Origin of the sequence: Andreprevotia lacus DSM 23236, from assembly GCF_900176275.1 — a bacterium.
GTDB classification, from domain to species: domain Bacteria; phylum Pseudomonadota; class Gammaproteobacteria; order Burkholderiales; family Chitinibacteraceae; genus Andreprevotia; species Andreprevotia lacus.
The window spans coordinates 1-56,525 of record NZ_FWXD01000011.1 but is presented as its reverse complement, the minus strand read 5'-3'; the positions used below and the strand labels follow the sequence as shown (position 1 = coordinate 56,525).

Here is a 56,525-nt window from a genome sequence, read left to right as displayed (position 1 = left end):
GAAAGCGGCAGTCCTGTCGGCAAACCGCGCACTCCGGCCTTTGGGCATCAATCAAAGTGACTGGTTCAGGGGCAGCGCACCCAAGGGGGCAATATGGCAGATACCTTGATCGCCGAGCTTTCGGCCACGCTGGGCAAGGAACAATCCTTTGAAGCACTGGTGCGGCAATTGCTGTCCATGCTGGAGCTGGTCACCGATCTGGAATCCACCTACCTGACCCAGATTGATCTGGAAGCCGGCCAGCAGCACATCCTGTACGCGCGCAACAGCCAGCGCCTGCAAATTCCGGAAGGACTGACCGTGCCCTGGGGCGACACGTTGTGCAAGCGCGCGCTGGACGAAGACCGCTGCTTTACCGACGATGTGGCCAATGTCTGGGGGGATTCGGAAGCCGCCACCGCATTAGGCATTGCAACCTATGCCAGCACCCCGGTGCGACTGGAAGACGGCAGCCTGTATGGCACGCTGTGCGCTGCCAGCTCCGCCCGCAAACCCCTAACCGACCATGGCGCGCAGGTCTTGCAGCTGTTTGCCGGTCTGATTGCCCGCCATATCGAAAAAGAACAACTGGTGCAGCAACTGCAAGCTGCCAATGCGGCCCTGACTGCACACTCCTACACCGACGCACTCACCAATCTGCCCAACCGCCGCGCGGTATTCGAAGAGTTGCCCCGCCTGTTTGCCATCGCCCGGCGCGAGGGTCGTGACGTAATGATTGCCTTCATCGACCTCGATGGCTTCAAGCAGATCAACGACCAGCACGGCCACGAAGCGGGCGACGCCTTCCTGATCCAGACCGGCAAACGGCTGCACGACGGGCTGCGCGCCGGCGACATTCTCGGCCGGCTGGGGGGCGATGAATTCATCGTCGCCGGCATTGGCCCCGGCAGCCACCACGACGCAACCGAAGCCGCCCGCGCCATGAAAGCCCGCCTCACCCCGCTGCTGCAAGGCCAGTTCGACCTTGGCCCGTGTCGCATCGACTACCCCGGCGCCAGCATCGGCATCATCGCCACCAACCCGGCTACCAGCACGCCGGAAACGGCCTTGCGCGAGGCCGATACGGCCATGTACCAAGAAAAGCAGCGACGCAGGCAGGGGACTACTGCGACATACTGGGTGCAGACGTAAAAGCCAGTTGGGTTACACGGTCACTTTTGTGCAGCCACCGCACTGACTCCTCCCAGAGAGGCTTTGGGGAGAAGTCTGTTCAGTGGTTTTTTTGATTGTTTCATTTTTTAAATCAGCTTTCGCTTTTTTAATCAATCCACGAAGAAACAGATGCTCGCCGCCATCCAGGCGAATCCGACTGTAAATATTTTCAAGCCTATGCAGGGCCTCATTAGTCTTTAGCTCGGACAATCGCCCCAACGCCTGATCCCAGGCAAAAAGATAAGGCAGATCAACATCCTGATCGCCCGCCCTTCCAGGAAATGCGTTGAAATAGCTTTGAACGGCCAGATGAAAAAGAACATCCGGATTCTGTTCATCGCCCAACAAAAGCTTGACTTCTTGCTGAAGCGTCTCCTGGCGCTTATCGCTGTCCGGCCGGCCTGCAGCATTTTCCGAGTCTCGTCGCTCCGCCATTACCTGAAGCGCTGCCGAGAAAACTGCAGTCCGTTTTAACACATCCATTTTGCTCAATGTCTGCGCGAAAGCAGAGCACGTATACAAACAAAGAAAAACAAGAAAGATCCGCTTCACATTACCCACCAAAAAACTCAAATACAATCCAGCCAGATTTCTGGAAAAATCCAATCAAACTTGATAATGAAAAGCAAATATTCGCCTTCACCCCCAAAGGCGAAACCACCCCATTTTTCATGCCATGATATTTGGACGACGGCCTGCCATTTCCTCGCCCAAGCAGATCACACACCGTCCGGAATCCATCTTGCCAATGAATGCGCCCCCCTCGCAAGACCGGTGATTGCTCCGACCAGATCGGCCTCGCCATAGTCGCCGCCGCCCACCACGGCTATAATCGCGCTTTACCTGTCCATCGGCATCGTCCCTCATGTCGCCGCGTTTGCAAGCCCTGCAGCCCTACCCCTTCCAGAAACTGCGCGCCCTGTTCGCCGGGGTCACGCCCAATCCGGCGCTGGCCCATGTCAATCTGTCGATAGGCGAACCCAAGCACCCTACGCCGCAGCTGGTAAAGGACGCACTGGTCGCCCATTTCGACGGGCTGGCCGCCTACCCGGCCACCCTGGGTTCGGATGCGCTGCGCGGCAGCATTGCCGCCTGGGCCGAGCGCCGCTATGCGCTGAAGCTCAATCCCGCGAAGGAAATCATTCCGGTCAACGGCAGCCGCGAGGCCTTATTCTCGTTCGCACAAACGGTGATCGATGCCAGCGGTGACAGCAAGCCGGTGGTGATCTCGCCCAACCCGTTCTACCAGATTTATGAAGGCGCCGCGCTGCTGGCTGGCGCTGAGCCCTATTACGTTAATTGCCTGGCCGCCAAGCGCTTCCAGCCGGACTGGGCCAATGTGCCGGAAGACGTCTGGGCGCGCACGCAGCTGGTGTTCGTCTGCTCGCCGGGCAACCCGACCGGCGCGGTTGCGTCGCTGGACGACTGGCGCGAGCTGTTTGCGCTGTCCGACCGCTATGGCTTCGTGATCGCCAGCGATGAATGCTATTCCGAAATCTACTTCAACGATGCCAAGCCGCTGGGTGGGCTGGAGGCAGCCAAGCTGCTGGGGCGCGATTTCAGCCGGCTGGTGATTTTCTCGTCGCTGTCCAAGCGCTCCAACGTGCCGGGCATGCGTTCAGGCTTTGTGGCCGGCGATGCGGCCATCCTTGAACAATTCCTGCTCTATCGCACCTACCACGGCTGTGCGATGAGCCCCAGCGTGCAGGCAGCCAGTGCCGCCGCATGGGATGACGAAGCCCACGTGCTCGACAACCGCGTGCAGTACACTGCCAAGTTCAATGCCGTTACGCAACGCCTGCAAACGGTGCTGGATGTGAACCTGCCCGATGCCTCGTTCTATCTGTGGGCCAAGGTGCCGGCCCACGTGGCTGGCGGCGACGATGCCGAGTTCGCCCGCCGCCTGTATGCCGAACAACATGTGACCGTGCTGCCGGGCTCCTATCTAGCGCGTGAGGCACACGGCGTGAACCCCGGCGCCGGCTATGTGCGGATTGCGCTAGTGGCACCATTGGCCGAGTGCGTGGAAGCCGCCGAGCGCATCGTGCGTTTTTGCCAGCCGGCCTGAGCCCGAACAGACACCATCAGAATTCAAACCGATTACCAGCGAGGAAGCCCCATGAGCCAACTGCAAACCGTTATCGAAACCGCATTCGAAAACCGTGCCGACATCAACCCGGGCAATGTCTCGGCCGAGCTGCGCGATGCCATCAACGAAGTCATCAACGGTCTGGACAAGGGCGCGCTGCGCGTGGCCGAAAAGATCGGCGGTGCATGGCAAACCCACCAGTGGCTGAAAAAAGCCGTGCTGCTGTCCTTCCGCATCAACGACAACGCGCCGATGCCGGGTGGTTCCACCCAGTATTTCGACAAGGTGCCGAGCAAGTTCGACAGCTACACCGAGGCAGACTTCCGTGCCGGCGGCTTCCGCGTAGTGCCGAATGCCATCGCACGCAAGGGCGCGCACATCGGCAAGAACGTGGTACTGATGCCGTCCTACGTCAACATCGGTGCTTATGTGGATGACGGCACCATGGTCGATACCTGGGCCACCGTCGGTTCGTGCGCGCAGATCGGCAAGAACGTGCACCTGTCGGGTGGCGTCGGCATCGGCGGCGTGCTGGAACCGCTGCAAGCCAATCCGACCATCATCGAAGACAACTGCTTCATCGGCGCACGCTCGGAAGTGGTGGAAGGCGTGATCGTCGAAGAAGGCTCGGTGATCTCGATGGGTGTTTACATCGGCCAATCGACCAAGATTTTCGACCGCGAAACCGGCGAAGTCACCTACGGCCGCATCCCGGCCGGCTCGGTGGTCGTATCGGGCAACCTGCCTTCGAGCGATGGCAGCTATAGCTTGTATTGCGCCGTGATCGTGAAGAAGGTAGACGAAAAGACCCGCGGCAAGGTCGGCATCAACGAACTGCTGCGCGGCATCTGATCAGCCGACTACATCGCGCAACACCCACAAAAACCCCGCAATTGCGGGGTTTTTGTTGTTTCGGGCAAGCTGCACCCGCCGTCACAACGCGCCCTTGCGCCCCGGCTGGTGGGGCAAATACGGCAATGTGATATACAACAACACAAGTAGCCACAGGTCAGGCCCGATCGCCGGCCAGGCTTTATACTGATCATACCCAAGTTGCCTGCCACGCCGACATGACTGCCCTTGCCGCCCCCGCCAGCGCCAACAAGACCGCCACGCAACTGCGTAGCGAGCGCTTTGCCATGCTGGAAGACATTGCCGCCGAAATGACCGGCGACATCATCTTCCCCACCTGCTTTGATTCGGCCATCCAGATCGGTACCGTCATGCGCAGCCCGCGCGCTTCCATGGGCCAGGTTGCGGCCGCAGTCGGCGCCGACCCGCTGGTAGCCAGCAAATTGCTGCGCATGGCCAACTCGGCCATGTACAACAGTGGCGGCAAGCAGATTACCAATGTCGAGGCAGCCGTCATCCGCCTGGGCATGTCCACCGTGCGCAACACCGCGCTGGCCTGCGCCATGGAGCAGATGCTGCGCGCGCGTCAGCTGGTCGCATTTGAAAGCCTGTCCAAGGCGCTGTGGGATCACTCGCTCAAGACAGCGGCCTATGCGCGCGTGCTGGCCGCCAAACTCACCCGCGTCAACCCGGAAACGGCCATGTTTACCGGCCTGGTGCACGACCTGGGCGCGTTCTACATGCTGGACCGGGCCGGGCGCTATACCGAGCTGACCGAGCGCCCTGCCACCGTGTCCTATCTGATCGCCCAGTGGCACGAGAGCATAGGCAACGTACTGATGGAGGCGCTGGAGCTGCCGGAAGAAATCGTCGAAGCCACGCGCGAGCTGGATCAACCCGTGCCGCCAGTCACCGCGCTGCGCTCGCTCAAGGACGTCATCTTCGTCGCCAACCTGTTTGCCGGTGGACTGGACGAAATGGCCCGCCAGGATCTGGGCGACCTGACCGAACGGCCCGAGCTGCAGCAGCCGGAATTCGTGGCGCTGCAGGCAGAAATGGACGAGGCATACCACCATCTGGTGCATGCGTTTTAAGAGCCGCCAACAAACCCTGCTGGCGGCGCGTTACGCTCACTGGCCGCACGCCTCGCAGGGCCTGCATCAGCATCACCGCGCGTGAGTCAAAAACACGTGCCAAGGTGCTTGGGGCTGCTGCAGATTTCGCTATACTTGTTAGTAGTGAAAGCAGGATTGCCCATTACGCATGAACACCCCCGCCAGCCCTGACAAAAACGCTGCAGAGCTCAAGAACGAACGCTTTGCCATGCTGGAAGACATTGCGCAGGAACTTTCCGGCGACGTCGTCTTTCCCACCTGCTTTGATTCCACCATCCAGATCGGCACCGTGATGCGCAGCCCTACGGCCACGCTGGCGCGCATTGCCGCCGCCGTCAGTGCCGACCCGCTGGTGGCCAGCAAGCTGCTGCAACTGGCCAACTCGGCCAAATACAATCCTGGCGGCCCGGCCATTACCGATCTGGAGAACGCCATTCGCCGCCTGGGCATGCTCAATGTGCGCACCACGGCATTGGCCTGCGCCATGGCGCAGCTGCGCTCCAGCAAGCAGGACAAGTTCGAACCCATGTCCAAGGCGCTGTGGGAACACTCGCTAAAAACCGCCGCCTTTGCGCGCGTACTGGCTACCAGGCTGACCCGGGTCAACCCGGATACGGCGATGATGGCCGGGCTGGTGCACGATCTGGGCGCGTTCTACATGCTCGACCGTGCCGGCCACTACCCTGAACTTGTCGAGCGCCCAGCCTCGGTCGCCTATTTGATAGCCCAATGGCATGAAAGCATAGGTTACTCGCTGATGGCCGCGCTGGAACTGCCGGAAGAGATCGTCGAAGCAGTGCAGGAGCATGACCAGCCCATGCCCCCTGTCACAGAACTACATACGCTCAAGGAAGTCATTTTCGTTGCCAACCTGTTTGCTGGCGGACTGGACGAATGGGCCAGGCTGGATCTGGGCACACCACTGGAACGCCCCGAGCTGACACAGCCGGAGTTCGCCGCCCTGCAGGATGAAATGGACGAAGCGTATCGCAACCTGCTGCACGTGTTCTGAGCGCCCGTCATGTACCCACTGCTGTAACTGCAGATCAACCAGTGCCCCCCGGCAAAGCCGGGTTCTGACCAGCCTTTAAAGCCCTGCTCGGGCGACGTGATCACCACCGGAAGCGACAGACCTCGCTAAAACAAGAATGCCCCGCAGCGCGGGGCATTCTTGTTTGGGCAAGCTCGCCTCAATACCGCATGCAGTTACAGCACCACATCACGCGATACACCATAGCGGCGCAGGATACGGCGCAATTGCTCCAGCGCTTCGATCTGTATCTGGCGCACGCGCTCGCGCGTCAGGCTGAGGCTGGCGGCGAGGTCTTCCAGCGTACAGACCTCATAACCATTCAGACCATAGCGACGCTCGATCACCATGCGCTGCTTTTCGTTCAGTTGCTTGAGCCACTCGCGCACATAACGCTCGATCTCGGCGTTCTGCAGGATGGTTTCCGGGCCGTCGTGCTGGTCATCGGGAATGGATTCGCCGATGGTCAGCATCGGGTCGATATCCAGCGGTGCATCCAGCGATGCCACGCGCTCGTTCAAGCCCATCACGCGGCGCACATCGTCGACATCCTTGCCGACCAGGTGGGCAATGTCTTCAAACGAGGGCTCGTGGCCCAGGTGCGCTTCCAGATGGCGCTGTGCGCGCAGATAGACGTTCAGCTCCTTGATCACGTGCACCGGCAGCCGGATGGTGCGGCTCTGGTTCATGATCGCACGCTCGATGCTCTGGCGGATCCACCAGGTGGCATAGGTCGAGAAGCGGAAGCCACGCTCGGGGTCGAATTTCTCCAGCGCGTGCATCAGGCCGATATTGCCTTCCTCGATCAGGTCGAGCAGGGTCATGCCACGGTTGATGTAGTGCTTGGCGATATTCACCACCAGCCGCAGATTATGCTCGATCATCTTCTGCCGGGCTTCAAAATCGCCCTGCACCACGCGCCGTGCCAGCGCGCGTTCCTGATCTGGCGTCAGCAGCGGGCTGTGGCCAATTTCGTTCAGGTAAATCTGCGTGACGTCGCCGGTACTTTCGGCAACGTATTTCTCCGTCTCTTCGCTTTCCGCAGCCTCGGCTTCTACGTCAGCGTCGCCCTCGTCGTCGGCGCCTTCCAGCGCGTCGTCGTCTTCGAGCGGTGTTTCGTCTTCCAGAATGTCGATTTGATCGTTCATGGTTTTTCTAACTGGATGAATTTGGCTGGATCGACCGGTTTGCCAAACCTGCGGATTTCAAAGTGCAGCTTGACCTGGTCGGTATCGGTATTGCCCATCTCTGCGATCTTTTCGCCCTTCTTGACGCTATCTCCTTCCTTGACCAGCAATTTACTGTTATGTGCGTAGGCCGTAAGAAATTCTTTGTTGTGTTTGATGATGATCATCTTGCCGTAGCCGCGCAAACCAGCGCCTGCATAAACGATCTTACCGGACCCTGACGCCAGAACAGGCTGCGCCATTTTTCCCGGAATATCAATGCCGCGGCTCTCTTCCGTAAATGGCTTGATTGGTTTACCCACCGTAGGCGCAATCCAGTCACTCACATCAGTATCGTCTACTGTAGCTTGTGTATCTGTTTTAGTACTTGATTTTTCAATTGTTTTCTCATTCTTTGGCACAGATGCAACAGTTGCTGCCGATGCAGCCTTCACGGCCGGCTTGCTGGCCTCGGCCTGTGGCTTGGCTGCAACGATGGGGCCATCGGACAGGGCCGCCACCGCACTGGCGCTAGCCCCGCCATACGGTAATTTGATTGCTTTCGGATACTGCAATGTAGCTTGCTGTGCCGGTAGCGGCATCGGCGTTGCTGCCGGTACGTCGTCGGTCTTGAGCGGCCGTGTTTCAACACCGGCCGTGTTGCTGCCTTCCGGCGCGGTCAGCCGCAGCACCTGATCGACCTGGATGCCGTTCACGTCGGCAAGGTTGTTCCATGCTGCCAGCTCGCGGTAACTCAGACCGTGATCCAGCGCGATGCGGTACAGCGTGTCGCCTTTCTTGACAGTATAAGTAGCCGGCCGCGGATCAGTAGTCGATGCCACCGGTTGGGGTGCGGCGGCCGGCTTGCGCTCGACCTGGCGTTCGACGATGGGTGCCGGGGTCGTGGTATTGCCGCCGCCGGCGGGCCGTTCGACGATGGGGGCAGGCTTGTGCGGCGCGCTTGAGCACGCAGCCAGCACCAGCACGAGCGGCACGATCAGTTGACGTTGCCAACGCACGCAATTCTCCTTGTGGGTATCAGGCCAGTCCCGGCAATAGCGGGACGAATTTGACTTTTTCCAGCCGGGTTTCGACAAAACCGGCCTCGGTGTGTTCAATCAGGCGCAATTCCTGCTCGTCGGTGCCGACCGGAAAGATCAGGCGGCCACCGAGGGCCAGTTGCTCCAGCAGATTTTCGGGGGGAATGGGCGCGGCTGCAGTCATGATGATCACATCGAACGGCGCCTGCTCGGCCATGCCCTTGCTGCCGTCGCCGTGGCGCAGCCGCACGTTGTAGATACCCAGGCGCGACAGGAGTTCGCGCGCGCCGCGCGACAGGCCGCCGATACGCTCGATGCTGTACACGGTCTTGAACAACTGCGTGAGCACCACGGTCTGGTAACCGCAGCCGGTGCCGATCTCCAGCACCTTTTCATGCTTGGCGGCGCCCAGCGCCAGCTCGGTCATCTGCGCCACGATGTAGGGCTGCGAAATGGTCTGGCCAAAGCCGATGGGCAGTGCGGTGTCGTCATACGCCTTGTGCGAGATCGCCTCGTCCACGAACACATGACGCGGTACCTCGCCCATCACCGACAATACGCGTGCATCGCGTATGCCCTGCTGCTTGAGCCGATCCACCAGCCTGGCCCGGGTGCGCGCCGACGTCATGCCGGCGCCGCCCAGCTCGGCAAAATTCATCCTTGCAGCCATGATGCGATGTAGTCCCGTTGCGCATACGCCGTCAGATCGATCGACAAGGGCGTGATGGAGACCCGCCCGGCGCCAATCGCATGAAAATCGGTACCGTCCCCGGCATCGGCTGCCTGCCCGGCCGGCCCTATCCACCAGATGGTTTCGCCGCGCGGGTTTTCGCTGCGGATCACCGGGGCCGACTTGTGGCGACGGCCCAGCCGTGTGGTTTCAATGCCGCGCAATGCCTCGTAGGGCAGATCGGGTACGTTCACATTCAACAGCACCGCCCCACGGAATGGATCACGCACCACACGCTCGACCAGATCAAACGCCACCTGCGCTGCGGTATCGAAGTGCTGCGGATTACGCGAGGCCAGCGATACGGCAATGGCCGGCACACCCAGCAGATAGCCCTCGGTCGCGGCGGCCACGGTGCCGGAGTAAATGGTGTCGTCGCCCATATTGGCGCCGTGGTTGATGCCGGACACCACCATATCGGGCAGCACATCAAGCAGTCCGGTGGCGGCCAGGTGCACGCAATCGGTCGGTGTGCCGTTCACATAGTGAAAACCGCTGGGCGCGGTACGCACGGTGAGCGGGCGATCCAGCGTGAGCGAATTGCTGGCGCCGCTGCGGTCGCGCTCGGGCGCACAGACAACGACTTCATGACGTGTGGCCAGCTTGGCGGCCAGGGTAGCGATGCCGGTGGCAAAGTAGCCGTCATCGTTGGAAATCAGGATACGCATTCAGTCTCCGCGGGTTGCCATGGTCAGGGGTGCATCATGGCAGCCTGATATTGCGGGCTATTCTAGCCGTCTGCGGCAGCGCCGCAAAATTGCTTATTGGCGCCGTTGCGCCAGCGTCGTCAACATGCCGGTGGCAATGATCATGGCCATGCCCAGATAACCGGCCGGCGGCAGCACATCGTGCCAGATCAATACACCAAACAGCGTCGAGAACACTACAGTCAGATATGCCAGGCTGGCTACGGCCAGCGATTTGCCCTTGCGGTAAGCCCGCGTCATCGACAACTGTGCGCAGGTGGCGGCAATGCCCATGCCGGCAATGATCCAGACATTGTGCCAGCCCAGGCTTGCCCACGCTTGGTTTTGCAGCAGCATGAGACCACCCGCCCCCACCGACGAGACCAGTGAAAAGTAGAACACCGTGCGCCATTCCGGCTCGCCCGCCTGGCCCAGCTCATGCACATTCATATAAGCAATGCTGGCCAGCAGGCCAGAGCCGAGCCCGATCAGCCCGGCCGTGCTCTGCTCGGCATTGAAGGTGGGGCGCAACAACAGTACCACGCCGGCAAAGCCCAGCAGCACTGCGACGACCTGTACCGGGCGTGGCCAGCGGCGCTGCCACAGCAGGGTGAGCAGCAGCAAAAAGATGGGCGAGGTGTAATTGAGCGTGACTGCCGTCGGCAACGGCAAATGAGCGATGGCGTAGAAATACAGCATCAGCGATACAAAGCCCGAGATGCTGCGGCTCAGGTGCAGCTTGAGCACGGCCGGCTTCACCGCCACCGTCAGCCCCTGCGGCAATACCACCAGCAGGATGGCGATCAGACCGGCCATGCAACGATAGAACACCAGCTCGGCAGTCGAAAACGTGGTGCTGCCCAGTTTGACGAACACACCCATCACACCAAAGCACAGCCCGGCCATCGCCATCCAGAACGGGCCGGACTCGCGCAGGCGCGCCCACGAAAATGCTTGCAACATAAACACCCGCAAAATGAAAAGGGCAGCCTGGCTGCCCTTTCCGATTATCCGCATCGCTGCATGACAGGCGATGCGGGATTACCCCCTCCTATCCTGGCGCCGCTAACAAAGCCCAGTGCAACGCAGCTAGCAGGGTTTTGTTTGCGGCGCCGTTCAACGGGGCAATACGTCGCCTAATTCCCGGCGGATGAACTGATGGAAGTGGCGCATGCCGTCTTCCATCGGGCTCTGGTATGGCCCGACCTCGTTGCGCCCGGCCTTGTACAAGGCAATGCGGCCCGCTTCCATGCGGTCGATGATCTCGCGATCCTCTACCGCCGTTTCGGCATAGGCTGCCTGCTCGGCCGCCACAAACTCCGGTTCGAACCACGCGATGTCTTCCGGGTAGTAAAACTCGCAGATGTTCTTGTAGCTGCGCGGCCCGGTAGGGATCAGCGTCGAGATCACCAGGGTGTGCGGATACCACTCCACCATCACGTTCGGATAGTAGGTCAGCCAGATTGCGCCGTGCGGCGGGGTCTTGTCGCCGTAGTAGGCCTGCACCTGCTTGTGCCATTCCGCATACACCTTGGACCCCGGCTTGGCCAGCGCGTTGTTCACGCCCACCGTTTGCACCGAGAGCCAGTTGCGGAACTCCCACTTCAGGTCATCGCAAGTGACGAACTTGCCCAGCCCCGGGTGGAAAGGCTCGACGTGATAGTCCTCCAGATAGACCTCGATAAAGGTCTTCCAGTTACCCTCGTACTCATCCACCTGCACGCTGTGAAACACGTAGTTGGAGAAATCAAGGTTCTTGGCAACGCCCAGATCCTTGAGATCGGCCTCGATATCGTGACCGTTGTTCTCGAACAGCATGCCATTCCACTGCACCAGCTTCGTTTCCGGCAGGTGCAGGCACGGGTTGCCCGGAAAATGCGGCGCACCGGCCAGCTGGCCGTGCTGGTCATACGTCCAGCGGTGCAGCGGGCAAACGGTATGCGTGTTGTTGCCGCGCCCGGACAGCATGGTGGCCTGGCGGTGACGACATACATTGGAAAGCAGTTTGACGCCGGCATCGGTGCGCTTCAGATACTGGGCGCCGCCGGTCATTTCCAGCACATGATAGTCGCCGACTTCCGGCACCATCAGTTCGTGGCCAATATACTTGGGGCCGCGCAGGAACAGGCGTTCCAGTTCATGCTGGTACAGTGTTTCATCGAAATACGACGACACGGGCAATTGTGTCGACATGTCCAGCTGCAAAGCCGCAGCCGTAGCCAGATTGGTCATCGCCAATACCCCCTGGGCCAGAAGGTCTTGCCACTTTGTCTATCCGGAGATAAACGATGGGTGGGCAAGCCATCAATAAAAATAGCCGGCAACACTGTGACACCACAGCGTAGATACCGACCGCCAAAGGGTTGGATTGTCCCTGAAAGCAGGGTGAGGGGCAAGCCCGCTTGCCCGGCTAAATGATTGAAAAAGCGCGGATTCGCTGCAATGTGTGGCACCGGCAGGCCGCCGGTGCGCGGAGGATCACAACAATACGTCCCACTGCCCGGCACGCAATCCGGCCAGCTGTGCCGGCGAGATGGCCGCCCTGCCCTTGACGGCCTTGCCCAGTGGCTCGTTGAATGCCGGCCAGCCAATCAGGATGGCGCCGGCAAACTGGCCTCCAGCCACCAGCAGCTTGCGGTAGCGATGTGCGGCTACGTCTTCTTCGACGAAGACCTCATCGCCATCCTGTGGTGCAAAGCGGCCAATGGACACCACATCGGCCCCGACGACCTTGAGCATGGTGGATAGCACCGGCTCGGCATAATCGCGTGCCTCGCCCAGTGCGTTGCAGGCCGCGACTTCGGCCTGCTCCACGGCCACCGGCCACAGCCCCGGCGCCTTGCCCTGCCACTCGGCCACATCCCCGGCGGCGTAAATGTGCGGGTCGCTGCTGCGCATGGCGTCGTCCACCACCACCGCACGGTTCACCGTCAGCCCCGCTGCCTTGGCCAGTGCAATATTAGGGGCAATGCCGGCCGCAACAACAAAGATGTCGGCAGGAATGGCGGCCTCGTCCTTCACCGCCGCATGCTGCTGACCGGCATCATCGCGCACCACGCCATCCAGTTGCGCATTCAGCACGATGTTCAGCCCCAGGCTATTCAGGTAGCGCTGTATCGTCAGCCCACCCTTCTCGTCCAGCTGGCGATGCAACAACCACGCATTGCGCTCGATCACGCTCACGCGCAGCCCCATTTTGTGCAGCGCATATGCAGCCTCCAGCCCCAAAAGGCCGCCACCGGCCACCACGGCATGACGAGCCTGGCTACGCTGCGCGTAGCTACGCACGCTCATGGCATCGTCGGCCGTGCGCAGCACATAGCAACCATCGCCGCCGTAGCCATTGATCGGCGGCACAAAACTGTTGCTGCCGGTGGCCAGGATAAGCTTGTCGTAGTTCAGTACCTCGCCGTCGGCCAGCGCTACGGTGCGCGCGGCGGGGTCGATGCTGTGCGCAGCGGTATTCAGCCACACATCGATATTGCGCTCCTTGTACCAGTTTTCCGGCAACAGATAGAGCCCCTGCATGGCAGAGCGGCCATAGATCAGCCGCGTGATCGCCATGCGGTTATACAGCGCGTGGTTCTCGGCCGCGACCACGTGAATCTCGCAATCGGGGTGGCGACGGCGCACATGGTCGGCCGCCGTCACGCCGGCAATACCGTTGCCGATGATGACCACCTGCTTGATGTCCGGGTTGGCCGGTGCCTTGCCGCTGCGGATGGGTGCACCGGCCGTGTCCGGCTTGAGTGCGATGGTGACGGTGCCACCCAGGATGCGCGCGCAACAGGCCATGCGCGTATTGTCGGCATGACCCAGCCGCGCCAGCGTATTCTTTTCGTCATCACCCACTGGTGAAAGATTGCCCATGCCATCCTTGATGGCGATGGGGTCTGCACCGCATACCCCCATGCGGCAGCCCGATTCGATGGCACAGCCGCCGCGCTCGACCAGCTCCAGCAAGGTGGCGCCAGCAGCGGCCGGCAGGCGGCGCTGGTCGGGCTCGACTACCACTTCGGCCTGCGCCGCAGCACTGGCTTCGCGCAGCGCGGCAGATGCCCCAGCCCCCAATCGCGTCGCCAGATTTACCGTTTCCTGCGCAGTCTGCTCACGGAACCAGCCCTCGCGGATTACGCTGCGCGTGAGCCAGGCCAAGGTCAACAACGCCAGCAGCACGCGTATCGTCATCGGCACGGCATCAGACAAGGCAGTGCCGGCCAGCTTACCCACGCTGCTTGCCCAGCTGGCAGCGGCAAACCAGTAATAGAAATTGAAGGCCAGTGCGCCAAACAGCACCGTCAGCCCGTTGCGCGGCAGTTTGAGCAGGATGTCCAGCGTATGGAACAGCGCCAGGCTCAATCCCGCATACAGCGCAAAGTGCAGATAGACCTCGCCCGCCGGCTGGCCATTGGGAATGGTGAAAAACGCCAGGATGAAGCCAGGCAACAAACCGACAAACAAGCGACGATAGCCGCTGTAGCGCGGGTCCTCGTCATACTGGTCGGCCAGATAGGCCACGCCCGGGTTAAAGTCGTAGCAGTTCTTGGTACAGCCCACGCAGGGTTGGCAATGCGCGTTGCGCAGCATGATGAAGGGCGTCTGGCCGTAAACACGCTGCACCGGCAGCATGGGGCAGATGCTGCTGCACCAGCCGCTCTTGCCCTTGAAGATCAACCCGCCCAGAAACGCCCCACCCAGCCCGAACAGGATGAGCGCGGCACTGGCCACGCCGCTCTGGTCAAACAACCACTTGCGGCTGGACACCAGCAACAGGAACAACGCGATGCCGACCACATAGCTGTACTCGCGGATACGACGGGTGTGCGTGCGCCCCATCGTGAAGCCGAACAATCGCGGCGTCTGGTTCAGCGCCGCCATCGGGCAGACATTGCGCCATAGGCCCGGCGCGATGAAGAACACCGCAGGCAACACCGGCACGATGACCGACCACCACAGCGGCAAGCCCAGTTCCGGTTTGAGCACCAGCAAGGCGGCCATGCCCAGCGCACACGCCACACTGCCCACACGCAGCGCAAACCAGCACCACAGCGGCACGCGTGACTGGATTTGCAGATAGTTGGGGAAGTGGATGATGGCGCTGCTCATGGTCAACGCCTGCCCTTGAACAGATTGCCGGTAGCGTTGCGCAGGCGCAGCGACAGGATGCGCCCAAGATCAAACAGCACCGCCCGCGCCAGCTCGGGGGCACGTGCGGCCAGCACTTCGAAGGCTTCGGGCGTGATGCCGTACAGCTCACCCGGCTGGGTGGCACACACCGAGGCCGAGCGCGGCCTGCCATCAAAAAAGGCCTGCTCCCCAAAAATGGATTGCTGGCCGATCAGCGCTATGCGCTGCAGCCGCCCGCCCTTGCCCGGCGCCAGCACTTCCAGCTCACCCAAGCCGACGATATAAAACGCCCGGCTGCGCTCGCCCGCCTCGATCAACTGCTCGCCAACGTCGAAACGGCGGTGTTCGGCCACGGCGAGCAATTGCCGCCAGTCATCGGTGGAGGCATCGCCCAGAAATACCGGTGCCGGCTCCGTTTCCGGGCTGGCATCAGGCACACCGTAGTCAAAGAAAGACGACAGTCCCATGGGCGCTCCACACGCAGGCTTCGAGCTATTGGTAGACCCTGCGTGCCGGAGAAATCAAGCGCCTCGCTCGTTCAGGCGGCCAGACGGTTCGCCTGTGCCAGCAAACCCGCCAGCCGCTGCACACCCGTCTCGATCAGGGCCGGGTTGGCATGGCTGAAATTGAGGCGCAAGCAGCTTTGCTGCGGTGTGCCCGCAAAGAACGCATCGCCCGGCATGATGGCGATGCCTGCATCCAGCCCGGCCTGCAGCAACTGACGCGTATCCACGCGCTGCTTGAGCCGCAACCAGAAGAACAGGCCACCCTTGGGCAACGCCCACTCTGCATATTCGGCCAGATGCTGTTGCAGCGCCGCCGCCATGGCATCGCGCCGTGCCAGGTACAGGGGCAATACTGACTGAACATGCGTCGCCAACGCGCCACGTTCCAGGCAGTCGGCCACCAGCGCCTGGCTGAGGCGGTTGCTGTGCAGGTCGGCCGCCTGCTTGAGGCGGGTCAGCGGCGTGATGAAATCCGGGTGGACGATCAGATAGCCCAGCCGCAGGCCCGGCGCCAGTGTCTTGGAGAAGGAGCCCTGATAAATCCAGCGCGCGCGCTGCAAGCGGCCCGCTATCGGGGCGGGTGCCGGGCCGTCGTAGGCCAGGTCACGATAGGGGTCGTCCTCGAACAGGATGGCATCGGCCGCATCCACTGCGCCAGCTACCGCATTGCGCTCGGCATCGCTGTAGCAGTAGCCGGACGGGTTCTGGAATGTCGGGGTGAGATAAACGCAGCGCTGCGGCACCAGTTGCGCCTTGAGCTGATCAAGCTGCGCGCCGTCGGCGTCGACAGCAAAACTATGCAGCTCGGCGCCGAACAAGCGGAACGACTGCAGCGCGGCCAGATAGGCCGGCGCTTCGGTCAGCAGCGGTGTGCCCTCGTCGATGAACAGCTTGCTCACCAGATCAATGCCCTGCTGCGAGCCATTGACGATCAACACCTGCGCAGCCGTGCAGTCTATGCCCAGCGCACGCGCATGCTGCGCCACCAGCTCGCGCAGGCGCGGTTCACCCTCGGTCTGGCCGTATTGCCAGATATCCGGCAACTTGCCGTCATTCAATGTGGGTTGGTACAGCGCCTCTTCGGCCGGCAGGCCCCCGGCAAACGAGATCATGTCGGGCCGCGTGGCGGCGGCGAGGATGTCGCGAACCAGCGACGAGGTAAGACGATCGATACGGCGGGCAAACATGGCAGCTCCTTGCAGACGAAACGGTGCGCCGCTTGCCGGCGGCGCGTTCGGATGCAACCTGGCCACGTCTTGCGTGCTGCGCGCTCCAGTCCGGGATGGACGTTGATTTTCGCCCTTGGGACTGGTCTTGCGCATTTAGGTCATATACATTGACCCAATCATTCAACAAAGCAAAAATAAAGTCAACATGATTGACCAAAAAACCGCCAGCCTCGACCGTGCGCTGGAGCTGCTGTTCTACGGCTACCGCGCCTTCACCGCCAAGGCAGATGCGCTACTGGCCGAGCGTGGCCTGGGCCGCGTGCACCACCGCATCCTCTATTTCGTCGGCCACCAGCCCGACAGCACCGTGGGCGAGCTGCTGCAACGGCTGCGCGTGAGCAAGCAAGCCCTCAACGCCCCGCTGCGCGATCTGCAGCAAGCCGGGCTGATCGACGCGCTGGTGTGCGAAAACGACAAACGCGCCCGCCGCCTGCGTCTGACCGATGCGGGCATGGCGCTGGAACGGGCGCTATCGGATGGGCAACGGGATTTGCTGCGGGGGATATTCGATGCTGCCGGGCCAGCTGCGGCGGATGGATGGTGGCAGGTGATGGAACGGCTGGCGGCAGCGGATTTGGCTGATCGGCTAACGACCGACTGATTCCCTAGTTTTGGTCATGTGCCTGTATGTACTCAACGCGGCAAACAATGTCCTGGAAATTGCGAAACTCCCCACCCCTGCAGATGCCGCCCATGCGCAAATAGCGAACCAAAGCTGGGGATAGCTGTTGATTGCCATCGTCAGCGCTACATAGTTCCAGATGACCAAGCTGATCGCGGGGAGCACGCAAAGCAATAGGGCCAGCCGCCGCTCGGTCGCAACGGAATAGCGCTTTTTTCCCGAGCGGATCAACACGCGCCAGCGCAGCCTCATGGCCTCTGAAATATTGTACAAGACCACCAAAAAGCCGAGGAATCCGACAACCAGGTAGAAATGCATTTGCATCGATCCTTCCTGCATGAGTTGCGCGATTAGCTTCCATCCCTCGGCAACGTCCAACATGCGGCGAAGCTCAATACGACACTGGCACCGGCTCGAGACTGCGCCAGAAATACCAGGTCGCCACCGTACACCACGGCTGCCAGCGCTCTGCCAGTTTGCGGCATTCAGCTTTACCCAATCGCTCTCCCTCGTGGTAGTTCAAGGCAATCGCGTTGATCAGGCCGATGTCGTCCAGCGGCAGGATGTTGGGGCGCAGCAGGTGGAACATCAGGAACATCTCGGCCGTCCAGCGGCCGATGCCACGGATGGACGTCAGTTCCTTGATGACGGCTTCGTCGTCCCAGTCCGCCCAGTCGGCGGGGTTGAGGCGGCCTGCGGCGTGGTGTCGGGCCAGGTCTTGCAGGTATTCGGCCTTGCGCAGCGACAGGCCGCAGCTGCGCAGCTCGTCCAAGCTACGGGCCAGCACCAGCGGGCTTTCCATGGCCCCAAGCAGCGCAATGGTCTTGCGCCAGACCGAATCGGCCGCCTTGACCGAGATTTGCTGGCCGACGATGGAACGCGCCAGCGTCTGGAACGGGTCGCCACGCCCTTCCAGGCTGATTTGCGGGTAGGTGGCGATCAGCCGCGCCAATACCGGGTCGGCGGTGCTGAGCGCCGCGCAGGCTTCGTCCCAGTAGGCCGGCTTGCCGACCACCATCAGTCGCCCGCCACGGTCAGCTTGTCGAGCAGGATGGAGCCGACGCGCTTGCTGCTGCCCGGCACCACGTCGTCACCGATGCCGACGATGCCCTTGAACATGTCGCGCAGGTTGCCCGCAATGGTGATTTCTTCCACCGCGTGCTGGATCACGCCGTTTTCCACCCAGAAGCCAGCCGCGCCGCGTGAGTAATCGCCGGTCACCATATTGATGCCATGGCCGAGCAGCTCGGTCACCAACAGGCCGGTGCCCAGTTGCTGCAGCAATTGCGGGAAGGTGGCTGTGGCGCCCACCAGCAGGTTGTGCGGGCCACCGGCATTGCCGGTGGTGCTCATGCCCAGCTTGCGTGCGCTGTAGCTGGACAGGAAATAGCCGTTGAGCACACCGCCGCTGACCAGATCACGCCGCGTGGTAGCCACGCCTTCGGCATCGAACGCGCCGCTGGCCTGGCCGCGCAGCAGGAACGGGTCTTCCACGATGTTCACCAGCGGCGAGAACACCTGCTGGCCCAGGCTATCCAGCAAAAAGCTGGATTTGCGATACAGGCTGGAGCCACTGACGGCCGATACCCAGTGGGAAATCAGCGAGCCGGCCACCGGGGCCTCGAACAGCACCGGGTATTCGCCGGTCTTGACGCGGCGCGCACCCAGGCGGCGCACTGCGCGCTCGCCGGCACGGCGGCCCACGGCTGCCGCGCTGTCCAGATCGGCCTGAGCGCGGGCGCTGGTGTACCAGTAATCGCGTTGCATGCCGCTGTCGTCTTCGGCAATCAGCGCGGCGGAAATACTGTGGCGCGTGCCCTCGCCGTGGCCGATGAAGCCGAGCGAATTGGCATACACCCAGCGCGTGGCCGAGGTGCTGACCGTGGCGCCCTCGGAATTGCCGATGCGCGCATCCACTGCCTGCCCGGCCGCCTCGCAATTGCGCGCCAGCGCGATCGCGTCCTCAACCGGCAACGACCAAGGGTGGTTCAGGTCAAAATCCGGAAAGCTGGTAGCAAACAACTTGGGATCGGCGAGACCTGCGTGTTCGTCCTCGGCGGTATAACGCGCAATCGCCAGTGCGGCGGCCACGGAGTCGATCAACGCCTGCTGCGAAAAGTCGGACGTGCTGGCGTGGCCCTTGCGCTGCCCGAGATAGACCGTGACGCCCACCCCCTTGTCACGGTTGTATTCGATGGTTTCCACCTCGCCCAGCCGCACCGATACGTTCTGCCCCACGCCTTCCGAGGCATCGACGTCGCATGCAGTCGCGCCCTGGCGGCGCGCTTCGTCGAGGGTGAATTGAACCAGATCGGCAAACTGTTGCTGGCTGAAACTGAACGCGGACATGGGCTTCCTTGTGATCGGGGCAGGAACCGGAGCAAATTCCGGATCGAATGCGAATGGGAATAGGTGGATAATAGCGCTTTTGCTTCTCCGCTTCCCGCCATGGCACGACATAACTCCCGACCCGACGCCGCCGACGATGACTTCGAGCCCGTCAGCAAGTCCCAACTCAAGCGCGAATCGGATGCGCTGCAAGAGATGGGCGAGGCACTGATCCCGCTCGACAAGAAGCTGCTGCAAAGCCTGAATCTGCCTGAGCGCCTGTACAACGCGCTGATCGAGGCCAAGAAGCTGACCGCCAACGGTGCAGTCGCGCGGCAGAAGCAATACATCGGCAAGTGGATGCGCCAGATCGACCCGGCGCCGATCAAGGAACTGCTGGATGCGATTGCCGGCGTATCGGATCGCCACAATGCCTGGCTGCATCAGCTTGAGCGCCAGCGCGACCAGTTGGTGGACGACCCCAAGGCGCTGGAAAGCTTCATCGCCGCGCACCCGCAGGCCGATGTCCAGCAATTGCGCCAGCTGATCCGCAATATTCACAAGGAACGCGAGCAACAGAAGCCGCCCAAGGCTTTCCGCGAGCTGTTCCAGCTACTGAAGAGCTACCACCCCGAACCCGCCCTGCCCGGTGCCGAACTGGATAAGGGCGACGATGACGACAAGGACGAAACGTGACCCTTAACCGGACCTTCGCTGCCGTATTCTTCGACATGGATGGCACTTTGATCGACTCCACCCCGGCCATCGAGTTAGTGTGGCGACGCTGGGCCGAACGCCACGGTGTCGATATCCCGCTGCTGTTCAGCAAGATACACGGCCGGCGCGGGCAGGAAGTGATCCCCGAAGTAGCGCCGCACCTGGATGTGCATGCCGAGGTAGAACAGCTGCTGGCCGAAGAGGCTGTCACGCTGGACGGCACGGTGGCCATTGCCGGCGTGCAGGCCATGCTGGCCTCGCTGGGCGGCGCGCGCTGGTCCATCGTCACTTCGGCCACCCATGCACTGGCCCGGGCCAAGCTGGGCTTTGTCGGGCTGGAAGTGTCCGACCACATGATAGGCGGCGATGACGTGACCAACGGCAAGCCGCACCCGGAGCCCTACCTGATGGCCGCCGAACACCACGGCGTGGACCCGGCAGATTGCCTGGTGTTCGAAGATGCCGTCAGCGGCATCCGTTCCGGCAAAGCAGCCGGCATGACCGTGGTGGCGCTGGCCACCTCGCATCCGGTCGAGCAACTGCACGAAGCCGATCTGGTGATCGGCAACTGGCATGACATCGCGCTGCATGTCGAGCCGGGCGGCATCCGTCTTGAGGTCTTGCGCACGCATGGCTGAGCTGAAAATCGGCCTGGTGTCGGTCTCGGACCGCGCCAGCAGCGGTGTGTATGAAGACAAGGGACTGCCCGCGCTGGCCGAATGGCTGGCCGGTGCGCTGCTCACGCCGTTTTCGCTGGAACAACGGCTGATCCCCGATGAGCAGCCGCAAATCGAAGCTACGCTCAAGCAACTGGTGGACGAATGCGGCTGCCAGCTGGTGTTGACTACCGGTGGCACCGGCCCGGCCCGGCGCGACGTGACCCCCGATGCCACGCTGGCGGTGGCCGACCGGGTGATGCCAGGCTTTGGCGAGCAGATGCGCCAGATCAGCCTGCATTACGTGCCCACCGCCATTCTCAGCCGCCAGACGGGCGTGATTCGGGGCGACAGCCTGATCCTCAACCTGCCCGGCCAGCCCAAGTCCATCAAGGAAACGCTGGAAGGCGTGAAGGATGCTGACGGCAAGGTGGTGGTACACGGCATCTTCGCCAGCGTGCCCTATTGCATCCAGCTGCTGGACGGCCCCTATATCGAAACCCGGCCGGAGGTCGTCGCTGCCTTCCGTCCCAAGAGCGCCCTCAAGCCCAAGGAATGAAATGAGCGATTTGTTGCCCTATGAGGAAGTAAGCACTGGCGCCAAGCCCACCGCCAGCGTGATCTGGCTGCACGGGCTGGGTGCCGATGGCAGCGACTTCGTGCCTGTCGTACCCGAGCTGGGCTTGCCGGACGATCTGGCGGTGCGTTTCATCTTCCCGCATGCGCCGCATATGCCGATCACCTGCAACAACGGCTATGTGATGCGCGCGTGGTATGACATCGTGTTCTTCGACCAGATCAACCGCCATGCGGATCGGGCCGGCGTGCTGGCGTCGGTGGCGCAGATTCGCGCACTGATCGCGGCAGAAAACGCACGCGGCATTCCATCATCGCACATCGTGCTGGCGGGTTTCTCGCAAGGCGGCGCGATTGCCTATACCGCCGGCCTGACGCACCCCGAGCCACTGGCCGGCATCATTGCGCTGTCCACCTATATCCCTGCGCCCGAGCTGCTTGAAGGCGATGCGCTGGCGGCCAATCACGCCACGCCGGTCTTTGCCGGGCATGGTACGGCAGACCCGGTAGTGCCCATGCTGCTGGGCCAGCAGGCCATGGAAACGGTACAACGGCTGGGCAACCCACTCAGCTGGCATACCTACCCGATGCCGCACTCGGTATGCCTGCCGGAAATCCAGCACATCGGGGCCTTCCTCGCCAAACAACTGGCTTGAGCGAACCAGACCGATAAAAAAACGGCGCCATGGGGCGCCGTTTTTTTATCGGGTATTGCGATCAATTCTCCTGCCGCAACACCTGCACGCTAACCCACGTCCATTCGACGCCCTTTTCCATCACCTGACCGAGGCTGACGGTAAACACCCGATCACGTGCCTGCACACGATAGATGCGCCCCAAACCATAGTCGGCCGAGCGGATCAGCAGGGTATTGATGTTGGCACCATCGACCTGATGCGGGATATACAAGGCAGTGCGCATGTTCGGCAGCTCGACACCGAATGGCGTCATTTCGGTGACCGAAATCTGTTCCAGCCGGTCCTGCTCGGCCGAATTCATGTTCACCGCTACCGGGGTGGTGGAAAGCACCTGCACCCCGGCATACACCTCATCGTCGTTCTTGCGGCTCAGCCGCCGCACTACGGCGATCTGCCAGTTTTCGCTACCGCCAAGACGAACGGCCAGCAATAGGCCTGGGCGCACCCACTCGTTCTCGGAGAAGCGCAGCAAGGCGCCATAACCACCATCCGATTCGTTCTCTATGGTCCAGGTGGCCCAATCCTGCTGCTTGGTCGGCACGGTGTAGGGATTGTGCAGCTGCTTGGACCGTGTGCGCGACGACACGAAACCATACAAGCGCATGTCCATGATTTCGTCGTAATCGACCTGGGTCTTGGTCTCGGTCGGCTGGCGTGAATACTTGTCGTTGTCGGCACGCACACAGGCATAGATGCGCTCAAGGCCATAAACCACATCGGCAGCCTTGCGCACCTCGCGCCGCTCGCTGCGATTGATCTCCGAGTTGCGGATCGCCATGGTCCAGAACATGTCCAGATGCTTGAGCAGCTCCAGGCTGGCCGGCGTGCGGATATCGCTGCCCAGCCCCAGATCCTTGGGGGCGACCCCCTGCTCCAGCCGGCGCAGCACGTCCTGCAGATCGGCCATCAGGTCAAACAGGCTCCAGTAGCGAAAAGGCTCGCCGGCCGAGTCGGGCTGGATTTTCTGCGGGCCGGATGATTCCTGCAGGTTGATGCAGAAATGATGCCGTTCCTGCTGGTATTTGCGTGAGAGCTGGATTTGCTTCGACCATTGATCCAGCCAGTGGTCAGCCCAGTCGAGCTGGCGCACCGACAAATTGTTGCTGGACAGCGTGGCCAGCATCAGGATCTGGATGTATTCGTCAGCGCACGAGCTGATTTCATCCTGCCGGTGCGGATAGAGCTGGAACGGGTTGCTGTCAAAGCCATCCACCTCGGACAGGCGATACAGGCGATGTATCAGCGTCCACAGTTCGGTCGGCACTTTCTCGAAATGAAAATAATGCCATTTGGCCTGGATGGACAGGTAATGCAGGCTACGCGCCAGTACTTGCGGCATGCGCTCGTCAAAGCCGGCCTTTTCCGCCGAGCTGACTTCGTGCTGCACAAAGCGCTGGTACACCGATACCCAGGTCTGGGCAAAGCCGACGATGTCACGCCAGAGCTTTTGCTCGATTTCCTTGGACATGCGCGGGTTGGAAATGTACTGGTAGCACAGCGCATCAAATCCGCTTTGTGCCGCATCGTCCACCAGCATCACGGCCTGCAGCATTTCCAGGCCGAGCTTGCGCGGCACGTTCAGGAAGTCATCCAGCGCCTGCAACAGCTTGCTGCGCTGTGTGGCAGGATCGTCCTGCTCCAGTTTGGAGATCCAGGCACCGGCCTGCTTGAGGCCAAGGAATGGCGATTTGTCGCGGGAGAACAAACTACCGATCATGTCACGTATAAACTCTTCGTTAGCGAGGCGTTGTTGGAGCTAGCTCAGGCCGCAGCGCTGGCGGCCGACTCGTTGAGCCATGCCTGTGCGCCTTCGACATCGGTAAAGACTTCGATTTCCGCATCGGACAGCAACTGGTTCAGCCATGCCGACCAGGTAATCCACTGGTCGTTGGCCACCACGGCCACGCGCTGGAAATCACGCCGATGCGCACGCGTGAAGCGGATCTCTTCGATGGCCATGTCGAGGGTATAGCCCAGCATCTCGGTCAGATCAAAAAGCAGGTTGACCGCGCCATGAAAGCGCAACTCGTACAACACATCATTCTCGAACTCACGGAAATCGTGAACTGTAAGCTCACCGGCAACGGCAACGTAAATATAGTTCGGCTCGTGACTAATTGTAAGCATACCCCCTCCTGCGCACTACTTATTTCTGACCCCTACCTAGAATCAGCATAGCTTAAATGCCGGGAATGCGTCGGAATGGCCGCCTGCAGCCAACGACCATCTTTGCTGCAACCCGCATGCACAGTACAAACTGACATGATTCTAACGCATTCGTGGTGACGAATGGCGCAAAAGAAAGCGCTTTCACAGTTTGTTCAAATCAAGCAACAGTCTGCGCGTGTGCAGCGGCGTATCGGCCAGTATGTCGCCCAGTGCAGCCCGGATCAGCAACTTGCCTTGCGCGAGCGTGCGCTCGCTGACAAAGGCCCCCGCTGCGGCCTCGATCAGCGTTGCCCCATCGACAGCGATGCAGCCGGGCCGTGGCAAACCGACCCCCTGCCCCGGCAAAAAGCCATACTCACCATCGGCCCGAACCGGACTGCCGTCCTCGGCATGCCCCCAATCCGGCGCATATCCCTGAAGGCGCAGCAATTGCAATTCGAAACTGCGCAAGACCGGTTCCACGCCTGCACCGCTTAATGCAGCAAGCGACTGCACGGCTTCGAAATAACTGACAAACAATGCCGGGTCTGGTTCCTCGCGCGGCAAAAGTTTGAGCAGCAGCTCGTTCAGGTAGAAGCCGCACAGCAGGGGCAAGCCGGTCAGCTGTGGGGTGCCGCCCTGCCATTCTGCGGCATGCAGGGTCTTGACCTCTCCGCTGCCAAACCAGGACAACAAAATGGGCTGGAAAGCCAGTAGCACGCCTCGCAATTGCGAGCCCGGGCGCTGCGTGCCACGCGCCACCATGACGACGCGGCCATGGTCACGCGTGAACACCTCCAGCAACTTGCTGGTTTCGCGATAGGGATATTGGTGCAGGATGAACGCAGGTGCCGCATCGACGCGTGGCGCGTCGCCAGCACTTTTGCGTTTGCGCGGCTTTGCCGGCTTGCTCTGCGTATTACCCGCCATCGCCAGCCGCCGCGCCTGCCTTATTCGTAACCGAACTGACGGACCAGACGGGTATCGTCAGCCCAACCGCCCTTGACCTTGACCCACACCTCAAGGAACACTTTGGCGTCGAACAGCTTTTCCATGTCCTGGCGTGCCTCGCTGGCAATGCGCTTGAGCTTCTCGCCATTGCGGCCGATCAGCATGGACTTCTGGCTTTCGCGGTCAACCAGCACGGCAGCGTGGATGTGGCGCAATTCACGGCCGTCCTTGGTTTCTTCCTCGGTGAATTTCTCGATTTCCACCGTCATGGCATAGGGCAGCTCGTCGCCCATCAGGCGGAAGATTTTTTCACGGATCAGCTCTGCAGCCAGGAAGCGCTCGTTGCGATCGGTGACGTGGTCTTCGTCGTAAAACGGGCCGGACTGCGGCAGCATGGGTTCTACCGCCCCGACCAGCACGTCCAGCTTCTGGTCCTTGAGCGCAGCCACCGGCACGATGGCAGCAAAATCGCGCTGCTGCGACATGCTGGACAGGAAGGGCAACAGGCTGGCCTTGTCGGCGATCTCATCCACCTTGTTGACCACCAGCACCACCGGCCTGTCCTTGGGCAGCAGCTTGAGCACTTCCTGGTCGGCCGCGCCAAAACGCCCGGCCTCGATCACGAACAGGATCACGTCCACATCGGCCAGCGTAGTGGTCACACTGCGGTTCATCGCCTGGTTGAGCGCATTGCGGTACTTGGTCTGAAAACCCGGGGTATCAACAAAGACGAACTGTGCCGTTTCCGACGTAAGCACGCCGGTAATGCGATGGCGCGTGGTCTGCGCCTTGCGCGAGGTGATGCTGACCTTCTGGCCGATCAGCCGGTTCATCAAGGTGGATTTGCCCACATTGGGACGTCCAACGATGGCCACAAAGCCACAACGGTAATCACCCGCCTCATCGGCGGGATCGAGCAGCATTTCGCTCATGGTGATACTCCTGCCGGCAGGCTAAAGGCGCTTGCCGGGATAACGTTCTTTGAGTTGCTGCATGACCTGGGCCGCAGCACTTTGTTCGGCAGCGCGGCGGCTGGGGCCTTCCGCGTTGGCGCTGATCTGCAGCCCGCCCACTTCACATGCCACCTCGAACACCTGATTGGGCGATTCACCCTCCTGGCGCACGACCTTGTATTCGGGCAATTGCTGCTTGCGCGCCTGCAGCCACTCCTGCAGGCCGGTCTTGGGGTCCTTGAGCGCCTGCGACGGATCAATCTGGCCGATGCGTTCGTGGAACAAACGCATGATGGTTGCCTCGGACTGGGCAAAGCCACCGTCCAGCCAGATGGCGCCAAAAATGGCTTCCAGCGCATCGGCCAGGATGGACGGACGACGATGGCCACCACTCTTGAGCTCGCCCTCGCCCAGGAACAGGTAATCACCCAGCTGCAAGGCACTGGCGACCTCGGCCAATGCCTCCTGGCGCACCAGACTGGCGCGCAGGCGCGACAATTCGCCCTCGTTCAACTGCGGAAACTGCAAAAACAGTGCGCGTGCGATGGTGGCGTTCAGCACCCCGTCGCCGATGAACTCCAGGCGTTCGTTATTGGTAGACGAATGACTGCGGTGCGTCAGTGCTTGACGCAGCAAAGTCTGCTCTGAAAATGAATAACCGAGCGCCTTGCACAGGCGCTCGGTTGCAAGAATGACCACTTGTTCTGCTACGCCTTATTTTGAGCCGCCGCCCATCTTTTCATATTTGAAATTGAACAACAGGCTGACATTCCCGAACAGCGGTACGACCTTCTCGTAATCAACGGCCACCTTGGTATTGCCAGCGATCACCTGCACGCGCAAATCATTGGCGCCAATATCCTGAATGTTGCTGATCAATATCTGCTTGTCGAACGCGCTGCGTACGGCCGGGGCATCAGAACCGTTTTCATCCCGCACCACATTGTCGATCGCTTTCTTGACCGAGTAGTAATCGACATAAGCCGGGAACACCTTCATCACGAGCAGCGCGGCAAAAATGAACGCCATTGCGATAATGATGAAACCGACAAAGCTCACACCTTGCTGCTTGCGCATAACTGATTCCTCAATCCCTGCGTACTTGTTATTGAATGCGGGTGCCGATGCGCCCCAGTTCCTTCAGATTAAACCAGACAAAGAAAGCCTTGCCGACAATATACGAATCCGGAACAAAGCCCCAGTAGCGGCTATCACCGCTGTGATCGCGATTGTCACCCATCATGAAGTAATGCTTATCCGGCACCGTGCAGGTAAAACCACCCTCATCATAGCGGCAGTTTTCACGGTACTGAAAGTAACCGACATGATCAACCGCGACCGCCGGCTGATTGGGCACAGCCAGCGTGTGATACTGATGCTCGCCATAATGTTCAAGATACTGCTCATTGGCCACTTGCTCCGGCCCTTCCTGATAGGTGTGAGGACCTGCAGGCATGGTCGGCACTGGCTTGCCATTGATCGTCAACCGCTTGTTGTGATAGTCGACTACATCCCCGGGCACGCCGATCACGCGCTTGATGTAATTCAGCTTTGGATCTTCCGGGTAATTGAATACCATCACGTCGCCGTGTTGTGGTGTGCTGACCGGAATCACCACATCGTTCAGGATGGGCAGACGCAAGCCATAAACGAACTTGTTGACGAGAATGAAGTCGCCAACAACCAAGCCGGGACGCATGGATGACGAAGGAATCTGATAGGGCTCCACGACGAAAGAACGCAGCAGGAACACCACGAAAATCACCGGAAAAAAACCACGGCCAAACTCCACCCAGTCAGCCGGGGGCGCATCACCACGTTTTTTTGCCAGCATGAACTTGTCAAGCAACCAGATCACACCGGTAACCAGCACGAACAACAGCAGTGCCCAGGAAATCGACAACTGCTGTACCAGCACGATGAACGCGCCGATGATCACGCCCATATAGCCGTATTGCACGGCTTGCGGCGCCTCGCCATTTTTGCGCTCCTGTTTGGCGCCAATGCCGATCAGAACGGGGCTGAGGACGATGAATGCGATACCGATGTAAAGCCAGTTCATGCAGACTTCCTGTGTGTGCCGGGGGCGGGTTTATTTATCGCTGACCTGCAGGATGGCCAGGAAGGCTTCTTGTGGAATTTCCACATTGCCCACCTGCTTCATGCGCTTCTTGCCGGCCTTTTGTTTTTCCAACAGCTTTTTCTTGCGGGTAATGTCGCCACCATAGCACTTGGCCAGCACATCCTTGCGCATGGCCTTGACGTTTTCGCGCGCGATGATGGTGCCGCCAATGGCGGCCTGCACGGCTACGTCGTACATCTGGCGCGGAATCAGCTCGCGCATCTTGCTCACCAGTTCACGACCGCGATATACGCTGGAGCTCCGGTGCACGATCAGGCTTAACGCATCGACCTTTTCACCGTTGACCAGCACATCCAGCTTAACGAGGTCGGCCGCCTGGAATTCCTTGAAGTCATAATCAAGCGAGGCATAACCACGCGACACCGACTTGAGCTTGTCGAAGAAGTCCATCACTACTTCGGCCATCGGCATGTCATAGGTCAGCATCACCTGCCGGCCCATGTACTGCATATTGCGTTGCGCGCCGCGCTTCTGGTTGCACAAGGTCATCACCGCGCCCACATAATCCTGCGGCACCAGAATGGTCGAGGTAATGATGGGTTCGCGGATTTCTTCGTATTTGGTCTGCTCGGGCAGCTTGGACGGGTTCTCGATGTGCGTGACCGTGCCATCTTTCAGCACCAGTTCGTACACCACCGTCGGTGCGGTGGTGATGAGGTCCATGTCGAACTCACGCTCCAGCCGTTCCTGCACGATTTCCATGTGCAAGAGGCCCAGGAAGCCGCAGCGGAAACCAAAGCCCAGCGCCTGCGAGACTTCTGGCTCGAACTGCAGCGCGGCGTCGTTGAGCTTGAGTTTGGTCAGCGAATCACGCAGCGATTCATAATCGTGCGATTCCACCGGGTACAGGCCAGCGAACACCTGCGATTTCACTTCCTTGAAGCCGGGTAGTGGCTCGCTGGCTGGCACTTTGGCAATGGTGATGGTGTCGCCGACCTTGGCCGACGCCAGCTCCTTGATCCCGGCAATCACGAAACCCACTTCACCGGCGCGCAACACGTCGCGCTGCATCGATTTGGGTGTGAACACGCCGACCTGTTCGCACAGATGCTGCGCCTTGGTCGACATGAACAGGATCTTGTCCTTGGGGCGGATTTCGCCATCGACCACGCGCACCAGCATCACGACGCCAACGTAGTTATCGAACCACGAATCGATGATCAGTGCCTTGAGCGGTGCAGCCGGGTCGCCCTTGGGCGGCGGAATCTTGCTGATGACTTCTTCAAGGATGTCTTCGATACCGATGCCGGACTTGGCCGATGCGCGTACCGCGTCGGTGGCTTCGATGCCGATGATGTCCTCGATTTCCTGCGCCACGCGCTCGGGTTCGGCTGCAGGCAAGTCGATCTTGTTGAGCACCGGGCGCACTTCCACACCCAGCTCGATGGCGGTGTAGCAGTTGGCCACCGTCTGAGCTTCCACGCCTTGCGAAGCATCGACCACCAGCAGCGCGCCTTCACAGGCAGACAGCGAACGACTGACTTCATAGCTGAAGTCGACGTGTCCCGGGGTGTCGATCAGATTGAGGTTGTACACCTTGCCATCACGCGCCTTGTAGCTCAGTGCCGCCGTTTGCGCCTTGATGGTGATACCGCGCTCTTTCTCGATATCCATCGAGTCGAGCACCTGCTCGCTCATCTCGCGCATTTCCAGGCCGCCGCAAAACTGGATGAAACGGTCAGCCAGCGTGCTCTTGCCGTGGTCGATGTGGGCGATGATCGAGAAATTGCGAATGTGGTCCATGGACTTCCGTGTTACGAAAAAGGGGCACGCCACGCGTGCCCCGTTTGGTACTGTATGACGCGATCTTACCGGATTTTGGCCAAGCGTTCATCCAGCGCAGCCACATCCAGATGATAGTGGCAGATTTCCTCGCCCTGTTCGGTCTCCAGCACCGGCACCAACTCGCCATACCGGTCTTCCAGATCGTCATCATCGTCGATATCGATCCAGTTGATGATGAAACCGCGCAACGGGGCCAACTGGGCCAGCTGCTCGCGCATCACCGTGCACAGCGAGCAGTATTCGCGTCCATACAGCGTCAATGTCGTCATTTTTCTGCCTTGTTGTCCGGCGCCTTCAGCGTCAGGAACTGCGCCCCTTCGCCACGCTGCACCCGCAGCGCGATGGTTTCGCCTGCCTTCAGGCCGGTCAACGTACTGCGCAGTTGTTGCAGGCTGGTGACATCGTTGCTGCCAATGCCGACAATCACATCACCTTGTTGCAGTCCGGCACGGCCGGCAGCTCCGTTGGCCGCCTGCACCACCAGGCCAAACTTGATGCCCAGCTGCTTGAGCTCGCGTGCATTGGCTTCGCGCACCGACAGGCCAAAGCGGCCGCTGTCATCCTGGCGCTGGCTACCCTTGTACTCTCTATCCTTGGAGGCACGATCCGCGTTGTCCATCTGACCAACGGTCAGGGTGAACTCCCGGCTGGTCTTGTCGCGCCACACCACAACCCTGGCCTGACTGCCCGGCTTGGTCGCAGTCACCAGGCGCGGCAGATCACCCGGCGCATTGATGGCCTGACCGTTGAACTTCTGGATAATATCGCCCGGCTTGAGGCCAGCCTTCTCGGCCGGGCCGTCCTTCTCCACCGATGAAAGCAGCGCACCACCGGCCTTGGGCAGGCCAAAGCTCTTGGCCAGCTCTTCGTTCACGTCCTGGATGGCCACGCCGATGCGACCGCGCGTGACGTGACCGGTTGCCTTCAGCTCGTCGGCCACCTTCATCGCCACGTCAATGGGAATCGAGAAGCTCAAGCCCATGAAACCGCCCGAGCGGCTGTAGATCTGCGAATTGATCCCGACCACCTCGCCCGACAGATTGAACAGCGGGCCACCCGAGTTACCCGGGTTGATTGCCACGTCGGTCTGAATGAAGGGCACAAAGGTTTCATCCGGCAGGCTGCGGCCCTTGGCCGACACGATGCCGGCGGTCACACTGCTTTCAAAGCCGAACGGCGAACCAATCGCCGCCACCCACTCACCGACCTTGAGCTTGTCTGCACTACCCAGATCCACCTTGGGCAGATTGCTGGCCTCGATTTTCAGCAAGGCCACGTCGGTACGCGCGTCGGAGCCGATCACCTTGGCCTTGAACTCGCGCTTGTCGGTCAGTTTGACCTTGATCTCGTCCGCCTGCGCAATCACGTGCGCATTGGTCAGGATGTAGCCGGTTGATTCAATGATAAAGCCCGAGCCCAGCGACTGGGCCTGGCGCTCTTGCGGCTGGCCTTGCTGGCCACGCAGATTGGGCGGCGCCGGGAAACCGAAACGGCGGAACAGATCGAGCACATCATCGTCACCACCGAGGCCCTGCGCCTGTTCGGTGATGGTGGCCGTCGTCGAGATATTCACGACGGCCTTGCCTTCCTTTTCCACCAGTTGGGTAAAGTCCGGCAGCGATGCAGGGGTTGCGGCATGGGCGGCCACGGTCAAGCCAAACGCGAGCAGGCCGGGCGTGATCCAGTTTTTGATCATCGTGGGTTCTTCCTCTTGTCTTGCTGAGTCGTACAGAATTTCAGACAACATGAATACGCCGGATGGAGGCACGCAAGCACTGCATGCCTCAGCCGGCAAATGCACCGTGTTCGATGCAAATCGATGCAGTTTGTTCCCAACGAACGAAAGTTCGTGCAGTTGACACTACAGCAATCAGCGTGCGCGCCACTGGTAGAGGGTGGCAAACGCAAAAGCCGTTTCGGGCGGCACTTCACCCAGCACCGTCACCAGATAGGGGCCAACCTGGCGGGTATACAGATTGACCATGCCCTGATCGGACGGGCCCAGTGCAACCTTGGAATCAAACGGCTCAAGGAACACCGACACCGTGACTAGACCATCACCATACAACTGGTGCGTCACCGGTTTGTCGTGCCCCGGCATGGGCCGCTGAATCTGCCGCAGCAACTGGAAGCCCTGCGGGGCCACACGGATCTCCAGCTGGCGGTCGGCAAACACCGTATTGACCGGGTTGGCTTCCACCGGCACCGGCTTGAGCGGATGCGAGGGCTTGAGCAAACGGCGATTGACCGCCCCCATCTGCAGCTGCGAGAACACCTGCAGGTCGATCAGCTCGCGCTTGGTACCGAACATGGCCGCTTTCAACGTCAAGCCGGTATCCGGGTGCACCCAGAAACGGTGCAGGAAACGCAGCTTGTCTTTCGGTTCCAGATCGTAGATATCGGTATCGAAGCCAGCGACGCGCTCCCTGCCGACCAGACGGATCTGGTAGCCGGCCAGCAATTGCTCGGGTTGATCGGGCAACTGACGCGGGAAGAGCTTGTTGGCGTGATGCCGATCCAGCACATTGGGTGCCCCATCGGGCATGTACAGGCTGACCTGATCGCCAAGGCGCAGGTATTCACGCGCGCTGCCATCGAGCGACTCGCGCCGCTCGGCATCAAAGCTGCCGTCGCGCACGTGCACGACACGCACCGCTTCCATATGATCGGGGAACTGATGGATGTACACGCCCTGATAGGACACATCCTGCGGCGCGCGCGCCATGCGGTTCAGCAGCTGAACCGCTTCCGGCGTCGGCATCACTTCGCCTACGGGCGCCGCAGCAGCCGGCAATGCCATACCCAGCGCCAGCACCAGCGGTGCGCACCACTTCATGCCTGCCAACGCCATCATCGTGCCGGCGCTTCCTGATAAGAGACCGCCATAACGTCCTGGCTGGCGAAGACATTGCCGTTGTCAATGCGATGCGCGGCCAGATAGGCACGCAGGCGCGGGTTGTTGCCCGCCTGCGCCACCATGGGCTGAACCTGGCCGTTGACGGCTGCCTGTGCAGTGGTCTGCACGCTGGCCGGTGTCTGCGCGGCACCGCGATAGGCTTGCCAGCCCACCATGCTGACAAAGGCCACCGATGCAGCCACCGAGACCGGCGCAATGGCACGGCGGAGTATGTCGCGCTTGCGACGATGCGCCACCGGCGCAATCACGATGGGCTCGGCCGCCAGCCGTTCGCTGAAACGGCTCATGAAATCGGGGGAAAGAATCGGGTGTTCCTGCTTGAGGACATCACCGACCAGGTGCCATTGCTGCCAGTCGGCATGCAGCGCCGGATCGGCCTGCATGGCGGACAGCACTGCATCGCACTCCTGTGCGGTCAATTCGCTATCGAGCAGAGCGGAAAGTTTTTCTTTCATTGTTGATTAGCCTCTAAACGCGCTTTCAGGCAAGCCACGGCAGCGCAATGCGCATTACCAGCGACGATCCTTGCCAACGGTTTCCAATAGCGGTTTCAGCTTACTCGCAATTGCTTCACGAGCGCGAAAAATCCGCGAACGCACCGTACCGATCGGACAATTCATCGCCTCGGCAATATCCTCGTAGGACAGCCCTTCCATTTCCCTGAGGGTGATGGCAGTGCGCAGCTCATCCGGCAACGCATCCACAGCCTCATTGACGGTTGTGACAATCTGCCGGTTGGAGAGTTCAGATTCCGGCGTGTTGTGATCCGGTATTTGTGCCGCTGCATCCAGCGTCTCGCCATCTTCGTCCTCGAACTCGGCCGACAACTGCGGGCGGCGCCCCAGCGATGCCAGGTAGTTTTTGGCCGTATTGATCGCGATCCGGTACAGCCAGGTATAGAAGGCCGACTCCCCGCGAAACGACGGCAACGCGCGATAGGCCTTGATGAAGGCCTCTTGCGTCACGTCCTCTATTTCTTGCGGATCGCGGATCAGTCGCGTCAGCAGCCGGGCAATGCGCCGCTGGTACTTGGCCACCAGCAGCTCGAACGCGCGCTTGTCGCCGGCTTGCGCCCGTGCGACCAGTTCCGCGTCGATATCCCGTTCCGTGGGTTTGTCCAAATGCATACTCCGTAAGCCAGTGCGTTCATTACTGGGCTCGATTCGCACACATGTGGGGGCAAATCGCGCAATTGCAAGCACCGGCAAGGCGCCGATTCTGACCGAGCGCCGCAGGCGCGGCAAGCACGGCGGGTCTGTTATATTTACCGGTCTGACGGCAAGACGGAAACAAGCCATGCGGCAATTCGATGTATTGATTGTGGGGAGCGGCCTGGGTGGCATGACCATCGCGCTGCATCTGGCGGACAAACTCAAAGTCGGTCTGGTGACCAAACGGCAGCTGCGCGATGGCGGCAGCGGCTGGGCGCAGGGCGGGATTGCCGGCGTGCTCGACACGCAGGACAGCGTCGAGCTGCACATCAAGGATACCTTCGTGGCCGGCGCCGGCCTGTGCGATGCCGATGCCACACGCTTCATCATCGAGCACTCGAAAGAAGCCATCGACTGGCTGATCGCCATGGGCGTGCCGTTCACCAAGGACGACAGCGGCGACATCAATTACCACGGCTTTCACCTCACCCGCGAGGGGGGGCACAGCCACCGCCGCATCATCCACGCGGCCGACGCGACCGGCGCAGCCGTGATCGAGACGCTGGCCACCAAGGTTGCAGCGCACCCCAACATCACGGTACTGGAAAACCATATCGCGCTCGATCTGATCACCGCCAAGAAACTGGGCGATGCCGAGCAGCGTGCCTGGGGCGCCTATGTCTACAACATCGACACCGACAAGGTCGAGACCATCCGCGCCAGCCACACCGTGCTGGCCACCGGCGGTGCCGGCAAGGTTTATCTCTATACCAGTAACCCGGACGTAGCGACCGGCGACGGCATTGCCATCGGCTGGCGTGCCGGTTGTCGCGTGTCGAACATGGAATTCATCCAGTTCCATCCCACCTGCCTGTATCACCCGGATGCCAAATCCTTCCTGATTACCGAAGCGGTGCGCGGTGAAGGCGGCATTCTGCGCCTGCCGGATGGCACGCGCTTCATGCCCCAGCATGACGAACGCGCCGAACTGGCCCCGCGCGACGTGGTGGCACGCGCCATCGACTTCGAAATGAAGAAGGGCGGCTACGACTGCGTGTATCTGGACATCAGCTACAAGCCGGCGCGCTTCGTGAAGGAGCACTTCCCCACCATTTACCAGCGCTGCCTTGAACTGGGCATCGACATCACCAAGGAGCCGATTCCGGTAGTGCCAGCCGCGCACTACACCTGCGGCGGGCTGGTGGTCGACCTCAAGAGCCAGACCGACGTGCCGGGCCTGTACGCGGTAGGCGAAGTGGCCTGCACCGGCCTGCACGGCGCCAACCGGCTGGCCTCCAACTCGCTGCTGGAATGCATGGTGCTGGGCAAGGCCGCTGCCGAGGACATCCTGCGCCAGACCGGCGCCCAGCCGCCCAAGGTACCGGAGTGGGACGAAAGCCAGGTCACCGATCCGGATGAAGAAGTAGTGATCTCGCACAACTGGGATGAGCTGCGCCGCTTCATGTGGGACTACGTGGGCATCGTGCGCACCAACAAGCGGCTGGAACGTGCGCTGCATCGCATCCAGCTGCTGCAGAGCGAAATCCACGAGTACTACAGCAATTTCCGCGTCGGCAATGATTTGATCGAGCTGCGCAATCTGGTGACCACCGCCGAACTGATCGTGCGCTGTGCCATGGCGCGCAAGGAAAGCCGTGGCCTGCACTACAGCCGCGACTATCCGGGCATGCTGCCCGCCGCCGAGCCGACCGTGCTGGCACCGACGACCACCGGCAAGCAATAGTCCATGCTGCACACGCTGGCCATTGCCAACTATCGCTCGCTGCGCAACCTGATTGCGCCACTCGGGCGCTTGACGGTGGTGACCGGCGCCAACGGCAGCGGCAAATCCAGCCTGTACCGCGCACTGCGATTACTGGCGGAAACGGCACAGGGCGGCGTGATTCCGTCGCTGGCACGCGAAGGGGGACTAGACTCCACGCTCTGGGCCGGCCCGGAGACCATCAGCCAGGCCATGCGGCGTGGCGACGTGCCGCTTCAGGGCACGGTGCGCAACGAGCCGGTCGCACTCAAGCTTGGTTTTGCCAGCGAAGAGTTCGGCTATGCCATTGATCTGGGCTTGCCCATTCCCGGCCGCACCATGTTTGGCGGCGACCCAGCCATCAAGCGCGAGAGCATCTGGGCCGGCCCGCTCTACCGCCCTGCCAGCGCGCTGGTCGAGCGCAACAATGCCGTGGTGAAGCTGCGCGATGGCCGCAGCTGGCAGGTACTGCACCAGCATCTGCCCGGCTTCGACAGCATGCTGATGCACAGCGCCGACCCGGAGCGCGCGCCCGAGCTGTTGCGACTGCGCGAGCAGATGCGCGGCTGGCGCTTTTATGACCACTTCCGCAGCGATGCCGATGCACCGGCCCGCCAGGCGCAAATCGGCACCCATACCCCGGTGCTGGCCAACGACGGCGCCGATCTGGCCGCCGCGCTGCAGACCATACGCGAGATTGGCGATGGCGCAGCGCTGGATGCCACCATCGACGATGCCTTTCCCGGTGCGCGCATCGACATCGTCAGCCAAAGCGGCCGCTTTGCGGTGCAGATGTTCCAGCACGGCCTGCTGCGACCGCTGGGCACGGCGGAGCTGTCCGACGGCACCTTGCGCTATCTGCTGCTGACCGCCGCCTTGCTGTCGCCCCGCCCGCCCGCGCTGCTGGTGCTGAACGAACCGGAAACCAGCCTGCACCCTGACCTGCTGCCGGCGCTGGGGCGCTTGATTGCGCTGGCTGCCGAACGCACGCAAGTGCTGGTGGTCTCGCACGCGGCCAGGCTGATTGCCACGCTGGCGCGCAGCGAAGACTGTGTGGCCTTGCAACTGGAGAAGGAATTCGGTGAAACGCGCATCGCCGGGTTGGGCGATCTGGAACGCCCGGCCTGGAGCTGGCCAGCGCGCTGACCAGCAATGTTCACTTGCCGTTGATACCTACCCGGCGCATGCTGGGTCGGATCAAATATGGAGGATGCCCATGCACAGCACCATTGCAATCTGCCTGCTGCTGGCAAGTGCCGTGCTGTCCATGCAAACCGCCTCTGCCCGCCCAGCCGACTGGTATCACTGGAAGAGCAAGGGTGACGGCCACTTGATCTGCGTGCAGGCCTATCCCGGCAGCGGTTGGGAGCAGGCAGACGGCCCCTACCCCGATCACAACTGCACCCGCCCATCGCCAGTTCCCACAGCCGTCAATATCAAGCGCTAAAACCAGCCTGCAGCCACATGCCCGCACGCGGCAAATAGAGCGCTGTCGCCACCGGCTGACCGGTCAGTTGCGCCAACAACGCGGCATAGCTGGCCAGCTGGCCTGCATGCTGCTTCTGCATGCGTGCGGCGAACGCATCGCCCGTTTCATCATCGTGCGGCCGGGCCGTCTTGAAATCGACCACCAGCCAGCCGGCATCGGTCTGCAGCGCGAGATCGATCACCGCCACCTTGCCAGCCGCATCAACCAAGCGCCATTCGCGCCGCGCCGGCTGCCCCAGCAACCAGCGGCCACGCTCATCATTCATGGTGGCCAACAAGGCATCGTGCACGACCTGCGCGGCCGTACCGGCCTCATGCTGCGCCAGCCCGGCTCGCTGCAACTGCCGCTGCATCTGCGCTTGCGCTGCGGCCAACTGGCTGGCCGGCCAAGCCGCCAGGCCGTCTATCCCGATGCGCTCCAACCACGCATGCAGCACCGTGCCGGTAATGGCCTCCACCGACGCACCTACCAGTTCAAAACGCCCAAAGGCCGGCTCGGCTGACGTCAGCTCGGCCTGCGGTGGCAGATGCGCCTGCGGCACGAAAGTAAACGCAGGCGGCGCAGCTGGTCCGGCATGGGCAACCGCACCGTGCAGCTCGGCCGGTGGCGTTTGCGGCCCCAGCACGGGATAGAGCCGTGCCAGCAGGCTGGATGATTGCGGTGCCTTCACCTCGCCATTCTTGCTGCTGATCGCCAGCTCGCCCACCAGATGCAGCCGGCGCTTGGCACGCGTAGCAGCCACGTAGAGCAGCCGGTCCAGCTCGTAAGCGGCGCGGCGCTTGTTGCGCTCGCCCAGATAGCGCGACACCGGGTCGGCATCGCGCTCGGCCAGTGGCTTGATCGGCCCCAGCAACAGCCGGCCTTGTGTCACCTCCAGCCGCAGCAACGGCGGGTGGTCGGGCGGCGCCTTGCGGTGCAGCCCTGGCAAGATGACGGTATCGAACTGCAAGCCCTTGGACTTGTGCATGGTCATGATCTCGACCCGGTTGGCGGCGGGGTCGGGCGTGGCGTAGAGCTTGGCCAGTGCGGTCTCCAGCTCGGCCGGATCGAGCGCGCCATAGGGCGCCAGGGTATCGAGCAGCTGGAAAAAGCGCTCGGCATCGACCGCATCACGCGCAGCGGCGTAAATGGCCGGCCCCTGCAGCCGTCGCCATACCTGCTCCACCCAGGCCGCAAACGGCAGCGTGCCACTGGCATTGCGCTCATCCAGCAGGATGGGCAATACCGCATCGAGCCGCGCACGTTGCCCGGGCAACAGTTCATCCAGGCGCGGCGCATGCTGCAGCAAAGACGGCACGGCCGAGGCATGGTCGTGGCCGCACAGCACGGTCAGGCTGTGCAGCGTAAGGCCGCACCACGGCGCGCGCAGCACGCACAGCCAGGCCAGCCGGTCGCCCGGGTGGGCCAGCGCGCGCGTCAGCTGCACCAGATCGGCCACTACCGGCCGTTGTGCCAGCGGCACCAGATCGACCGCGCGATGCGCGATGCCGGCCTGTGCCAGCCTGCGTGCGATGCGATAGGCGTGGTTCTTGGCGCGCACCAGTATGGCCACCGTGCCCTTGTCATCCGCTTCCAGCGCCTGCTGAACCAGCGCCAGCACTTGCTGGGCTTCATCCATAGCGGCACTGCCATCATCACGGCGCCATACCGGGTGAAAACTGACCGCATCACCAGCCAACGCCGCATTGAATGCCGCCGAGCGCGCATAGGCAATGGCGCTGCTGTCGGCATCGTCATGCGCCGGGAACAGCCGCACAAAGGTCTGGTTCACCCAATCGACAATGCCGGCCTGCGAGCGGAAATTATCAGTCAACGCCAGAAAACCCGGCGCGATCTCGCCCACGCCATGATCACGAACGGCCAGGAACAAGCCCACATCCGCCTTGCGGAAGCGGTAGATCGACTGCATCGGGTCGCCCACCAGAAACAGCGTGCGCCCGTCGCCGGGCTGCCAGCCGGCGGTGAGCTTGCCCAGCAGATCAATCTGCGGCTGGCTGGTGTCCTGGAATTCGTCGATCAGCAGGTGGCGGATGCGTGCATCCAGCCGCAACAGCAGCTCGCTGGGTGCATCACTCTGGCCGAGTGCGTCGAGCGCGCGGCTGGCGATTTCGGTGAAATCGACCTCGCCCTGCTCGGCAAAGCGCACCAGCAATTGCGCCGCCGCGAGCTTGAGCGTGGCCAGCAGTGCCGCCAACGTGCGCCATTGCGCATCGTCGAACTGCGGTTGTGGCAAGGTATGCACGGCGGCAAGGCGCGTGATCCATTCGGCCAGCGGGTCAACGCCCTGCTGGTCCAGCCACAGCGCCATGGCCTCCTTGTGTGCACAGCCGGGTGGAAAGCCCAGATTCTTGTTCAGCCCGCGCGGGCTGCGCAGTTTGCCGCCTGTGAGCAGCAGGGTCTGCAGCGCCTGCCACTGCGGCAGCGCCTGTGGTGTGCACGACAGCGGCACGTCGCCCCAGCCGGCCAGTGCGGTCAATACACCGGGCTTTTCCGGCTCCAGCAGCTCGGCCGACTGCCGCGCCAGCGGCGCCAGCTCGTGATACCAGCCGAAGGGCATCGCATCGCTCAGCGCCTGCAGCTCCTCGATCACCACCGCCTGCAGATTGTGTTCCAGCAATTCGCGATCGTGCTGCAGCCCCTCAGCGTCAAAGGCACTGGCCATGCTGCCCAGCAGCGGCAACCACTGGTCGCGGCTGGCCAGCATATCGGCCAGCAGCGCTTCGGTCGCGGCAAGGTCTACATCAAGGTGATGCACCAGGGTGCGGATCGGTTCGCCCAGCAGCGCGTGATCGGCCAGCGCCAGCGTGGCGCGCGCCGCCGCTTGGTAGTGCGGGCGTGCATCATCCACCGTGGCCGGCATGCCGCCAAGCTGGCTCAGATACGGCATGCGCCGCACCAGACCGGCGCAGAACGAGTCAATGGTCTGTATGGTCAGCCGGCCGGGGTGGTCAAGCAGATGCCAGCCCTGCCGTGCATCGTGCTCCAGCACGGCACGCGCCAGTTGCCAGCTGCGCCGCGCGTGCTCGGCATCCGGCGCCGGGCCGCGTGCGGCGGCCAGCTTGTGCATCACGCGCGCGTGCATTTCCGCTGCGGCCTTGCGCGTGAAGGTAATGGCGACGACTTCCTCGGGCCGCTCCACGGTGGGCAGCAAGGCCAGAATGCGGTCGGTCAACAGCTCGGTCTTGCCCGAGCCAGCCGGCGCCTGCACCAGATACGATGCGGCAGCATCTACGGCCTGCAGCCGTTGCTGCCAGTCTTGTGGCTGCTTGCCGCTCACGCGCCCTCCTCCTCGTCCTGCTCCAGCGTCACGCGCAGGAAGGGCAGTGCATCACAATAGTCGAGCGCACCGGGCTGTTCGGTGCTGTTGGCCGCATGGCCGGCTACGAATTCATCGGCCAGCATGTGGATGGCCTGCTGCCAGCGCGCGCGCAGTCCGTCCCAGTCCAGACCGCCCAGCGCATCCTTGTCCGGGTCCAGCTCGGCCAAGGTCGGCACGCCGGGCAAGCCCAAGGCCACGTCAGCCACGCCGCGCGCACCGACTTCGCGCGCATGCAGGCCGGCCAGCAGCACGCCGCGCACATCGTCGGCCATGGCCGATGCATACAACGGCAGTTGCAGCTCGGTGGGCCTGTCCTTGGCCCAGCCGGAAATATCCAGCCGCTTGCCAGTCTTGTAGTCGACCACCACCGCGCTGCCATCGGCCAGCCGGTCCAGCCGGTCCAGCCGCAGATTCAGATTGAGCGGGCCATGGCGCCAGGTATGCGGTGCCTCGGTGGCGGCCACCGCGAATGGCAGGCGGCCTAGCTCCAGTTCGAGCCATGCGGCGATCACGCTGCTGGCGCGTGCGCATTCCAGATTGCGGATCACTGGCGGCAGGTCTTCCAGGCAGCGCGGCGCCGCCTCCTCCACCGCCTGCGCGATCAGCGCCGGCAAGCGGCCTTCGGCATGTGCCGCTTGCAACGTGGCCGAATCGGCCAGTTGCCGCCACAGTGTTTCCATGGCCTTGTGCATGAATACGCCACGCAGGCTGAGTGGTACTTGCTCGGCATAGGCTGGCAGTTCACGCGCGCCCAGGCGGTAGCGCACATAGGCCCACAGCGGGTTGCGCGCCTGTGCCTCCAGCACCGCCACGCCGCCGTTGACCACGTCTTTTTCATTCAGCGCTGGGCCTTGTTCGTCCACTGCGGTATCGAGCGCGATGGGTTCGACTGCAACTTCCGGCAGTGGCCGCCACGCCGTCGGCAGCAGATCGGCAATCAGTGGCGACGGGCGCAGCTCGCGCTCGCCATCCAGCTCGGCATGGCTGACGATGACCTCAGGCGCGGCATCACGCAGCGCGGCAAACAGCGCCTGCGCATAGGCCAACTCGCGCTCGGGTGTGGCACGTGGCGCGCCGGCAGCGCGCAGCGCGGTCAGCGGCAGCAGCGGGTTAGGCTTGGGAATGCTCGGCAACACGTCGTCGGTCATGCCCAGCATCCACACGCCGTCCCAGCGCTCGCCTTCGGCTTCCAGCAGGCCCAGCACGTCCAGCCGAGCCAGTGCGCTGCGTTGTGGCTGGAAGGGTGTTTCGCGCGCCAGGCGCTGCAGCAATTGCACTGCGCCACGCGCATTCAGCTCGCCGGCCACACCGGCCAGCCCGGCAAAGCGGGTCAGCAATGCCTTGAATTCGTCCTGCACCTGGAAGGCCGCGCTATCCAGCCCGCGCTCGCCCGGGAAACCCAGCGCGGTCAGGCTGGCCACGAAGCGGCGGGCCCAGATGTCGCTGCGCGCATTGCGCCGGCCATCGTCGAAGGCGGCACGCGCCTGTGGCCACGCAGCAGAGAGTTGCGGGCAGGTAAACAGCTGGCGCAGCCATTCATGCGGGCCCACCTGCATGCTGCCCCGCCAGCGCCATTGCGCGTCCAGCCGCGCACGTTCACCGGCTTCGGACAGATCGCCCACGCAATGCCCGGCCAGCAGCGCCGCACCCAGCTCCGCCGGGCTCCAGCTGCCGAAACCGGCCAGTACGGTAAGCCACGCCAGTGCGGCCTGCACCAGCGGCCAGTCGGCCAACGGCCGGCCAATGGCGATGTTGAACAGATCGGGGTTGCCCAGCGTCTGCACCAGCACGCGGCGTGCAAACGGCGCATCGTTTTCCAGCCGGGGGGCCAGGATGGCATAGCGGCCATCCGGGTCGGCCTGCAGTTTGCGCGCGGCCCACTGCGCGGCGGCGCGCCACTCGGCAGTGCGGTCAGCCGCCATGAAACGCGCAGGCGCAGTGCTGACCTGCGGCGGGGCTTCTTCCAGTTGATGACACTGCGTACCTTGCGCGCCCATCGCCGCCAGCAAGCGCTGCATGCGCGGCGAGAGATCGCGAAAACCGGCCAGCACCAGATGCAGCGGGGCACGCAACTTGCCCTGCTCCAGCAGCCGCACGGTGCGCTCGATGGCCTGCTCACCATCTTCAGCATCCAGCCGGGCCAGCAACTTGCGGTAGCGCTGCTGCCAGCGCACCAGCTGGCGCGATTCATCGGTTTCATCGACGGCATGCAGGCGCAGTGCCCACTCGCGGATCAGGCTGTCGGCCTCGGCCGCCAGTGCGGCCAGCTGGCGCTCGTCGAACAGCGGACGGTCTTTTTCTTCCTGCTTGATGGCCTGCGCCCACAGCAACTGGGCAGCGAAACCATCCAGCACCTGTACCGGCACGGCCTCGTCGGGCACAAACAACGCCGCATCGGCCTGCTGCGCATGCCAGGCAGCCAGCGGCAGGATGGCCGGCAACTCCGCAGCCGCCTGCCCGTTATGCACCAATTGCTGCACAAAAGCCGTGTTCAGCCGCCGCGCCAGACGGTTGTTTACCGTCAGCACCACGGTTTGCGCGGCGGGCAGCGCATGCAGATCGGGCATCTGCAGCGGTATAAGGGCCAGGAAAGAGGTCATGAACGAGCGGAGTCTGTGGCGCCGCCATCATACCAGTTCGGCACCTGCCTACGCGCTGGTGACCAAGGCGGATCGGGTGCAGGCGCCGCATCCACCGCCGCCTGCCCCCCTCCTCTCGCAATGGCCGGCCCTCTGGCCGGCGACAAGCGGCAAGGCCAACACCTTTACAAATAAGAACTATTATCATTAACATGCAGACATGACGACACCACCCCCTACCCCGGCATCTGCCCCCATCACGCCGGAGACCAGAATCATCGATAGCCAGGCACTGCTCGGCACCCAGCGCACTGCCATCATCGAGCACAATGGCGTGCGCTATACCTTGCAGGAAACCCGTCAAGGCAAGCTGATCCTGACCAAATGAGCACGCCGATTGCCACGTCTTGCATTAACATGCGGGCGTGAAGCCAAGCCCGAATTCCCTTTTCAAACTAACGCCGGCGCGGGTGCTGCTCTTGCTGCTGGCGCTGCTGCTCGTCGCTGTGCTGGCGTCCGCGCTCAGCGGTGCCGTATCGCTGCCACTGGCTGCGCTACCCCGTTTGCTGCGCGGCGACGCTGGCGACGATGCTGCACTGTGGCTCAACGTGCTGCTGCAGGTGCGTCTGCCGCGCATCGTGCTGGCCGTCACCGCCGGCGCAGGCTTGGCGGTATCCGGTGCGGCCATACAGGCGCTGTTCCGCAACCCGCTGGCCGAGCCGGGCTTGATCGGCATCTCGCTCGGCGGCGCGCTGGGCGCCGTGGCTGCCATCGTACTTGGCGCCCCGACCTTGCCTGTCATCATTCCCGCCGCTTTTGCCGGCAGCCTGCTGGCCACCGCACTGGCCTACCAGCTGGGCAGCCGGCAAATCGGCGTTGCCAATCTCTTGCTGGCCGGCATTGCCATCAATGCCCTTTGCGGTAGCGTGATCGGCCTGTTTACCTATCAAGCCGACGACGGGCAGCTACGCTCGCTCACCTTCTGGAACCTGGGCAGTCTGAGTGGTGCCAGCTGGCCACTGCTGGCCTGGCTGGTGCCGTGGGTAGCGCTGCTGTGCTGGCGGCTATGCCGTGACTGGCGCGCACTGAATGCGCTGTTGCTGGGCGAGCGCGAAGCCCAGCATCTGGGCTTTGCACTGGCGCCGCTGCGCCGCCGCATCATCGTTGCCGTTGCCTTGCTGGTGGGGCCGCTGGTGGCCATCACCGGCGCCATCGGCTTCATTGGCCTGATCGTGCCGCACCTACTGCGTCTGCCCTTGGGCAGCGACCACCGCTGGCTGCTGCCCAACAGCATCGTGGCCGGCGCACTCTGCCTGACCCTGGCTGACTGGCTGGCACGTGTCGCCATGGCCCCATCCGAAATTCCCATCGGCATCGTCACCAGCCTGGTGGGCGGGCCCTTCTTCATCTGGCTGCTGGTCAGGCAAGGGCGCGCATGCTGACCGCCCGGGCACTGGCCTGCGCACGCGGCCATCGCACCGTGCTGTCGGGCATTGATCTGACGCTACCTGCCGGCAGTGTATGGGGTGTGCTGGGCGCCAACGGTGCCGGTAAATCAACCTTACTGGCCACCTTGGCAGGCGAGCTGACACCGGCCGGTGGCGCTGTCACCCTGCACGGCAAACCGCTGGCACAGTTGCGCAGCAGCGAGCTGGCACGGCAACGCGCCGTGCTGCCGCAAGCGCCTTCGCTGGCTTTCGATCTGGATGTGGGTAGCGTGGTGGCGATGGGCGCCTATCCCTATCCAGAACTCTCACCTGCTGCCTTGCATGACTTGCAGCAACGCACGCTGGCCTATGCCGATATTGCCGACCTTGGCCAGCGCCGCTATCTGTCGCTGTCCGGTGGCGAGCAGCAGCGCGTGCAGCTGGCGCGCGTGCTGCTGCAATTGCTGGCCTGCAAAGGCCGCAGCGAATACCGTTTACTGCTGCTGGATGAACCCACTGCCAACCTCGACCCGCGCCATCAGCGGCAATTGCTGGATGCCGTTGCCGCGCTGGCTCGCGATGAGGGCATCGCTGCGCTGCTGGTATTGCATGACGTCAACCTGGCGGCGCGCTGGTGCGACCGCTTGCTGCTGCTGGCAGATGGCAAAGCCATCGCTGCCGGTACACCGGCCGAGGTGCTGACCCCCGCCCACCTGGAGGCGGCATACGGCCTGCCGGCGCATGTGCTGGCCCATCCCGACGGGGCCGATTACCCGCTGGTGCTGTTTGCCTGAACCACTGCTGGCGGGCGGGCGTAATGGATATCCCACTCGCTCTCGCCACTCTGCACAAAACCGTGCCGGCGATAAAAGCGGTTGGAATCGCTGTCACGCAAGGCGCCGACATGCACTGGCAGGCCAATCGCGTCAGCGTGCGCGAACACATGCGCCAGCACTGCTGCGCCCAGCCCGCACCCTTGCTGATCTGGCTCGATATACAGGTGATCCAGCTCCAGGCTGTCCGGCAGTGCCCGCAATGCATAGAAACCGGCACACACATCGCCCAGCATGATCTTGCAGGTGGCGGCAGGGTGAAAGCTGTCGCGAAAACGTGCCCGTGCTCGCTCGGGGTCAAAGCGGCCGATGCGCGCCAGACTGGGCCGCATGGCGCGGATGCGCAGCGCCAGCAGTGCCTCGAAATCCTGTGCTTGCGCAGGCAGATAAACAGGTGTCATTCGGAAACCATGGGATTGTTGCGTTGCAAGGCTGGCCAATGCCAGCGTAGCCACACGCGCCACTGGCGCAACAACTCGGCATCACCGCTATCAGGCCAGAGCGGCACGGCCAATCTGCGGCCATCAACATGCAGGTGCAGCACCGTCAGCCAGCCGGTTACCCGGGTGGACGGCTGCAGCATGGCATCCTCGCTGCGGCCGTCCGGCCAGTCCAGCCTGATCTGACCGTCGGGCAAAGCGCTCAGGCGCAACGGCAGCACCGTGCGCCGCGCCTGCCACCACGATAGCGCGATCAGCAGCGATGCCGGCGGCCACCATGGCAACGGGAGCGCAATGGTCACCGCCAGCGCAAGCGCATGGCAGGTGACCAACAAGCCGCGCGCCCGGCGCGACGGCCCAAGCAGCAAGGATGGCGGCTGCACGCTTACTCGTTGATCTGCACGCTACCGTTCACCGAGACCGAAACGCGGCTCTCGCCACCCTCCAGCGCCGGTGCAGAATCAGCCGCCATGGCCGCAGCCTTGAAAGTGCGCTGCATGACCGGAACAGGCTGCGGTGCCGGGCCGGTATTCACATTGATATTGACCACCTTCCAGCTCTGGCCGGCCATGGTCTTGCGGATCAGATCGGCACGCTGACGGAAGGCCTTGAGGCTTTCTTCGATCAGCTCGTTCTCGACCTGGTCACGCTGCTGCTCCGATACGCCATAGCGCACATCGGCCAGTTGCAGGCCGGGGCCGCCGTTGGCCGACTGCAATTGGCCCAGCACCCTCGACAGCGCGGCAAAATCGCGGCTGCTCAGGCGCAACTCGCCACGACCACGCCAGCCCTGCTGCTTGCCGGTCTTGTTGTCGTACACCGGATAGGTGGAATAGCCAGTACCGCCCGATTGCACCACCGGCACTTGCTTGACAATCTTGATGGCCTGCGCCAGCGGCTGGTTGACGCGGTCAGCCAGCTTGGTCGGATCGGCCTCGGTCAGCTCGACAAAGAGCGTGGCATAGGCAATGTCATTGCCGACCTCGCGGCTGGCATTGGCCTCCAGATTCACCACGTTGTAATTGAGCGTTTCAGCCCAGGCGGTCGTGGCCAGTGTGGCAACAAACAGCGAAGCGATCAGACGTTGCATGCAAACTCCCGGATTTCGTTCAGATTCAAAAGTGCGGCATGGGCAAAAAAAACGGCGCCCCAGGCGCCGCTTGCTGACTGCTTGCCGGATTACCCGCCGCCTCAGCCCCATGCCCATACAAGCATGTAACGGGGGCCGGAACAAAACGGGGTGAATCCGCGCAAAAAAATCAGTGGTATCCGTGGTCGGACGGCGTGTTATGGATATCCTCGTCCACGCTGTCCATTACGCCAAGGTGAATTTCCACGTCAAACCAATCCCAGAACAACTTCAGATTGCGCTTCTTGGGCCAAAGTTCCTCGTCACCTACCCACGAAGACAGCTCCATTTCGAACAGCTTCTCGGCAATTTCATCGATATGGGCAATGCCGTCTTCCGGCTCGGCGGCCTCCGGGATCAGGATCACCGTACAGTCGCTGCGGATGTCTTCCAGCGTAAGGGGGATATCGTTGCCCGGCAGGGCCAGCAGCCAGTCCAGAAACGGTTGCTTGGGTCGGATCAGGGCGACGGAACGATCAACGATGAACATATGGGGCAAAACTCCTGACTGGATTCGGGCGACAGTATTTTTAACCAGAACTAAAATGGCAATGTGTCATCACACCGTCGTGGCGAGAGGGTATCATGGCAAGCTCTCCCTTCGGCAATCCGGGCCATGCCACCGCAACGCGTTGACGCACTCAGCCACGCCCGGAAGCAATCCTTCTTTCTGTCCATTGCGCATCATGAGTGAAGCGTTCACTACACCTAACCGCAAGATCGTCGGCTGGCGCGCCGCGATCATCCTCAATCCTGCCACCCCGCCGCTGCTGGGCCGCGTGGTTGAGGCGTCCAGCAACACGCTGGTGCTGCTGGCCGACCAGGAAATCCGCAGCGGGCAAACCTGCCGGCTGTTCATTGATCTGCCCGGCGGCGCAGAAAAACGCTACCTCGACTGCAAGATCAAGATCACCACAGCCACCTTGATGGGGCAAATCAGTCGCTTCAAACTGATCGGCCAGATCGTCGATCTGTCCGATCAGCAACGCGACCTGCTCAACCGCGCACTGGGCTGAGCGCCGCCGCAGCGGCGCCCTACCCACAAGACTTACTCCTGCCCTGCCTTGCCACGACGGCGTCTGACCGGCGGCACGGCATCGTCCGGCGCGGCCTTTACCACTTCCGCAGCAGGTTTCTGCAGCAAACTGGCCACCTGCCGGGCCGGCGCCCGGCCGATGCGCCTGGGTGCCGGCACATCAGCGACCTTGGCTGGCTGAGCCGCTGCCGGTGTCAATGCAGCTGCTGCAGGCTTGCGTTTGCGCGCGGGTTCGGCCACTGGCGCCGGAGCCTGCAACAAGGCGGCCGTCGCCGGCGCTTTACCACGCGGCACCTTCGCAGCACCGGACGCAGGAGCCGCCGCTACCGGGGTGACGGGCGGTACGGCACGCACGGTGGCACGCTTGCCCGCAGTTTTGGGCTGCGCCGGCTGGCTGGCCGGTGCCGGGGCAGGTTTGGCGTTGGACTGCGCAACCGGCTTGACTGCCTTGCCGATCTGCCTGGAGGCGTCTTTCACCGGGGTTGCTGCGGGCGCCTTTGCAACCGTGGCAGCACTGCCCTTGCCCGCAAGGGGCGTTGCCGATGGCTTGGCTGCAGGCTTGGAGCTGGCCGCAGCAGGCGTAGCTGCCTTGGGCGGAGCACGTTTCTTGCCGGCCGGTGCCGGGTTGGCAGTGACGGCTACAGCCTTGGCGGGCACCGCTTCAGCCGGGGCCTTGCTACGCTTGGGCTTGGCGGCCGGTGCCGGAGCACCCGGCGCTTCCACCACGACCGGCGTGGCCTCTACCGGAATGAAGTCAATCTTGTTCGACTCCATATCGACCCGCACCACCTTCACGCGCAGGCGGTCGGTCAGCTTGTAGAGCTTGCCGCTGCGCTCGCCGCGCATTTCGTGGCGGCGGTCGTCGTAATGGAAATAGTCCTTCCCCAGCTCAGACACGTGCACCAGCCCTTCGACATACAAATGATCGAGCTGCACGAACAGGCCAAAGCTGGTGACGGCAGAAATGGTACCTTCGAACTCCTCGCCCACCTTGTCGCGCATGAAATAGCACTTGAGGAAGTTGAGCACATCGCGGCTGGCATCGTCGGCGCGGCGTTCGGTCATCGAGCACTGCTGGCCCAGTTGCTCCCACTTGTGCGAGGGTTTGTACTTCTTGCCCGCCAGCACCGCCTTGATCGCGCGGTGCAGCAGCAAATCCGGGTAGCGGCGGATCGGCGAGGTGAAATGCGCATACGCCTCGTAACTCAGGCCGAAGTGGCCGGCGTTCTCCGGCGTGTACACCGCTTGTGACAGACTGCGCAGCAGCATGGTCTGCAGCAGCTCGGCATCCGGGCGCTTCTTGATCTCCTCAAGTACCTGTGCGTAATCCTTGGCGGTCGGGATCTCGGCACCGGGCAGCGACAGGCCGCAGCTGCGCAGGTACTCGCGCAGCTTGTCCAGCTTGGCCTCATTGGGCCCTTCATGCACGCGGTAGAGCACCGGGTGCTTTTTCTTCAGCATGTAGTTGGCGGCGCAGACATTGGCCGCCAGCATGCATTCCTCGATCAGCCGGTGTGCATCGTTGCGCACCACCGGCACAATCTCGCGGATCTTGCCCTGCTCGTCGAAGCGGATTTCGGTTTCGGTCGTTTCAAAATCAATGGCACCGCGCTGCTGGCGCGCAGTCAGAAAGGTCTGGAACAGTGCATACAGCGTTTGCACATGCGGCAGCACCTTCTTGTATTGCGCAGCGGTTTCACCCTTGGGGTTGGAGAGCATGTCCCACACCTTGGTGTAGGTCAGCCGCGCCTTGGAATGCATCACCGCCGGATAGAACTTGTATTTGGTGATCGCGCCATCGGCAGCCACCTGCATGTCACACACCATGCACAAACGATCCACTTCCGGATTCAGCGAGCAGATGCCGTTGGACAGTGCCTCCGGCAGCATGGGGATCACGCGGCGCGGAAAATACACCGAATTGCCGCGCTCGAAGCTGGTCTGGTCCAGTGCGTCATCGGGCTGCACGTAGTGGCTGACATCGGCAATCGCTACCACCAGCCGCCAGCCCTTGCCCTTTTTCTCTGCATACACGGCATCGTCGAAATCGCGCGCGGTTTCGCCGTCAATGGTTACCAGCGGCAACGCGGTGAGATCAACGCGTTCGACGCCATCCACCGGCTTCCAGTCCTGCTTGCGCACCTTTTTCGGCGTGGCATGGCCTTGTGCCTCGGCCTCGGCCGAGAATTCATGCGGCAGATCGTGTTTGCGCAATGCAATTTCGATTTCCATGCCCGGGTCATCGTAATTACCCAGCACGTTCAGCACACGCGCAATCGGCTTCACGTGCCGTTCGGGCTGGCGGATGATTTCCACCATCACCACCTGGCCGGTTTGCGCGCCCGCGGTTTCATCCGGCGCGATCAGCAGCGCCTGGCTGATGCGCTTTTCTTCAGCCACCACGGTGCAGACGCCCTGTTCGCGATAGAAGCGCCCCACCAGCCGGCTGTTGCCACGCTCCAGCACCTCGATAACCTTGCCTTCGCGCCGGCCGCGCCGATCCAGACCGATCTGCTGCACCAGCGCACGGTCACCGTGCAATACCTTGTCCATTTCCCGTGGGCCAAGGTAAAGATCATCACTGCCGTCATCGGGGATCAGAAAACCGAAACCATCCTTGTGGCCCAACACGCGGCCGGCAATCGAATCCACCTTTTCGGGCAAGCACAAAGCGCCCTTGCGATTGATCATCAGATCGCCTTCGCGCGCCATCGCGGCAATGCGGCGATCAAAAAACGGCTGCTCGGCGGGGGTAATGGATAAATTATTCGAGAGTTCGACCGGATCAAGCGGTGCGCCCGCCTCGGCCAGTTGTTGCAGAATAAATTCCCGACTGGGCAATGGGTTATCGTATCGCTCGCGTTCGCGCTCCAGCCACGGGTCTTGATCACGCAGACTGCGTTTTTTGTTGTTTCTTGTCGATTGTCGATTTTTTTGCGTTTTATTTGTTGACATCAGTACAGGGATTCCAGATAATTGCGCCTCTTCTTGCAGCACAGCAGATTTTAGCAGCAAGCGTGGCCCAGGTGGCGGAATTGGTAGACGCACTAGGTTCAGGTCCTAGCGCTCGCAAGGGCGTGGAAGTTCGAGTCTTCTCCTGGGCACCATACTACGCTAGCTAGAACATGTTGAAACTGTTTTGAAGAAATTGCCCAGGTGGCGGAATTGGTAGACGCACTAGGTTCAGGTCCTAGCGCTCGCAAGGGCGTGGAAGTTCGAGTCTTCTCTTGGGCACCAATACCAGACAAAAAGCCCCGATCAATTGATCGGGGCTTTTTGTTTTTGCATTCCGCTCCATTCATCCCCTTTCCCCGCCCATATTTCCCCGCCACGTTGCACGGCCTGCTATTCCAATTGCAGGCAGCGACAGCAAAACCATGCCCATCCGGCATGGACAGAAACCATCCAGCGCCAGCTACCGCAAATTTACTGGCAAGCAATCCAAAAATTAGAGATCATTAATACACCAAGCATCACCCGAGTGATGTCCCGTGCCGGGCATCCCTCACCGGAGCAGAAGTACCACATGCCCACACCCCGTTTGCATGGCTACAGCGGCCTGCTGCGCCTGATCTGGCCTTTCGTGCTGGTGGTGGCATTGCTCGCCCTGCTCAGCATGGGCAGTATCAACGTGCTGTCGGCCATGCGCGCCTATGTGGCTGGCGAGAGCTTGTGGTCCAAGGGACAAAAGGACGCCATCCAGGCACTGGGCATCTACCTGGATACGCGCGACCCGGCCGCCTATGCCCGCTATCGTGAAGCCATGTCGGTACCAGAGGGCGACCGCATTGCACGCCTGACTCTGGACACCGCCAAACCCGATTTCGCTGCTGCCGAGCGGGGGTTGCTGGCTGGCGGCAACAGCCCGGCTGACATCCCCGGCATGATCTGGCTGTTCCGCACCTTCCGCAACATCAGCTACATGGATCGCGCCATCTCGGTCTGGGCGCTGGGCGACCAGCATCTGGCCCAGCTCGATACCGTGGCGCGCAGCGTGCGCAGCGCCGCCGAACAAGGCACGCTGGATGCCGCCGCCATACGCCGTGCGCGCAGCGAGCTGGACCGCATCAACAATGCGCTGACCCCGATCGAGCGCAAGTTTTCCAATACGCTGGGTGAAGCCTCGCAAGCCATACGCAATGTGCTCTATTACAGCAACTTCGGTGCCGCGCTGGTGCTGATCCTGCTGGCTGTGTGGCGCACCCGCCGTCACATGGCCGAGCGTGACCGGCTGGAAGGCGCACTACAGGCCAGTGAAGAGCGTCTGCAACTGGCGGTCAGCGGCAGTCACTATGGCGTGTGGGACTGGGACATACCCGCCAATCTGGTTTACCTGTCGCCGCAATACCGCGCACTGTTCGGCTTTCCAGGCCAGCACGACCAGCTCGACTTCGATGCCGTCTTTGCTCGCGTCCATCCGGAGGACCAGGCCACCGTACGTGCCGCCATGGCAAGCCACTTTGCCGACAACAGCGTGTATGAAACCGAGTTCAGGCTGCGCACCGCCGACGACTGCTACCGCTGGTATCACGCCCACGGCCAGGCTAGTCGCGATGGCACCGGCATACCCCAGCGCATGGCCGGCACCTTCGAGGACGTGACCGAGCGCAAACGCATGGAAGCCGCGCTGCAGGCCGAGCAGGAGCGTGCACTGGTCACGCTGGCCTCGATTGGCGACGCCGTGCTGACCACCGACACGCAGGGCAGCATCAGCTACATGAACCCGGCCGCCGAAGTCTTGCTGGGCGTGCGCCACGCCACCGGCCTGCGGTTCAGCACCACCTGCCACCTGATCGACGAGGCGCGCAACGAACAGGAATTCGACCCCGTAGGCCAGGTGCTGGCCGGCGAGTCCGCCGATACCGAAGGCCGCAACCTGTGGCTGATCCGCAAAGATGGCTCGGAAACTGCCGTGCGGCTGGTTGCCGCCCCCATGCATGACGAGGCCGGCCACATTGCCGGTGCCGCCCTCGCCTTCCACGACATGACGCGCGAGCGCCAGTTTGTTGCCCACCTGTCCTGGCAAGCCAGCCATGACGAATTGACCGGGCTGGTGAACCGGCGTGAATTCGAGCAGCGACTCGGCCGCTTGCTGGCCGAGCGGCCGCAGCGCGTCATTCACCATGCGCTGCTGTTTCTGGATCTGGACCAGTTCAAGCTGGTCAACGACACCAGCGGGCATGCCTCGGGTGACGAATTGCTGCGCCAGGTCTGCAGCACGCTGCAACGCCATCTGCGCGTTGACGACACGCTGGCGCGGCTGGGCGGCGACGAATTCGGCGTCATCCTGCAAGGCTGCCGGCTGGAACCGGCCACCCGCATTGCCGAGACGCTGCGCGAAGCCATAGAAACCCTGCATTTTGCCTGGGGCGGGCAACCCTTCAATATCAGCGTCAGCATCGGCCTTGTCGCGCTGGACGACACGCCCTACACGCTGGAAGACAGCATGCGCGCAGCCGACGTAGCGTGCTACATGGCCAAGGAGAAAGGCCGCAACCGCGTGCAGCACTACCAGCCCGGCGATGCGGAAATCACGGTGCGTTACGGCGAAATGGAATGGGTGCAGCGCATCCACCGTGCTCTGGAGGAACACCGTTTCTGCCTGTACGCACAGGATATCGTGGCGCTGGCCGAGCCCGACCACCGCCATGTGGAGCTGCTGCTGCGGCTGATCAACGACGACGGCAGCGTGGTCCCGCCCAGTGCCTTCATCCCGGCAGCGGAGCGCTACAACCTGATGCCGCTGCTGGACCGCTGGGTGGTGCGCACGGCGCTGGCCAGCATGCGCCAGCAGCCGGAAACGCTGATCTGTTCGATCAACCTGTCCGGTGCCTCCATCGGCGACGATGCTTTTCTGGAGTTCGTCTGCACTCAGCTGCAGGACAGCGGCGTCGAGGCCAGCCACGTGTGCTTCGAGATCACCGAGACCACAGCCATAGCCAACCTCAATCGCGCCACGCTGTTCATTCACGCCCTCAAGGCCAGGGGTTGCCGCTTCTCGCTCGACGACTTCGGTGCCGGCATGTCGTCGTTTGCCTACCTCAAGCACTTGCCGGTGGATTACCTGAAAATCGACGGCGCCTTCGTCAAGGGCATGGTCAATGATGCGTCCGATCGTGCCATGGTCGAGGCCATCAACCACATCGGCCACGTGATGGGCAAACGCACGATTGCCGAGTTCGTCGAGAACGAAGCCATCCTGACAACGACCCGCGAGATCGGCATCGACTATGCGCAAGGCTACGCATTGTGCAGACCACAGCCCTTTTCATTGCCCGATGCTGCAGCAACGCCGCTTCACACGGAACGCGGCAAAGATGCCGTTTCGTAAGAATTAATGCTGCAAAGCGCGAAATTTAGGCCGATATTGCAAGTATCGAAAGTGGATGCTTGACACCGATGTCGGAATTCAACGAAGCCCGCGTACTTGTCGCCGACGATGCCTCGGTCGTGCGCCAGTCCGTACGCATGACGCTGTCGCAGTCCGGCATTTCGCGCGTCGATACCGCCGCCAGCGTGGGCGAAACACGCCGTCGCCTCAAGAATGGCGTTTACGACGTGGTGCTGTGCGACTACTACTTTGGCGAGGGCACCACCGGCCAGGAGCTGCTGGAGGAAATGCGCCATACCGGCGAGCTGCCGCTGGGCACCATCTGGTTCATGATCACCGCTGAAGCCAGCTATGAAAAGGTGGTCGCGGTGGCCGAGGTCGGGCCGGACGACTACCTGATCAAGCCGTTTACCAGCGCCAAACTCACCGACCGGCTCAAGGTCGCGTGGGACAAGAAGCAGTTTTTCCGCCCCGTTTACGACAAGATCGAGCAGAACGACCCGAATGGTGCCATCGAGGTGCTGCGCGACATCCTCGAAGTGGCCGAGCAATACCGCAACGATGCGCTGCGCCTGCTTTCCAATCTGTTGTTGCAAACCGGCCGGCTGGACGAAGCCCGTGTACTGCTGGAAGAGGTGCTGCAGAACCGGGTCGTGCCGTGGGCCAAACTCAATCTCGCGCGCGTACTCAACAAGCAGGGCAACAAGACGCAGGCCGAGGCCGCGCTGCAGGCCGCCATCAACGATCACGCCCAGTATGTCGATGCCTACGAAGAACTGGCCAATATGTACATGACCGAGGGCCGGCTGGACGAGGCCATGGCCGTGTTCGACAAATGCCTGTCGATGACGCCGAACAACGTCAGCCGGCTGCAGAAGGCCGGCAACCTAGCCAACATGATGGGCGACTCGAACAAGGCGCGGCAGTTGCTGGAAAAAGCCGTCACCTGCGGCGGAAATTCATCGGTACTGGCGCCGGAAACCGTGCTGCAGCTGGCGCTGGCGGCACGCCGCGACCAAGCCTCGGCCGATGCCGAAAAATACCTGAAGATGGTCAGCGGCATCTGCCAGCGCGAGGAAACGCTGAAGAACCGCGTGGTGGGCGCACTGGCCAGCGCACTGTTCAGCGGCAAGGCCGAGGCACTCAACGATGTGGCCGAGATGCTGTCGCGCCCCGATTTCACGCTGGAGCTGGCAGTCAACTGGATCATGACTGCAGACCAGGTCTGCCCGCCTACTGTCGATGGCGAGCAAGCCAATGACAATGTACCACCCTACAAATGGCTGGCCGCGCTGGCGCGCCGCTTCATCACCACCAAATACATTTCAGGCATGCTGGAAAGCGCAGCAAGTCAGCGGCCTGCGTGGGCGCACTATATCCAGCAGGTTGGTCAGGATGTCAGCGATCTCAACCGGGACGGCGTGCAGGTACTGATGAAGAACCAGTTCAGCGAAGCACTGGCCAAGCTGCTGCCGGCCGCCGAATCCACCTACAACCACCGCCTGATGCTGTCAGCCACCCACGCCGGCATCAAGGCCATGCAGGCGGGCGAAGTGGCCGACGGCGCACGCCGCAAGCTCATCCTCACCCTCGATCAGTTTCTTGAACGGCTGGAGGGCATGACGGACGAAGGCGTGCTCTACAGCATGCGCAACGACCTTAACCAGCTCAGCGGCGGCAAATAGCTGCACGCCGCGCCGGCAAGCAAGCTAGGGCCTGTTAACACTTATTTCACGCTTGCGTTCGGGGTAGTTCGGGATGGAGCGCAAGGCGCAGAACGCGCCGCGGTACGGGTACCGCAAGCGGTTTGCAA

The 56,525-nt window shown here is 62.1% G+C and carries 53 protein-coding genes and 2 tRNA genes; 22 read left to right on the top strand and 33 right to left on the bottom strand.

Annotated elements, in window-relative coordinates:
• Nucleotides 1–93 precede the first annotated feature (93 nt).
• Entirely contained in the window at nt 94–1,131 is a 1,038-nt protein-coding gene (locus B9A19_RS10660) for a sensor domain-containing diguanylate cyclase (protein WP_084090784.1), read from the top strand.
• A gap of 12 nt (nt 1,132–1,143) precedes the next feature.
• Here the strand turns inward: B9A19_RS10660 and B9A19_RS10655 are convergent, their stop codons facing one another.
• Nucleotides 1,144–1,758 (bottom strand): hypothetical protein, encoded by a 615-nt coding sequence (locus B9A19_RS10655; RefSeq protein WP_139798772.1) that lies wholly within the window; start codon nt 1,756–1,758, stop codon nt 1,144–1,146.
• 259 nt (nt 1,759–2,017) lie between these two features.
• Between B9A19_RS10655 and dapC the strand changes: the two genes are divergently transcribed.
• The 4 genes from dapC (at nt 2,018) to B9A19_RS10635 (ending at nt 6,220) form a co-directional block, all read left to right on the top strand.
• The gene (dapC, locus tag B9A19_RS10650; RefSeq protein WP_084090782.1) at nt 2,018–3,220 is read left to right on the top strand and encodes a succinyldiaminopimelate transaminase; all 1,203 of its coding nucleotides are present in this window, start codon (nt 2,018–2,020) and stop codon (nt 3,218–3,220) included.
• Nucleotides 3,221–3,271: 51 nt separating this feature from the next.
• A complete protein-coding gene (dapD, locus tag B9A19_RS10645; protein WP_084090781.1) occupies nt 3,272–4,093 on the top strand; it encodes a 2,3,4,5-tetrahydropyridine-2,6-dicarboxylate N-succinyltransferase in 822 nt (273 codons plus the stop codon).
• Nucleotides 4,094–4,311: 218 nt separating this feature from the next.
• Nucleotides 4,312–5,187: an HDOD domain-containing protein gene (locus B9A19_RS10640; protein WP_084090780.1), complete on the top strand. Its 876-nt coding sequence runs from the start codon at nt 4,312–4,314 to the stop codon at nt 5,185–5,187.
• Nucleotides 5,188–5,356: 169 nt separating this feature from the next.
• A complete protein-coding gene (locus tag B9A19_RS10635; RefSeq protein WP_084090779.1) occupies nt 5,357–6,220 on the top strand; it encodes an HDOD domain-containing protein in 864 nt (287 codons plus the stop codon).
• A gap of 194 nt (nt 6,221–6,414) precedes the next feature.
• Here B9A19_RS10635 and rpoS read toward each other — a convergent pair whose 3' ends face one another.
• The 9 genes from rpoS to B9A19_RS10590 all read right to left on the bottom strand — a co-directional run bounded on the left by rpoS (nt 6,415) and on the right by B9A19_RS10590 (nt 16,680).
• Entirely contained in the window at nt 6,415–7,386 is a 972-nt protein-coding gene (rpoS, locus tag B9A19_RS10630; RefSeq protein WP_084090778.1) for an RNA polymerase sigma factor RpoS, read from the bottom strand.
• Nucleotides 7,383–8,423: a peptidoglycan DD-metalloendopeptidase family protein gene (locus B9A19_RS10625; protein ID WP_217807039.1), complete on the bottom strand. Its 1,041-nt coding sequence runs from the start codon at nt 8,421–8,423 to the stop codon at nt 7,383–7,385. The genes rpoS and B9A19_RS10625 overlap by 4 nt, the downstream gene beginning before the upstream one ends.
• Before the next feature lie 19 nt (nt 8,424–8,442).
• Nucleotides 8,443–9,114, bottom strand: coding sequence for a protein-L-isoaspartate(D-aspartate) O-methyltransferase (locus B9A19_RS10620; protein ID WP_245804325.1), 672 nt, complete (start codon nt 9,112–9,114; stop codon nt 8,443–8,445).
• Entirely contained in the window at nt 9,099–9,842 is a 744-nt protein-coding gene (gene surE, locus B9A19_RS10615; protein ID WP_084090776.1) for a 5'/3'-nucleotidase SurE, read from the bottom strand. The genes B9A19_RS10620 and surE overlap by 16 nt, the downstream gene beginning before the upstream one ends.
• A gap of 93 nt (nt 9,843–9,935) precedes the next feature.
• The gene (locus tag B9A19_RS10610; protein WP_245804324.1) at nt 9,936–10,823 is read right to left on the bottom strand and encodes a DMT family transporter; all 888 of its coding nucleotides are present in this window, start codon (nt 10,821–10,823) and stop codon (nt 9,936–9,938) included.
• Between the two features lie 153 nt (nt 10,824–10,976).
• The gene (locus tag B9A19_RS10605) at nt 10,977–12,053 is read right to left on the bottom strand and encodes an aromatic ring-hydroxylating oxygenase subunit alpha (protein ID WP_245804323.1); all 1,077 of its coding nucleotides are present in this window, start codon (nt 12,051–12,053) and stop codon (nt 10,977–10,979) included.
• 285 nt (nt 12,054–12,338) lie between these two features.
• Nucleotides 12,339–14,966 carry an FAD-dependent oxidoreductase gene (locus B9A19_RS10600; protein ID WP_084090774.1) on the bottom strand — a complete coding sequence of 876 codons (2,628 nt, stop codon included), beginning with the start codon at nt 14,964–14,966 and terminating at the stop codon, nt 12,339–12,341.
• 2 nt (nt 14,967–14,968) lie between these two features.
• The gene (locus B9A19_RS10595; RefSeq protein ID WP_084090773.1) at nt 14,969–15,454 is read right to left on the bottom strand and encodes a Crp/Fnr family transcriptional regulator; all 486 of its coding nucleotides are present in this window, start codon (nt 15,452–15,454) and stop codon (nt 14,969–14,971) included.
• Nucleotides 15,455–15,525: 71 nt separating this feature from the next.
• On the bottom strand, nt 15,526–16,680 hold the full coding sequence (locus B9A19_RS10590) for an aminotransferase-like domain-containing protein (RefSeq protein WP_084090772.1): 1,155 nt from the start codon (nt 16,678–16,680) through the stop codon (nt 15,526–15,528).
• A 187-nt stretch (nt 16,681–16,867) separates the two neighbouring features.
• Between B9A19_RS10590 and B9A19_RS10585 the strand changes: the two genes are divergently transcribed.
• Nucleotides 16,868–17,323, top strand: a complete 456-nt coding sequence (locus tag B9A19_RS10585; protein WP_084090771.1) for a MarR family winged helix-turn-helix transcriptional regulator — start codon at nt 16,868–16,870, stop codon at nt 17,321–17,323.
• Here B9A19_RS10585 and B9A19_RS10580 read toward each other — a convergent pair.
• Genes B9A19_RS10580 through pmbA form a run of 3 tightly spaced genes read right to left on the bottom strand, consistent with a single transcriptional unit; the run spans nt 17,309 to nt 19,693 of the window.
• Complete coding sequence (locus tag B9A19_RS10580) at nt 17,309–17,725, bottom strand: hypothetical protein (protein ID WP_084090770.1); 417 nt, start codon at nt 17,723–17,725, stop codon at nt 17,309–17,311. The two genes, B9A19_RS10585 and B9A19_RS10580, sit on opposite strands and share 15 nt — an antisense overlap.
• Nucleotides 17,726–17,735: 10 nt before the next feature.
• Nucleotides 17,736–18,362, bottom strand: a complete 627-nt coding sequence (locus B9A19_RS10575) for a DNA-3-methyladenine glycosylase family protein (RefSeq protein ID WP_084090769.1) — start codon at nt 18,360–18,362, stop codon at nt 17,736–17,738.
• Entirely contained in the window at nt 18,362–19,693 is a 1,332-nt protein-coding gene (gene pmbA / locus B9A19_RS10570; RefSeq protein WP_084090768.1) for a metalloprotease PmbA, read from the bottom strand. Before pmbA ends, B9A19_RS10575 begins: the two co-directional genes overlap by 1 nt.
• Before the next feature lie 99 nt (nt 19,694–19,792).
• On the opposite strand from pmbA, the gene yjgA reads away from it, so the two are divergent.
• The 4 genes from yjgA to B9A19_RS10550 are packed head-to-tail and all read left to right on the top strand — an operon-like array spanning nt 19,793 to nt 22,277.
• Nucleotides 19,793–20,368 carry a ribosome biogenesis factor YjgA gene (gene yjgA, locus B9A19_RS10565; RefSeq protein WP_084090767.1) on the top strand — a complete coding sequence of 192 codons (576 nt, stop codon included), beginning with the start codon at nt 19,793–19,795 and terminating at the stop codon, nt 20,366–20,368.
• The gene (locus B9A19_RS10560) at nt 20,365–21,027 is read left to right on the top strand and encodes an HAD-IA family hydrolase (protein WP_139798771.1); all 663 of its coding nucleotides are present in this window, start codon (nt 20,365–20,367) and stop codon (nt 21,025–21,027) included. The genes yjgA and B9A19_RS10560 overlap by 4 nt, the downstream gene beginning before the upstream one ends.
• A complete protein-coding gene (mog, locus tag B9A19_RS10555; protein ID WP_084090765.1) occupies nt 21,020–21,604 on the top strand; it encodes a molybdopterin adenylyltransferase in 585 nt (194 codons plus the stop codon). The genes B9A19_RS10560 and mog overlap by 8 nt, the downstream gene beginning before the upstream one ends.
• 1 nt (nt 21,605) lies before the next feature.
• Nucleotides 21,606–22,277, top strand: coding sequence for an alpha/beta hydrolase (locus B9A19_RS10550; RefSeq protein WP_084090764.1), 672 nt, complete (start codon nt 21,606–21,608; stop codon nt 22,275–22,277).
• A gap of 61 nt (nt 22,278–22,338) precedes the next feature.
• On the opposite strand, the gene B9A19_RS10545 is transcribed toward B9A19_RS10550, so the two are convergent.
• The 13 genes from B9A19_RS10545 to rpoE all read right to left on the bottom strand — a co-directional run bounded on the left by B9A19_RS10545 (nt 22,339) and on the right by rpoE (nt 34,343).
• Nucleotides 22,339–24,036, bottom strand: a complete 1,698-nt coding sequence (locus tag B9A19_RS10545) for a cyclic-di-GMP receptor FimW-related protein (RefSeq protein WP_139798770.1) — start codon at nt 24,034–24,036, stop codon at nt 22,339–22,341.
• A gap of 44 nt (nt 24,037–24,080) precedes the next feature.
• Entirely contained in the window at nt 24,081–24,446 is a 366-nt protein-coding gene (locus B9A19_RS10540) for a SpoIIAA family protein (RefSeq protein ID WP_084090762.1), read from the bottom strand.
• Between the two features lie 183 nt (nt 24,447–24,629).
• A complete protein-coding gene (gene recO, locus B9A19_RS10535) occupies nt 24,630–25,397 on the bottom strand; it encodes a DNA repair protein RecO (RefSeq protein ID WP_084090761.1) in 768 nt (255 codons plus the stop codon).
• 20 nt (nt 25,398–25,417) lie between these two features.
• Complete coding sequence (gene era, locus B9A19_RS10530) at nt 25,418–26,350, bottom strand: GTPase Era (RefSeq protein WP_084090760.1); 933 nt, start codon at nt 26,348–26,350, stop codon at nt 25,418–25,420.
• Nucleotides 26,351–26,371: 21 nt separating this feature from the next.
• The gene (rnc, locus tag B9A19_RS10525) at nt 26,372–27,070 is read right to left on the bottom strand and encodes a ribonuclease III (protein ID WP_084090759.1); all 699 of its coding nucleotides are present in this window, start codon (nt 27,068–27,070) and stop codon (nt 26,372–26,374) included.
• Between the two features lie 15 nt (nt 27,071–27,085).
• Entirely contained in the window at nt 27,086–27,448 is a 363-nt protein-coding gene (locus tag B9A19_RS10520; RefSeq protein ID WP_084090758.1) for a DUF4845 domain-containing protein, read from the bottom strand.
• Nucleotides 27,449–27,476: 28 nt separating this feature from the next.
• Entirely contained in the window at nt 27,477–28,433 is a 957-nt protein-coding gene (gene lepB / locus B9A19_RS10515; RefSeq protein ID WP_084090757.1) for a signal peptidase I, read from the bottom strand.
• A 30-nt stretch (nt 28,434–28,463) separates the two neighbouring features.
• Nucleotides 28,464–30,257, bottom strand: a complete 1,794-nt coding sequence (gene lepA / locus B9A19_RS10510; RefSeq protein WP_084090756.1) for a translation elongation factor 4 — start codon at nt 30,255–30,257, stop codon at nt 28,464–28,466.
• Nucleotides 30,258–30,322: 65 nt separating this feature from the next.
• Complete coding sequence (locus B9A19_RS10505) at nt 30,323–30,568, bottom strand: glutaredoxin family protein (RefSeq protein WP_084090755.1); 246 nt, start codon at nt 30,566–30,568, stop codon at nt 30,323–30,325.
• A complete protein-coding gene (locus B9A19_RS10500) occupies nt 30,565–31,995 on the bottom strand; it encodes a DegQ family serine endoprotease (protein ID WP_084090754.1) in 1,431 nt (476 codons plus the stop codon). Before B9A19_RS10500 ends, B9A19_RS10505 begins: the two co-directional genes overlap by 4 nt.
• 174 nt (nt 31,996–32,169) lie before the next feature.
• Complete coding sequence (locus tag B9A19_RS10495) at nt 32,170–33,153, bottom strand: MucB/RseB C-terminal domain-containing protein (protein ID WP_084090753.1); 984 nt, start codon at nt 33,151–33,153, stop codon at nt 32,170–32,172.
• The gene (locus B9A19_RS10490; RefSeq protein ID WP_084090752.1) at nt 33,150–33,671 is read right to left on the bottom strand and encodes a sigma-E factor negative regulatory protein; all 522 of its coding nucleotides are present in this window, start codon (nt 33,669–33,671) and stop codon (nt 33,150–33,152) included. The genes B9A19_RS10495 and B9A19_RS10490 overlap by 4 nt, the downstream gene beginning before the upstream one ends.
• Before the next feature lie 54 nt (nt 33,672–33,725).
• Entirely contained in the window at nt 33,726–34,343 is a 618-nt protein-coding gene (gene rpoE, locus B9A19_RS10485; RefSeq protein WP_084090751.1) for an RNA polymerase sigma factor RpoE, read from the bottom strand.
• A 169-nt stretch (nt 34,344–34,512) separates the two neighbouring features.
• On the opposite strand from rpoE, the gene nadB reads away from it, so the two are divergent.
• The 3 genes from nadB to B9A19_RS10470 all read left to right on the top strand — a co-directional run bounded on the left by nadB (nt 34,513) and on the right by B9A19_RS10470 (nt 37,576).
• Complete coding sequence (nadB, locus tag B9A19_RS10480; protein ID WP_084090750.1) at nt 34,513–36,111, top strand: L-aspartate oxidase; 1,599 nt, start codon at nt 34,513–34,515, stop codon at nt 36,109–36,111.
• Between the two features lie 3 nt (nt 36,112–36,114).
• Nucleotides 36,115–37,275, top strand: a complete 1,161-nt coding sequence (locus B9A19_RS10475; protein ID WP_084090749.1) for an AAA family ATPase — start codon at nt 36,115–36,117, stop codon at nt 37,273–37,275.
• Between the two features lie 70 nt (nt 37,276–37,345).
• The gene (locus B9A19_RS10470; RefSeq protein ID WP_084090748.1) at nt 37,346–37,576 is read left to right on the top strand and encodes a hypothetical protein; all 231 of its coding nucleotides are present in this window, start codon (nt 37,346–37,348) and stop codon (nt 37,574–37,576) included.
• Here the strand turns inward: B9A19_RS10470 and B9A19_RS10465 are convergent.
• Together B9A19_RS10465 and B9A19_RS10460 are read right to left on the bottom strand one after the other, a co-directional pair.
• Nucleotides 37,566–40,895 (bottom strand): UvrD-helicase domain-containing protein, encoded by a 3,330-nt coding sequence (locus B9A19_RS10465; protein WP_084090747.1) that lies wholly within the window; start codon nt 40,893–40,895, stop codon nt 37,566–37,568. The two genes, B9A19_RS10470 and B9A19_RS10465, sit on opposite strands and share 11 nt — an antisense overlap.
• Nucleotides 40,892–43,537 carry a PD-(D/E)XK nuclease family protein gene (locus B9A19_RS10460; RefSeq protein ID WP_084090746.1) on the bottom strand — a complete coding sequence of 882 codons (2,646 nt, stop codon included), beginning with the start codon at nt 43,535–43,537 and terminating at the stop codon, nt 40,892–40,894. The genes B9A19_RS10465 and B9A19_RS10460 overlap by 4 nt, the downstream gene beginning before the upstream one ends.
• Here B9A19_RS10460 and B9A19_RS10455 point away from each other — a divergent pair.
• The 4 genes from B9A19_RS10455 to B9A19_RS10440 all read left to right on the top strand — a co-directional run bounded on the left by B9A19_RS10455 (nt 43,536) and on the right by B9A19_RS10440 (nt 45,737).
• Nucleotides 43,536–43,727: a hypothetical protein gene (locus B9A19_RS10455; RefSeq protein WP_084090745.1), complete on the top strand. Its 192-nt coding sequence runs from the start codon at nt 43,536–43,538 to the stop codon at nt 43,725–43,727. The two genes, B9A19_RS10460 and B9A19_RS10455, sit on opposite strands and share 2 nt — an antisense overlap.
• A 9-nt stretch (nt 43,728–43,736) precedes the next feature.
• Entirely contained in the window at nt 43,737–43,904 is a 168-nt protein-coding gene (hemP, locus tag B9A19_RS10450) for a hemin uptake protein HemP (RefSeq protein WP_084090744.1), read from the top strand.
• 91 nt (nt 43,905–43,995) lie between these two features.
• Nucleotides 43,996–44,958 carry a FecCD family ABC transporter permease gene (locus tag B9A19_RS10445; protein WP_245804322.1) on the top strand — a complete coding sequence of 321 codons (963 nt, stop codon included), beginning with the start codon at nt 43,996–43,998 and terminating at the stop codon, nt 44,956–44,958.
• Entirely contained in the window at nt 44,952–45,737 is a 786-nt protein-coding gene (locus B9A19_RS10440) for a heme ABC transporter ATP-binding protein (protein ID WP_084090743.1), read from the top strand. The genes B9A19_RS10445 and B9A19_RS10440 overlap by 7 nt, the downstream gene beginning before the upstream one ends.
• Here the strand turns inward: B9A19_RS10440 and B9A19_RS10435 are convergent.
• From B9A19_RS10435 to B9A19_RS10420, 4 genes are all read right to left on the bottom strand, one after another.
• Nucleotides 45,713–46,177: a GNAT family N-acetyltransferase gene (locus tag B9A19_RS10435; protein WP_084090742.1), complete on the bottom strand. Its 465-nt coding sequence runs from the start codon at nt 46,175–46,177 to the stop codon at nt 45,713–45,715. The two genes, B9A19_RS10440 and B9A19_RS10435, sit on opposite strands and share 25 nt — an antisense overlap.
• Nucleotides 46,174–46,599 carry a protein YgfX gene (locus B9A19_RS10430; RefSeq protein ID WP_084090741.1) on the bottom strand — a complete coding sequence of 142 codons (426 nt, stop codon included), beginning with the start codon at nt 46,597–46,599 and terminating at the stop codon, nt 46,174–46,176. The genes B9A19_RS10435 and B9A19_RS10430 overlap by 4 nt, the downstream gene beginning before the upstream one ends.
• 2 nt (nt 46,600–46,601) lie before the next feature.
• Nucleotides 46,602–47,306, bottom strand: a complete 705-nt coding sequence (locus B9A19_RS10425) for an SIMPL domain-containing protein (RefSeq protein ID WP_176216882.1) — start codon at nt 47,304–47,306, stop codon at nt 46,602–46,604.
• A 169-nt stretch (nt 47,307–47,475) separates the two neighbouring features.
• On the bottom strand, nt 47,476–47,835 hold the full coding sequence (locus B9A19_RS10420; protein ID WP_084090739.1) for a hypothetical protein: 360 nt from the start codon (nt 47,833–47,835) through the stop codon (nt 47,476–47,478).
• 196 nt (nt 47,836–48,031) lie between these two features.
• Between B9A19_RS10420 and B9A19_RS10415 the strand changes: the two genes are divergently transcribed.
• Nucleotides 48,032–48,361 carry a hypothetical protein gene (locus tag B9A19_RS10415; RefSeq protein ID WP_084090738.1) on the top strand — a complete coding sequence of 110 codons (330 nt, stop codon included), beginning with the start codon at nt 48,032–48,034 and terminating at the stop codon, nt 48,359–48,361.
• Nucleotides 48,362–48,393: 32 nt separating this feature from the next.
• Here B9A19_RS10415 and rnr read toward each other — a convergent pair whose 3' ends face one another.
• The gene (gene rnr / locus B9A19_RS10410; protein ID WP_308418224.1) at nt 48,394–51,222 is read right to left on the bottom strand and encodes a ribonuclease R; all 2,829 of its coding nucleotides are present in this window, start codon (nt 51,220–51,222) and stop codon (nt 48,394–48,396) included.
• A gap of 179 nt (nt 51,223–51,401) precedes the next feature.
• Here rnr and B9A19_RS10405 point away from each other — a divergent pair.
• The 4 genes from B9A19_RS10405 (at nt 51,402) to B9A19_RS10390 (ending at nt 56,397) form a co-directional block, all read left to right on the top strand.
• Nucleotides 51,402–51,488 (top strand) — tRNA-Leu (locus B9A19_RS10405).
• Between the two features lie 43 nt (nt 51,489–51,531).
• A tRNA-Leu gene (locus tag B9A19_RS10400) sits at nt 51,532–51,618 on the top strand.
• Between the two features lie 289 nt (nt 51,619–51,907).
• A complete protein-coding gene (locus B9A19_RS10395; RefSeq protein ID WP_176216881.1) occupies nt 51,908–54,712 on the top strand; it encodes an EAL domain-containing protein in 2,805 nt (934 codons plus the stop codon).
• 68 nt (nt 54,713–54,780) lie between these two features.
• Nucleotides 54,781–56,397, top strand: coding sequence for a tetratricopeptide repeat protein (locus B9A19_RS10390; protein WP_084090735.1), 1,617 nt, complete (start codon nt 54,781–54,783; stop codon nt 56,395–56,397).
• Nucleotides 56,398–56,525: the final 128 nt, after the last annotated feature.

Excerpts from the sequence above, each read along its gene's own strand:
- B9A19_RS10660 (WP_084090784.1), top strand. The coding sequence starts at position 94 with ATGGCAGATACCTTGATCGCCGAGCTTTCGGCCACGCTGGGCAAGGAA.
- dapC (WP_084090782.1), top strand. The coding sequence starts at position 2,018 with ATGTCGCCGCGTTTGCAAGCCCTGCAGCCCTACCCCTTCCAGAAACTG.
- dapD (WP_084090781.1), top strand. The coding sequence starts at position 3,272 with ATGAGCCAACTGCAAACCGTTATCGAAACCGCATTCGAAAACCGTGCC.
- B9A19_RS10640 (WP_084090780.1), top strand. The coding sequence starts at position 4,312 with ATGACTGCCCTTGCCGCCCCCGCCAGCGCCAACAAGACCGCCACGCAA.
- B9A19_RS10635 (WP_084090779.1), top strand. The coding sequence starts at position 5,357 with ATGAACACCCCCGCCAGCCCTGACAAAAACGCTGCAGAGCTCAAGAAC.
- rpoS (WP_084090778.1), bottom strand. The coding sequence starts at position 7,386 with ATGAACGATCAAATCGACATTCTGGAAGACGAAACACCGCTCGAAGAC.
- B9A19_RS10620 (WP_245804325.1), bottom strand. The coding sequence starts at position 9,114 with ATGGCTGCAAGGATGAATTTTGCCGAGCTGGGCGGCGCCGGCATGACG.
- surE (WP_084090776.1), bottom strand. The coding sequence starts at position 9,842 with ATGCGTATCCTGATTTCCAACGATGACGGCTACTTTGCCACCGGCATC.
- B9A19_RS10610 (WP_245804324.1), bottom strand. The coding sequence starts at position 10,823 with ATGTTGCAAGCATTTTCGTGGGCGCGCCTGCGCGAGTCCGGCCCGTTC.
- B9A19_RS10605 (WP_245804323.1), bottom strand. The coding sequence starts at position 12,053 with ATGTCGACACAATTGCCCGTGTCGTCGTATTTCGATGAAACACTGTAC.
- B9A19_RS10600 (WP_084090774.1), bottom strand. The coding sequence starts at position 14,966 with ATGAGCAGCGCCATCATCCACTTCCCCAACTATCTGCAAATCCAGTCA.
- B9A19_RS10595 (WP_084090773.1), bottom strand. The coding sequence starts at position 15,454 with ATGGGACTGTCGTCTTTCTTTGACTACGGTGTGCCTGATGCCAGCCCG.
- B9A19_RS10590 (WP_084090772.1), bottom strand. The coding sequence starts at position 16,680 with ATGTTTGCCCGCCGTATCGATCGTCTTACCTCGTCGCTGGTTCGCGAC.
- B9A19_RS10585 (WP_084090771.1), top strand. The coding sequence starts at position 16,868 with ATGATTGACCAAAAAACCGCCAGCCTCGACCGTGCGCTGGAGCTGCTG.
- B9A19_RS10580 (WP_084090770.1), bottom strand. The coding sequence starts at position 17,725 with ATGTTGGACGTTGCCGAGGGATGGAAGCTAATCGCGCAACTCATGCAG.
- B9A19_RS10575 (WP_084090769.1), bottom strand. The coding sequence starts at position 18,362 with ATGGTGGTCGGCAAGCCGGCCTACTGGGACGAAGCCTGCGCGGCGCTC.
- pmbA (WP_084090768.1), bottom strand. The coding sequence starts at position 19,693 with ATGTCCGCGTTCAGTTTCAGCCAGCAACAGTTTGCCGATCTGGTTCAA.
- yjgA (WP_084090767.1), top strand. The coding sequence starts at position 19,793 with ATGGCACGACATAACTCCCGACCCGACGCCGCCGACGATGACTTCGAG.
- mog (WP_084090765.1), top strand. The coding sequence starts at position 21,020 with ATGGCTGAGCTGAAAATCGGCCTGGTGTCGGTCTCGGACCGCGCCAGC.
- B9A19_RS10550 (WP_084090764.1), top strand. The coding sequence starts at position 21,606 with ATGAGCGATTTGTTGCCCTATGAGGAAGTAAGCACTGGCGCCAAGCCC.
- B9A19_RS10545 (WP_139798770.1), bottom strand. The coding sequence starts at position 24,036 with ATGATCGGTAGTTTGTTCTCCCGCGACAAATCGCCATTCCTTGGCCTC.
- B9A19_RS10540 (WP_084090762.1), bottom strand. The coding sequence starts at position 24,446 with ATGCTTACAATTAGTCACGAGCCGAACTATATTTACGTTGCCGTTGCC.
- recO (WP_084090761.1), bottom strand. The coding sequence starts at position 25,397 with ATGGCGGGTAATACGCAGAGCAAGCCGGCAAAGCCGCGCAAACGCAAA.
- era (WP_084090760.1), bottom strand. The coding sequence starts at position 26,350 with ATGAGCGAAATGCTGCTCGATCCCGCCGATGAGGCGGGTGATTACCGT.
- B9A19_RS10520 (WP_084090758.1), bottom strand. The coding sequence starts at position 27,448 with ATGCGCAAGCAGCAAGGTGTGAGCTTTGTCGGTTTCATCATTATCGCA.
- lepB (WP_084090757.1), bottom strand. The coding sequence starts at position 28,433 with ATGAACTGGCTTTACATCGGTATCGCATTCATCGTCCTCAGCCCCGTT.
- lepA (WP_084090756.1), bottom strand. The coding sequence starts at position 30,257 with ATGGACCACATTCGCAATTTCTCGATCATCGCCCACATCGACCACGGC.
- B9A19_RS10505 (WP_084090755.1), bottom strand. The coding sequence starts at position 30,568 with ATGACGACATTGACGCTGTATGGACGCGAATACTGCTCGCTGTGCACG.
- B9A19_RS10500 (WP_084090754.1), bottom strand. The coding sequence starts at position 31,995 with ATGATCAAAAACTGGATCACGCCCGGCCTGCTCGCGTTTGGCTTGACC.
- B9A19_RS10495 (WP_084090753.1), bottom strand. The coding sequence starts at position 33,153 with ATGATGGCGTTGGCAGGCATGAAGTGGTGCGCACCGCTGGTGCTGGCG.
- B9A19_RS10490 (WP_084090752.1), bottom strand. The coding sequence starts at position 33,671 with ATGAAAGAAAAACTTTCCGCTCTGCTCGATAGCGAATTGACCGCACAG.
- rpoE (WP_084090751.1), bottom strand. The coding sequence starts at position 34,343 with ATGCATTTGGACAAACCCACGGAACGGGATATCGACGCGGAACTGGTC.
- nadB (WP_084090750.1), top strand. The coding sequence starts at position 34,513 with ATGCGGCAATTCGATGTATTGATTGTGGGGAGCGGCCTGGGTGGCATG.
- B9A19_RS10475 (WP_084090749.1), top strand. The coding sequence starts at position 36,115 with ATGCTGCACACGCTGGCCATTGCCAACTATCGCTCGCTGCGCAACCTG.
- B9A19_RS10470 (WP_084090748.1), top strand. The coding sequence starts at position 37,346 with ATGCACAGCACCATTGCAATCTGCCTGCTGCTGGCAAGTGCCGTGCTG.
- B9A19_RS10455 (WP_084090745.1), top strand. The coding sequence starts at position 43,536 with ATGAACGAGCGGAGTCTGTGGCGCCGCCATCATACCAGTTCGGCACCT.
- B9A19_RS10460 (WP_084090746.1), bottom strand. The coding sequence starts at position 43,537 with ATGACCTCTTTCCTGGCCCTTATACCGCTGCAGATGCCCGATCTGCAT.
- hemP (WP_084090744.1), top strand. The coding sequence starts at position 43,737 with ATGACGACACCACCCCCTACCCCGGCATCTGCCCCCATCACGCCGGAG.
- B9A19_RS10440 (WP_084090743.1), top strand. The coding sequence starts at position 44,952 with ATGCTGACCGCCCGGGCACTGGCCTGCGCACGCGGCCATCGCACCGTG.
- B9A19_RS10435 (WP_084090742.1), bottom strand. The coding sequence starts at position 46,177 with ATGACACCTGTTTATCTGCCTGCGCAAGCACAGGATTTCGAGGCACTG.
- B9A19_RS10425 (WP_176216882.1), bottom strand. The coding sequence starts at position 47,306 with ATGCAACGTCTGATCGCTTCGCTGTTTGTTGCCACACTGGCCACGACC.
- B9A19_RS10420 (WP_084090739.1), bottom strand. The coding sequence starts at position 47,835 with ATGTTCATCGTTGATCGTTCCGTCGCCCTGATCCGACCCAAGCAACCG.
- B9A19_RS10415 (WP_084090738.1), top strand. The coding sequence starts at position 48,032 with ATGAGTGAAGCGTTCACTACACCTAACCGCAAGATCGTCGGCTGGCGC.
- B9A19_RS10395 (WP_176216881.1), top strand. The coding sequence starts at position 51,908 with ATGCCCACACCCCGTTTGCATGGCTACAGCGGCCTGCTGCGCCTGATC.
- B9A19_RS10390 (WP_084090735.1), top strand. The coding sequence starts at position 54,781 with ATGTCGGAATTCAACGAAGCCCGCGTACTTGTCGCCGACGATGCCTCG.